We start from the raw sequence: 54,589 nt of genomic DNA on the forward strand, positions 1-54,589 counted from the left end.
TCCTTCTCCCCTTGTGGGAGAAGGTGGCCCGTAGGGCCGGATGAGGGGTTGCGCGACCCCTCGCCCGACCGCGCGAGGACGACGGCTGCGCCGCCGTGCGCGGTCTCCCTCTCCCGCAAGGGGAGAGGGGAGGTTGTCATCCACGGCTACGCCTCCCTGTGGGGCGTGGCGGACCTGAACGGGGACGTCGTCGCGCGCGGGGCCTTCGCCGAGAGTCTGGCGCGGACCGGCGCGGGCGGGGTGCGGATGCTGCACCAGCACGAGAGCCGCGCCGTGGTCGGGGTCTGGGACGAGATGGTCGAGGACGAGCGCGGCCTGTGGGTTGAGGGGCGGATTGAAGACTGGTCCGCCGAGGCCCGCTACGCCGCCGCCCTGACGCGAGCGGGGGCGCTGGACGGGCTGTCGATCGGCTTTCGCGCGGCGAAGGCGCGACGTGAGAGGCGGTTAAGGGTGCTGAGCGCGGTGGAGTTGTGGGAGGTCTCGCTGGTGACCTTTCCCATGCTGCCGGGGGCGCGGTTCCGGTCGGTCGCGAGCGGACGCGCGGCCGCCGAACCCTAGCGGGGGCGAGGGAAACGACCGCGGGTCAGTCGGCCATGGTTCTCAGGACCGCTTCCCACTGGGCGATGCCGGGGGCGATGGTGTCCAGGGGGAGGCGTTCATTGAGGCCGTGCGAGACGTCGTCCTCGGGTTTCATGAAGATGGTGCTGACGCCGTAGGAAGGAACGCCCTGGGCGCGGAAATGCATGCTGTCGGTAGCCCCCGCCGCCATGGACGGCGTGACGGTCAGCCCCGGATAGCGGGCGTGGACCGCCGCCGTGACGGCGCTGACGACGTCGTCGCGCAGAGGCGAGGCCGGCGCCGCGACGACGCCGGTGTCGAGCAGGTCCACCGTTACGGACGGATCGGCGATGATGGTCTGGATCTGGTCGCCGATGGAGGCCCTGGAGGCCCCGGAAGGATGCGGCAGTTGACGATGGCCTCGGCCCGCTGCGGCAGGGCGTTGGGGGCGTGGCCGCCCTTGGGCGGGCACGGCCAGGAGCCCCATGGCCGTGAGCGCCGAGCGGGATTTCGATGCCGTCACCGGAGGCCTCACAGTGAGGTTCGGACGGACTATGGAACGGTGGTCGTTGTTTGTCACTTCGGGGGCAGGTTGCCCTTCGGCGACTTCCCCATGCTGGCCAAGGCGCGGTTCAGGGGCGGTTGAGCCAGCGATTGTGCGCAAAGAAGCAGACGACCTGGATAGCGCTCAACCCTAGCAGGGTGTCCCACGCCGAGGTCAAGTTGAAGCCCAGATCGGCGAAGATAGGGGTGAAGAGATTGAAATCCATAAGAACCTGCCAGCCTGCAGCGAGGAAAGCTGCGCCGCCGAGCAAGCTCCAGACGCTTGAAGAGCGTTCATCTCTGTTCTGAACAGGACGGGCGCCGGCCTTGATCTGCTCTTGAAGGAGGCTGGCCCTGTCTCGGGACCAGAGCCAAAGGCCGACGACGAGGAGGCCCGCGACGATGGTGATTCCTACGAGCATTTGTTTAGCGATAGCGGCGATCACGTCGCTGGCATGAGCGGACGCGGCGAGAAGCAGCAGCCATCCGGGAAGAAGCGCAGCTGAGAGAAGCTGACCCGTCCAGTGATGGAGGAGGGCGCCACGAATTCGCGCTCCAAGGGGCATGACGATCTAGCGCTCCTTCGACGCATCGATCTCGCGGATCGCGGCGCCTTCGACGGACCAGATCTTGTCACCGGCTCCGACGTAGATCGGCAGGCGGTTGAGCAGGGACAGGAAGACGTGAACCTCGAGCGGCTGGGAGGCGACAAGCACAGTGGTGAAGAGGGCGGCGGGCTGGCCGGACTGGCCGGCCTTGCGGCGGTCCATGTTCAGGCAGCCGCTGGATAGCTGTTCGCGTTTCTCGACGGTGCGGCCGTCGGCGGTGAGGTGGAAGCGATAGTGGCCGCCCATCGGCACGACGTCGACGTCGTTGGTGGCGGCCAGAAGCCAGACCAGCCAGCCGTCGCCGTCGGGATCATCCAGCACCACAGGGTTGAAACTGGCGGTGCAGCGCAGGGCGCCGATGTTGGCGAGGGCGGTGGCGCGGGCCAGGTAACGCGCGATCTGATCGTCCGGCAGGACGACGTCCTTGGACTTGACCGCCGGGCCGGGGCGGCCGGTCTTGTCGACGAGGATGTCGTAACCGGGCCGGGGCGCGGCCGGGTCGCCGCGCACGAAGCGGACGAGCTGGGCGTCGCCCTGCTCGACCACGATCCAGCCGATCAGGCCGTGGTCCGTCGCGCCGCCCAGGTGGGCCAGCAGCACGTCCGTGGCGCGCCAGGCGGCGCGGTCCTGGAAGAAGATGGAGGCGCCGATCGCGCCGGTCTGCTGAAGAGGCCAGGCCTCGACCTGGGGCGTCGGCGTGTCGGGGGCGGCCTGAACAGCGGAGGCGAGACCCAGCGACAGGGCGGCGAACAAGGAGACCAACGGCAGCCGCATGGCGATCCTCTGCGGGAGGGGCGTCCCGCGCGGCGGCAGGGACAGGGCGCGATCCGGACCAGGTCGCGCGCCGAGCGTAGCCGCAAACCGCGGTTCTTCAATCGGAGAGACCATGAAAGAGACCAAGACCGTCTCGGGCAACCCCGAGGCGCGCGCCGCCATGCATGAGATGATGGCCGCGTTCGAGGCGTTCAAAGGGGCCAATGACGCCCGGCTGGACGAGATCGAGAAGAAGGCGTCGGCCGATGCGCTGCTGGAGGAGAAGGTGGCGCGCATCGATCAGGCGGTGGCCAGCGCCCAGGCGCGGCTGGATCGCGTGTTGAGCGAGGGGCGCAGGCCGGGCCTGGATGGGGCGAGCCCCTCCACCGCTTCGCGGTCCCCCTCCCCATTCCATGGGGAGGAAAAGAGCGCGTGGGACGGCTATATGAAGTCGGGTCAGGCCCATGGTCTGGAGCTGAAGGCGGGGTTGTCGTCGGCGTCGAACTCGGCCGGCTATGTCGTGCCGCCGGAGACGGAGCGGGCCATCGAGCGGCGCCTGATGGCGGGCTCGCCGATGCGCGAGATCGCCACGGTGCGCACGGTGGGTTCGGGCGTGTTCCGCAAGCCGGTGTCGACGGCGGGGGTGACGGCGGGCTGGGTGGCCGAGACGGCGGCGCGGCCCGAGACGGACCCGGCGACCCTGGCGTTGCTGGAGTTCTCCTCGGCCGATCTCTACGCCTGTCCGGCGGCGACGCAGAGCCTGCTGGACGACGCCCTGATCGACCTGGACGAATGGCTGGCGGCCGAGGTCGAGGACGCCTTCGCTGCGCAGGAGACGGCGGCCTTCGTCAGCGGTGACGGGGTCAACAAGCCCAAGGGCTTCCTGGCCTACGCCACGGCGAGCGAGGGAACGCAGACCTGGGGCCAGATCGGCACGGTGGCGTCGGGGCGGGGGCGGCTTCGCCTCGACCAACTCGGCGGACAAGCTGATCGACCTGATCTATGCGCCGAAGGCCCAGTATCGCCCGAATGGGCGCTTCGTGATGAACCGCCGCACGGTCTCGGCCGTGAGGAAGTTCAAGGATGCGGACGGCAACTACATCTGGTCGCCGGCGACGCGGCCGGGTGAGACGGCGTCGCTGCTGGGCTATCCGGTCACCGAGATCGAGACCATGCCGGATGTGGCGGCCAACAGTCTGTCGATCGCGTTCGGGGACTTTGCGCGCGGCTATCTGATCGTGGATCGCGCGGGGGTGCGGGTGCTGCGCGACCCCTATTCGGCCAAGCCCTATGTGCTGTTCTACACGACCAAGCGCGTGGGCGGCGGGGTGCAGAACTTCGACGCGATCAAGCTGATGAAGTTCGCGGCGAGCTGATGGGCGCGGCCCCTCTCCCCTTGCGGGAGAGGGGGGGACCCGCCGCGTGAGCGGTGGGAGGATGAGGGGTTTCGCGGGCGGCAAGACCCCTCATCCGTCCGCCTTCGGCGGCCACCTTCTCCCGCAAGGGGAGAAGGAACAGAACAGACATGGAGATTTGAATGACCGCACCCGTGAGCCTCACGGAGGCGAAGCTGTTCCTGCGCGTCGAGCATGAGGCGGAGGACGGGCTGATCCAGACCCTGATCGACGCGGCCCGGGCGCGGGTGGAGGGGGAGGTGGGGTTGAGCCTGACCTCGACCTCGCCGGCGCCGCTGCGGCTGGCGGTGATGATGCTGGCGTTGCGCGCCTATGAGCGCGGCGAGGGCGAGATGTCGGCGGCGCCGGTCGAGGGGTGGATCGCGCCCTATCGCGTGGTGCGGCTGTGAGCGGCGCGATGAAGGTGGTGGCGTCGCTGGTGCGGCCGGTGGAGGCGCAGACGCCCTATGGCGGGCGGGTCGTCAGCTATGAGCCGGTCGGCTCGCTGTGGATGGCGCTGGGCGCGCGACGACGCCGCGAGCGGACGGAAGGCGGCGTGACGCGCGGGGTGGAGACGCTGAGCGCCACGGTGCGGGCCGATCCGCGGCTGGCCGAGAGGCTGGTGGTGCGCTTCGGCGGGGCCGACTGGGGCGTCGTGGGGATCGAGGCCGATCCCAAGGCGGCGGGGCGGGTGCGGCTGAACCTGGAGCGGGCGCGATGAAGGATCATGAAGGGGCGCTGGTGAAGGCGCTGATCGAGCATCTGCGCGGCGACGGGGCGTTGCAGGCGCTGTTGGGCGATCCGATGCGCGTCTGGGACGAGCCGCCGCAGGGGGCCGGGTTTCCGCATCTGGTGATCGGGCGGTGCGAGAGCCGGCCGCTGAACGCCGACGGGGGCGGGGTCGAGCATCGATTGACCCTGACCTGCGCCAGCCAGTTCAGGGGCTGGAGGAGGCGCGGGCGGTGGCGGCGGCGGTGCGCGCGCGGGTCGCCGATGCGCCGCTGGAGGCGGACGGAGTGAAGGCGGTCAGCCTGGGCGTGACGTTCACTGACGTGTTCCGCAGCGGGGACCTGAAGCGGGCCTGGGCGGTGATGCGGGTGCGGGCCGTGACGGAAGAGGTTTAGCGCAACGCCTCTCCCTCCCCTTCATGGGGAGGGTGGCTGAGCCCGCAGGGCGAAGCCGGGTGGGGAGGGCCAGCCGACGCGAGCGCGCCTGCATCACCTCGCCGCCCCCACACGGTCGCTATCGCGACCACCCTCCCCATGAAGGGGAGGGAGAGGGGCAGGCTTATTCTGGAAAACGAAACGAGGGACATCATGACGGCGCAACGGGGCAAGGACATCCTGCTCAAGATCGAGGGTGCAGGCGGCGCCTTCACGACGGTGGCGGGGCTGAGGGCGCGGACGATCTCGCTGAACGCCAGGACGGTGGACGCGACGGACGGGGACTCGGCCGGGCGCTGGCGCGAACTGCTGGCCGGGGCCGGGGTGAAGTCGGCGGCGGTGTCGGGGCAGGGGATCTTTCGCGACGCGGCGTCCGACGCCCTGATCCGCGAAGCCTTCTTCGAGCAGGCGGCCAGGACGTGGCGGCTGATCGTGCCGGACTTCGGCGTGCTGGAGGGGCCGTTCCTGGTGGCCGCGCTGGAATACGCCGGCGAGCACGAGGGCGAGGCGAGCTTTGCGCTGAGCCTGGCGAGCGCGGGCGAGGTGACGTTCGCGGCGGTGTGAGGGCGGCGTTTCTCCCTCCCCGTCCCGGGGAGGGTGGTCGCGCAGCGACCGGGTGGGGAGGGCCGGGTGATTGGAACGCGCGCTTGAATAGCCTGGCCGCCCCCACCCGGCCTCGCCTTTCAGGCTCAGCCACCCTCCCCGGGACGGGGAGGGAGAGGGGGTGATGATGTCGACCAACGGCGTGCGGGGCGAGGTCGCGGCGGTGCTGGCGGGGGCGGAGCGGAAGCTGTGCCTGACGCTGGGGGCGCTGGCCGAGATCGAGACGGGGCTGGGCGTCGCCGGGATGGCGGCGCTGGCCGAGCGGATGAAGGCGTTGTCGGCGCGGGATCTGCTGGTGGTGCTGGCGGCTCTGCTGCGCGGCGGAGGCGAGGCGGCGCTGGCGGACGGCTTGGCGAACGCGCCGGTTGATCCGCGCGAGGCGGCGGAGGCGGTGGCGAAGGCCTTTGCGGCGGCGGCGTGAGGATGCCGTGGGGAGAGATGATGCAGGCGGCGGCGCGGATGGGCGTGGGGCCGGAAGGCTTCTGGCGGCTGTCTCTGAAGGAGTGGCGGATGTTGACGGCGGGGCCGGTCCAGGCGGCGCCCTTGGCGCGCGGCGAGCTGGAGCGGATGCAGGCGATGTGGCCGGATTGAACGCGGCCTTCTCCCTCCCCGTCCCGGGGAGGGAGGCGCGTCGGCGCCTGATCGCGTCGCCGCCCCCACCCGGTCGCTGCGCGACCACCCTCCCCATGACGGGGAGGGAGAAAGGACGATATGACCGATAGTTTCAGGCCGGACGGCATCGACGCGGTGCCGGTGAAGGCGGCGGAAGCCGCGGCGGCGCTGGAGGCGCTGCGCGAGCCGGCGGAGCGGGCGGCGGCCTCCATCGAGGACGCCTTCGGCCGGGCGGGCGCCAGCCTGACGCGGTCGCTGGCGCGGGCGGCGGCGGACGGGGAGGTGACGCTGGCCGAGCTGGCGCGGGCAGTGCTGAACGCGGTCAATGCGGCGGCGGGCGCGCGCGGCGGGGGCCTGTCGGGGGCCATAGCGGCGGCGCTGGGCGGCTTTTCCGGGGCGCGGGCCGAGGGCGGGCCGGTGCTGGGCGGCGGAGCCTATCTGGTCGGGGAGCGCGGGCCGGAGGTGTTTCGTCCGGCGGGGGCCGGAACCGTCGAGCCGATGGGCGCGGCCGGGGGCGTGACGGTGAACGTGAAGGTCGACGGCGGGGCCGAGGGCCTGCTGCGCTCGGAGACCCAGATCGCCCGGATGCTGGCCCGGGCGGCGGCCCTGGGCGCGCGCTGAGCAATCGCGCCAAACCTACGCGCTCAAGCGGCGAGGCGCCGCGCGCCGAGCATAGCGCCAACCTTACGCGCTCAAGCAGCGAGGCGCCGTGCGCCGAGCGATAGCGCCCACTTAAAAGAAAAAAGGGCGCTCCGAAGAGCGCCCTTTTGGGAAGCGTTACTCGCCCTTGGGATTGGGGCCGAACCTGTTGTCGCCCTTCTGGCTGTCGCTGACGCCGATCCAGAGCAGGAAGACCAGGCCCGCCAGCAGCATGATGCTGAGACCGCCCATCATCGAGCCCAGCATGGACAGGATGACGGCGGGGTCTTCGTTCTCGAAGGCCTGGGGATTGGTGATGATGGCCGTGCCGACGGCGCCGATGATCATGAAGAAGCCGACGACGTTGGCGACCCAGGGGATGAGCGCGAACCAGCCCGACTTGCCCATGTCGTGCAGGCGTTTCACCGTGATGGCCAGGTTCGGCCAGATCAGGACGATCGACAGGAGCAGGCCGAGGACCGGAATCCAGCCCAGCACCATTCCGGCGCCGAACAGGATCAGCCAGCTGATCCAGAAGTGCTGGCGGCGCAGACGGCCGTTGAACGAGAACATGGCCGAGGCGAAGTCGTACCCGCCCGCAGCCGTGGCGGGGGCGGCGCTGGAGCCGGCGGCCTGGCCGAAGGCGGCGGCGGGGGCCGAGGCGGTCAGGACCATGATCTGCGTGGCCCGGTCGCCTTCGGGCACGAAGTCGACGCGCGCGCCGGGGGCGATGACGGCGCCGGCCGGGATGGCCGAGCGGTCGAAGCCGTAGCGGATGCTGTCGTCGCCGCTGATCAGGCCGGTTCCCGAGGCCTCGTCGAAGCTGAGTATTTCACCGCGCACGCGGAGTCTCCCTGTCTGAACGGCCGGGGCCGTGATGGCGAAAGCATGGCCGAGCTTGGCCGTTCAAACAACCCGAAGCCTGACTCCAGGTGAAGATTTCTGCGAACGGTCCGCAACCGTCCGGGGGCGGACAAGTCGCTGGCAAGTCAATGAAAAAGCGAGGGTCTATGTCCTTTCATGAGGTGCGCCTGCCCGCGCGGCTGGCGTTCGGCTCGACCGGCGGGGTCGAGCGGCGGACCGAGATCACGACCCTGGCTTCGGGGTTCGAGCGACGCTCGACGCCGTGGGGCCAGGGGCGCAGGCGCTATCTGATCGGGGCGGGGCTGCGCTCGCTGGACGACATGGCCGAGCTGACCGCCTTCTTCGAGGCGCGGCGGGGACGGCTGTTCGGGTTCCGGTTTCGCGACTTCGCCGACTTCAAGAGCGGGGCGCCGGGGGCGGCGGTGACGCCGCTGGATCAGGCGATCGGGACCGGAGACGGCGAGGCGCGCACGTTTCAGCTGCTCAAGGCCTATGGCGATCACCGGCGCCTCATCGCCAAGCCGGTCGAGGGATCGGCGCGCGTGGCCGTGGCGGGCGCGGAGACGACGGCCTTCAGCCTGGATGCGACGACGGGGCGGGTGACGCTGGCCACGCCGCCGCCGCCGGGCGCGGCGGTGACGGCGGGCTTCGCCTTCGACGTTCCGGTGCGCTTCGACGCGGACCGGATGGAGGTGACGCTGGAGAGCTTCGGCGCCGGGCGGATGGTCGCCATGCCGCTGATCGAAGTGCGGGTCTCCTCCCCATGAAATGGGGAGGTGGATCGGCGGCGTAGCCGACGAGCCGGAGGGGCTGCCTGGTTTCGCCGCCGTGGCCCCTCCACCGCTTCGCGGTCCCCCTCCCCATGAAATGGGGAGGAGAGGGGCGTGCGCTTGCAGCGCCGGGCCTGGCCCCCACCCGGCCTCGTCGCGGCTCAGCCACCCTCCCCGGGACGGGGAGGGAGAGGGAGTGACATGAGGACGATTCCAACTGAACTGGCTGACCGCATCGAGAGCGGGGCGGCGACGCTGTGCCATGTCTGGCTGCTGCGGCGGTCGGACGGCGAGGCGATGGGCTTCACCGACCACGACGGCGACCTGGAGGTCGAGGGCGTGGCGTGCCGGGCGTCGAGCGGCTGGACCGGAGGCGTCGGGGAGGCGCAGACCGGGCTGGCGGCGGGATCGCTGTCGGCCTCGGGCGGGCTGGACGACGCGGCGATCACGGAGGCCGACATCGCGGCGGGGCTCTACGACGGGGCGCGGGTCGAGCTGTGGCGCGTGGACTGGATGCGGCCGGACCTGAGGGTGCGGCTGTGGGCGGGGACGCTGGCGCGCATCCGGCGAGAAGCGGGGCGGTTCGTCGCTGATCTGGACGGGCCGATGGCGGCGCTGGAGCGGGTGGTCGGGCGGACCTACGGCCGGGGGTGCGACGCGGTGCTGGGCGACGCGCGGTGTCGGTTGGGCGCGGCGGCGGTTGGCGGACGGAGCTGCGACAAGCGTTGGGAGACCTGCGTGGGGACCTTCGGCAACGGGGCCAATTTCCAGGGCTTTCCCGACATTCCCGGCGAGGACTTCCTGACCGCGCGGCCCTTCGTCGGCGGGCGCAACGACGGCGGGAGCCGCAGGCGATGAGGGGGGGCGGCGAGGCTGTTCGAGCGCCGCGCCCTGATCGCCAAGCTCTCCCACCCGGTCGCTGCGCGACCACCCTCTCCATGAAGGGGAGGGAGAGGCGCGGCGCGCCTTGGTCGTGGCCGTCGCGCGCAGCTGGCTGGGCACGCCCTATCGGCATCAGGCCAGCGTGAGGGGCGAGGGGGCGGACTGTCTGGGCCTGGTGCGCGGAATCTGGCGCGAGGTGATGGGCGACGAGCCGGAGGCGCCGCCGCCTTATCGCCCCGACTGGGCCGAGGTCGGGGGCGAGGAGGCGCTTTGGGCGGCGGCGCGGCGCCGGCTGGTGGAGATTGCGCCCGAGCGGGCGGGGCTGGGCGACGTGCTGCTGTTCCGCATAGCGGCGGGGGCGCCCGCCAAGCACTGCGCCGTGCTGAGCGCGGTGGAGGGGCCGGAGCGGCGGATGATCCACGCCTATTGGGGGCGGTCGGTGGTCGAGAGCTGGATGGGGCCGTGGTGGCGGCGGCGGCTGGTCGCCGCTTTCCGCTGGCCCGAGAAACTGAAGGAGTAGGGCATGGCGCAGGTGCTGCTGGGCGGCGTCGGCGGACTGGCGGGCGTCAGCAGCCTGGGCCTGCTGGGCGGGGCGCTGCTGGGCAAGGCGCTGGACGACCGGCTGGTCGCGGGGCTGTCGCCGGCGCGGCAGGTCGGGCCGAGGCTGGAGGGGCTGAAGCTGCAAACCTCGGCCGAGGGGGCGCCGATGGCCTGCGTCTTCGGCCGGGCGCGGGTGGTCGGCCAGGTGATCTGGGCGGCGCGCTTTCTGGAGCGCAAGGAGAAGCGTTCGGGCGGCAAGGGCGGGCCGAAGACAGTCGACTACGCCTATTCGCTGAGCTTCGCCGTGGCCCTGTGCGAGGGGCCGGTCGATGGGATCGGCCGCGTCTGGGCCGACGGCCAGCCGATGGACCTGTCGGGCGTGACCATGCGCCTGCATCGCGGGACGGACGATCAGTTGCCGGACCCGCTGATCGAGGCGGTGGAGGGGCGGGCGCCCGCCTATCGCGGCACGGCCTATGTGGTGTTCGAGGACCTGCCGCTGGACGCCTGGGGCGACCGGCCGCCGCAGCTGGCCTTCGAGGTGTTCCGGCGACCGCTGGGCGCGCGGACGCAGCTGGAGGACCGGCTGGAGGGGGTGTGCCTTATCCCCGGCGCGGGGGAGTTCTGCCTGGCGACCGAGCCGGTGATGCGGCGCGAGGGGTTGACGAAATCGACGCCCGAGAACGTGCATCTGGCCGCCGGGCGGGCGGACCTGGAGGTCTCGCTGGACCACCTCCTGGCCCAGGCGCCGAGGCTGAAGCGGGTCAGCCTGGTGGTTGGCTGGTTCGGCGACGATGTGCGGGCGGGCCATTGCCGCATCCGACCGGGGGTGGAGCGGCGCGACAAGCCGACGGAGCCGCTGCGCTGGAGCGTGGCGGGGGTGGAGCGCGGCGAGGCGCATCTGATTTCGCAGGCGGACGGCGGACCGGCCTATGGCGGGACGCCGTCGGACGAGAGCGTGCGACAGGCGATCCGGGCGCTGAAGGCGCGCGGGCTGGAGGTGACGCTGTATCCCTTCGTCTTCATGGACTGCCCCGGCTATCCGTGGCGCGGACGCGTCAAGGGGACGGACGGGGCGGGGGCGACGGCCGAGGTCGCGGCCCTGTCAGGCACGGCGAGCGGCTGGGGCCTGCGGCGGCTGGCGCTGCACTATGCGAAGATCGCGGCCGAGGAGGGGCGGACGGCCTGCTGATCGGCTCGGAGATGCGGGGGCTGACGGGGACGCGCGACGCGGACGGCGGCTTTCCGGCGGTGGCGCAGTTCCGCGCCCTGGCGGCCGAGTGCCGGGCGGTGGTCGGGCCGCGCGTGACGCTGAGCTACGCCGCCGACTGGTCGGAGTATTTCGGCTGGCAGAGGGACGGGGAGGTTCGCTTTCACCTCGATCCTCTGTGGGCGGACCCGAACATCGATTACGTCGGCGTCGATTGGTATCCGCCGATGGGCGACTGGCGCGGCGGCGACGGCGGGCTGGACGCCGAGGCGTTCAAGGGGCCGTCGGACCCGTCCTATCTCGCGGCCCAGGTCGCGGGGGCGAGGGCCATGACTGGTATTACGCCTCCGACGCGGACAGGGCGGCGCAGCGGCGCACGCCGATCAGGGACGGCGCCCATGGCGAGGACTGGATCTGGCGCTGCAAGGACCTGAGGGGCTGGTGGTCGAACGCGCACCATGAACGGATCGGCGGCGTGCGCCAGGCGGCGCCGACGGCCTGGGTTCCGGGGATGAAGCCGATCCGGCTGACCGAGTTCGGCTGCGCGGCGGTGGACCGGGGCGGCAATGCGCCGAACCTGTTCCAGGATCCCAAGAGCAGCGAGACCGCCCTGCCGCCGCACTCGACCGGGGCGCGAGACGACCGCATGCAGCGGCGGCTGATCGAGGCGGTGCTGGAGCATTACGCCCAGCCGGAGAACAATCCGGTCTCGGCCGTCTATGGCGGGCCCATGCTGCAGGGAGCGGACGCCTGGTGCTGGGACGCGCGGCCCTATCCGGCGTTTCCGGCGCTGGGGGACGTGTGGGCCGATGCGGGAGCCTGGCGCACCGGGCACTGGCTGAACGGGCGGATGGGGGGCGATGCGCGCGGGCTGATCGAGGCGATCCTGAAGCGGGGCGGCCTGGACGAGGCGGCGTTCGCCGTCGGGGCGGTGGAGGGCGCCGTGGTCGGCTATGTGATCGATCGGCCGATGGCGACGCGCGAGGCGCTCGAGCCGCTGACGACGGCCCTGGGCGCGGTCACGGCCGAGCGCGGCGGCAGGGTGGCGGTGCTGGCCGAGACGGCGCGGGAGACGACGCTGCTGGAGGCGGCGCTGGCCCTGCCTGACAGGGGCGGAAGCGCGGCGGCGGATCGGCGGCTGACGCCCCGGCCGAGCGCGGCGCGGTTGCGCTTCATCGACGAGGCCGCGGACTATCAGCTTGGCGCGGTCGTCGTGCGCGGCGAGGGCGAAGGCGGCAGCGTGGACGCGGCCCTGCCCGCCGTGGTCGGGGCCGGGCTGGCGACGGCGGCGGCGCAGCGTCTGCTGCAGGGCGAAGGGGCGGAGCGGCTGACGCTGAGGCTGGGGCCGCTGGAGGCGCTGAAGCTGGAGCCGGGCGACGTGGCGGCGGTGGAGGGCCGTTCGGGCGACTGGCGCGTCGAGGGGCTGGATTGGGACGAGGCGCCGAGCGCGACCCTGACGCCGGTGGTTGCGGTCGTGGCGGTGGATGCGCCCGAGGTCTGGCGCGGCGGCGGCGGGGCGATGACGCCGGGCGCGCCCTTCCTGGCGCTGCTGGACCTGCCGCCCCTGCCGGGGGAGGAGGCGGACGGGCGGCCGGTTGTCGCGATCGCGGCCGAGCCCTGGACGCCGATGGCGCTGCACGGGGGCGTCTCGGCGGACAGCCTGACGCAAAGGGCCATGGCGGAGACGCCGTCGACGGTGGGGACGCTGACGGCCCCCTTGCGGCCCGGCGTGGTCGGGCGCTGGGACGAGACGGGCGTGCTGAGCGTGCGGATCGAGGGGCAGGCGCCGCAGAGCCGATCCGCCGAGGCGGTGCTGTCGGGCGCCAACGCCCTGGCGGTGCGCAGCGCGGACGGGTGGGAGCTGGTGCAGTTCCGTCGGGCCCAACTGGTCGGCGGCGCGGTCTGGCTTCTGAGCGGCCTGTTGCGCGGGCAGCAGGGGACGGAAGATGCGGCGGCGGTCGGGGCCGAGCCGGGGGCGCTGGTCGTCATGCTGGAGCGCGGCATGGCGCGGGCCGAGGTCGACGTCGCCGAGCGGGGTCTGCCGCGCCTGTGGCGGGCGGGGCCGCTAGGCGCGCCGCCGGGCGGGGCGGGCACGAGGCAGGCGAGTTTCACCTGGACCAACCGGCAGGCGGCGCCGTGGCGGCCGGCGCATCTGAGGGTGACGGAAGAAGGCGGTGGATGGCGGTTGCGCTGGGTGCCGCGGGTACGCCTGGGCGGCGACGGCTGGGAAGGCGAGCCGGTCGAGGTCGATCCGCGGCGCTTTCGCGTGCGGGTGCTGGACGGGACGGCGGTGCGCCGGGTCTGGGAGGTCGAGGGGCTGGAGGCGGTTTACGGCGGGGCCGAGGTCGCGACGGACTTTCCGGGCGGGGTCGGCGTGGGAGCGACGGTCGCCGTGGCTCAGTGGGGCGAGGGGTTCGGCTGGGGGGCGGAGGCGGAGGTGGTGCTGTGATATTAAGACCCTCTCCCGCCGGGAGAGGGTGCGCAACATGAGGAAACCATCCTCGCCCCTTTCGGCGGGGGGGCGCATGGCTTAACTGACCCATTGGTTCAGTTGATCTCGGAGCAAGGCGACAGTGGCGGGCGATCCCTATCAGGAACTGGGCGTTGCCAAGGGCGCGAGCGCGGACGAGATCAAGAAGGCGTTCCGCAAGCTGGCCAAGCAACTTCACCCTGACAAGAACCCCGGCGACAAGGCCGCCGAGGAGCGGTTCAAGCGGGTGACGGCGGCGTTCGACCTGCTGGGCGACGCCGAGAAGCGCGCCAAATACGACCGGGGCGAGATTGACGCCGACGGCCGCGAGCAGTTCCGGGGCTTCGGCGGAGGCGGTCCGGGCGCGGGGCGCGCGGGCGGCTTTTCCGGCTTCGGCGGTTCGGGCGGACGCGGGGGATTCGAGGACATCGACCTGGAGGAGCTGTTCGGCGCCTTCGGCGGTCGTGGGGCCGGGCGCGGCTTCGGCGGCGGGCGCGGCCAGGACGTGCGCGCCACCCTGGACATCAGCCTGGAGGACGCCATCGCCGGGACGACGCGGCGTATCCAGTTCTCGGACGGCCGGATTCTGGACGTGGCCATTCCCAAGGGGGCGGCGGACGGCCAGGCGATCCGGCTGAAGGGGCAGGGCGCGCCGGGGCGCGGCGGCCAGGCGGGCGACGCCCTGATCGAGCTGCGCATCCAGCCGCACCCGATCTTCCAGCGCGACGGGGCGGACCTGACCATGGACCTGCCGGTGTCGGTTCCGGACGCTGTGCTGGGCGGCAAGGTGCAGGTGCCGACGCCTGAGGGGGCGGTCATGATGACCCTGCCCAAGGGCTCCAACTCGGGCAAGGTGCTGCGGCTGAAGGGGCGCGGCGCCTACGCCGGCGGCCGGCGCGGCGACCTGCTGGCGAAGCTGGTGGTGACGCTGCCGGAGACGCCGGACGACGAACTGGTCCGGTTCGCGACTGAATGGCGTGAACGCCGGCCCTACAAGCCCGGGCGATGATGGCCTAAGGGTTTCGTTCCTCCTTCTCCTCCCCGAGATTTCAGAGACGCCACGATGATCGCCAAGCCTGCCGTCAAGCCCGCTCGCCCCTGGTTCTCGGCCGGGCCGACGGCGAAACGGCCGGGGTGGTCGCTGGCGAACCTGCCGACGAACCTGATGGGACGGGGCATCCGCGCGCCCGAGGTGGAGGCGCGCTTCGCCTATGGCCTGGAGCTCACGCGCGAGGTGCTGCGGCCGCCCGAGGACTATGTGCTGCTCTATACGCCCGGCTCGGACACGGGGGCGGTCGAGGCGGCGCTGTGGGGCATGCTGGGCGAGCGGCCGGTGCAGGTGGTCGCCTATGAGAATTTCGGCCTGACCTGGCTGACCGACGTGAAGGATCACCTGGGGCTGGAGCCCGAGGTGCTGACGGCGCCCTGGGGCGAGCTGCCGGACCTGAGCCTGGTCGATCCGAAGAAGGACGTGGTCTTTCCGTGGAACGGCACGACCTCGGGCGTGCGCGTCGATCATGCGGACTGGATCGCCGACGACCGCGAGGGACTGACCATCTGCGACGCGACCTCGGCCGCCTTCGCCATGGACCTGCCGTGGGACAAGCTGGACGTCACCACCTTCAGCTTCCAGAAAGCGCTGGGCGGCGAGGCGGGGATCGGCGTCATGGTCCTGTCGCCGCGCGCCGTGGCCCGGCTGGACGCCTATCGCCCCGACCGTCCCATCCCCAAGGTGCTGCGCATCGCCGACAAGAAGGGCTTCGACCGGACGCTGGCGGGCGGAGTGGTGATCAACACCTTTTCGGTCCTGACCATCGAGGACTGGATCGACGCCCTCGAGTGGGCGCGGGGCGTCGGCGGCCTGCCGGAGCTGATCCGGCGCACCGAGGCCAACTATTCGGCGCTGGCCGACTGGGTGGAGCGCACCGACTGGGTCGCCTTCCTGCCCGACCGGCCGGAAATCCGCTCGACCACCTCGGTCTGCCTGAAGTTCGTCGATCCGCGCGTGACGGCGCTGGACGAGGCGGGCCAGAAGGCCTTCGTGAAACGGTTCAAGGCCCTGCTGGAGGGCGAGGGCGCGGTCTATGACATGGAGCCGCACCGCTTTGCCCCGCCGGGCCTGCGCCTGTGGTGCGGCTGCACCGTCGAGACGGCGGACGTGGTCGCGGCCACGCCGTGGCTGGAATGGGCGTTTCAGACGGCGGCGAGCGAACTGGCCGGATAAATCTGCACCTTCGGGGCGACTCCGGGCGATTCAGGGGGTATAGGCTCCCACCGCATTCTGGATTGCGGAGAATACGGTCTTGGCGAACGTCGCGGTGGTCGGCGCCCAGTGGGGCGACGAGGGCAAGGGCAAGATCGTGGACTGGCTGTCCAATCGCGCCGACATGGTGGTGCGGTTCCAGGGCGGCCACAACGCGGGCCACACCCTGGTCGTCGACGGCAAGGTCTATAAGCTGGCGCTGCTGCCCTCGGGCGTGGTGCAGGGCAAGCCCTCGATCATCGGCAACGGCGTGGTCGTCGATCCCTGGCATCTGGTCGGGGAGATCGAGAAGATCCAGGCCCAGGGCGTGGCCATCACGCCCGACATCCTGACCATCGCCGACAACGCCTGTCTGATCCTGCCGATCCACCCGGCTCTGGACGTGGCGCGCGAAGCCGCCGCCAGCGCGCCGGGCGCCAAGATCGGCACGACCGGACGGGGCATCGGTCCGGCCTATGAGGACAAGGTGGGGCGCCGCGCCATCCGCGTCTGCGACCTGGCGGACGCCGAGGACCTGAAGGTCAAGATCGACCGTCTGCGCTCGCACCACGATCCGCTGCGCGCGGGTCTGGGAATGGAGCCGATCGACCCGGAGGCGCTGCTGGCGCAGTTGCTGGAGATCGCGCCGAAGATCCTGCCCTATGTGAAGCCGGCCTGGCGGGTGCTGGATCAGGCCCAGAAGGACGGCAAGCGCGTGCTGTTCGAGGGGGCGCAGGGCGCCTTCCTGGACGTGGACCACGGCACCTATCCCTATGTCACCAGCTCCAACACCGTGGCCGGTCAGGCGGCGGCGGGCTCGGGCATCGGGCCGCGCGGCGTCGGCTATGTGCTGGGCATCGTGAAGGCCTATACGACCCGCGTGGGCGAAGGGCCGTTCGCCTGTGAACTGAACGATGAGGTCGGCGAGCATCTGGCGGTCGTGGGCCGCGAGGTCGGGGTGAACACGGGACGGGCGCGCCGTTGCGGCTGGTTCGACGCGGTGCTGGTGCGCCAGTCGGTGGCGATCAACGGCATCGACGGCATCGCCCTGACCAAGCTGGACGTGCTCGATGGGCTGAAGACGCTGAAGATCTGCGTCGGTTACCGCATCAACGGCGAGGTGCTGGACTATCTGCCGTCCAGCCTGAAGGAGCAGGCCGCCGCCGAGCCGGTGTTCGAGGAGCTGGAAGGCTGGACCGAGAGCACGGGCGGGGTCCGCAGCTTCAAGGACATCAACGCCAACGCCATCAAGTACGTGCGGCGGATCGAGGAGTTGATCGGGGCGCCGGTGGCCCTGCTGTCGACCAGCCCCGAGCGAGACGACACCATCCTGATGCGCGACCCGTTTCAGGGGTAATCCCTGAAACTGCGGCCTGATGCGGCGCGGGCAACCGCGCCTTAACCCGTGCGGGTTAGGCTTCCCTTCTCGGAAATGGAGCCCGTGCCGTGTTCGCCCTCGACGCCAAGATGATGCAGAAGATCGCGCCGGTCGTGCGGCGCGTGGTCATCGTCGATTCCAATCCCGCCGCCGCGCGGCTGCTGACGGATCTGCTGAAGGGCTTCGGCGCGCGCGAGGTCGTGGTCGAAGCCGACGAAGCGCGGGTCATCGACCTCGCTCGCGAGGTCGAGCCGGGCCTGATCTTCACCGAACGCGCCGGGCCGAAACTGGACGGCGAGGCCCTCGCGCGGCGCATCCGGCGCTCCAGCCTGGCCTGCCGCCGGGCGCCGATCATCATGGTCACCGCCGAGGCCACGGCCAGCGCCATCAAGGGCGCGCGTGACGCGGGCGTGCATGAGTTCCTGAGAAAGCCCTTCACCAGCGGCGACCTGCTGCGGCGGATCGAGAACCTGGCGACCAAGCCGCGCGACTGGGTCGAGGCGGTCGGCTACGTCGGGCCGGACCGGCGCCGCTTCAACTCCGACGACTACGCCGGGCCGCAGAAGCGCAAGGCCGACAAGCCGCGCTCGGGCGCCGAGGCGGCCCTGGCGGTCAAGGATCAGGCCATGCGCATCCTGGCCTCGGCCCTGACGCAGTTCGACAGCGATCCGATGCAGGCCGCGCGCGCCATCAAGCAGCAGGCCGAGACGCTGAAGGTCCTGGCGATCAAGACGGGCGACGCGCCCCTGGCCATCGCCGCGGCGGGGCTGGACGCGGTGCTGGCCGCCAGCACGCCGACCAAGGTCGGACTGACGGCGCCGATCGAGGCGGTGCTGAAGCTGGCCGAGCCGGAAAGCCTGGCGCGGGCGGGGTAGGGACGCGCCGACATCGCTGCTCCTGCCGCGCGGCCGCCGCTGCGCCGTGGGACATTGGCGAGGATGAGCGGCCGCCGCCCTCGATCCTCGGGTCAAGCCCGAGGATGACGGTTGAGAGCGGCAGTTGAGGCGATCCAGCAGGCCCTCAGGCGTCGACCAGGTTGCGTTCTTCGGCGGCGGCGCGCATGGCCTTTTGCAGCTTCTCGAAGGCGCGGACCTCGATCTGACGCACGCGCTCGCGGCTGACGCCGTACTGGCTGGCCAGTTCCTCGAGGGTGACCGGGTCGTCCTTGAGGCGGCGCTCGGTCAGGATGTGCTTCTCGCGGTCGGTCAGCTCTTCCATGGCCTCCTGCAGCAGGCCCATGCGGATCGATTTTTCCTCGCTCTCGGCCAGCTGGGTCTCCTGGCTGACGGCGTCGTCGTCGGCCAGCCAGTCCTGCCACTCGCTTTCGCCGTCGGCGCGCAGGGGCGCGTTCAGCGAGGCGTCGCCGCCCAGGCGGCGGTTCATGTCGATGACGTCCTGCTGGGTCACGCCCAGCTTGGTGGCGATCTGCTCAACGTGCTCGGGGTGCAGGTCGCCTTCCTCGAAGGCCGAGATCTGGCTCTTGGCCTTGCGCAGGTTGAAGAACAGCTTCTTCTGCGCCGCCGTGGTGCCCATCTTCACCAGGGACCAGGAGCGCAGGATGTATTCCTGGATCGAGGCGCGGATCCACCACATGGCGTAGGTCGCCAGGCGGAAGCCCTTGTCGGGATCGAATTTCTTGACGGCCTGCATCAGGCCGACGTTGCCCTCGGAGATCACCTCGCCGATCGGCAGGCCGTAGCCGCGATAACCCATGGCGATCTTGGCCACGAGACGCAGGTGGGAGGTCACAAGGCGGTGGGCGGCCTCGGGGTCCTGGTGCTCGCTCCAGCGCTTGGCGAGCATGAACTCCTCGTCCTTGGTGAGCATCGGAAATTTGCGGATTTCCGTGAGATAACGGGACAGTCCCTGTTCAGGCGACATCACCGTTAGCGTCTTATTGGCCATAGGTCCCTCCGACCGGATACGAGAGCAGGCTCTGCGGCTCTGACCACCTGACGTGCATCATCACCTCGCCCCTCAATAGACAAGATGGGGATCCTCGGCCTTGGGGAAAAGGGGGCGGATCGCCAGATAACGCCGCCGCGCGTGAAAAGTCGCGGCAAGCTGAAAACATTTAATAGCACAGAGTCAGTTGCAGATAAAGGCGGACGCGCGGCGGAGCGATGGCGGCGGCTTAAAGTTCCGTCAGAAGCCGTTCGAGGGCCTGGAAATCGGCGGGCGGGGGCGTCTCGAAGCGCAGGGCCTCGCCGGTGACCGGGTGGACGAAGCCGAGGACGGCGGCGTGCAGGGCCTGGCGGGCCAGGCCGGACTGGGCGAGGGCGGCGCGGACCGGGGCGGCGGGCGCGCCCGAGCCATAGGCGGGATCGCCCAGCAGGGGCGCGCCCTTGGCCGCCATATGCACCCGGATCTGGTGGGTGCGGCCGGTGTGCAGGGTGCAGGCGACGCGGGCGGCCAGGGGCGCGCCGGAGGCCTTGGCCGGGCGGCCGAAGACGCGCTGGACCACATAGTCGGTGACGGCCAGGCGGCCGCCGGACTTCAGCACGGCCATCTTCTTGCGGTCATGGGGTGAACGGCCGATCAGGGTCTCGATGCGGCCCTTCTCGGGCGAAGGCGCGCCGCGGGTCAGGGCCAGGTAGGTGCGCTCGATGTCGTGGGTCGCGAACAGGGCGGCCAGGCCGGCGTGGGCGCGGTCGCTCTTGGCGGCGACCATGACGCCGGAGGTGTCCTTGTCGAGGCGGTGGACGATGCCGGGGCGGCCTGGATCGCCGAGGGCCGACAGGGTGGCGCAGTGATGCAGCAGGGCGTTGACCAGGGTGCCGGTCTCGCAGCCGGGGCCGGGATGGACGGCCATGCCGGGGGCCTTGTCGATGACGATCAGGTCGTCGTCCTCGAACAGGACGGCCAGGGGCAGGGCCTCGGGGCGCAGCTCGGCCGGGGCGGCGGGCGGCACGACGATCTCATAGTCGCCGGGGGCGGGCTTGGCCTTGGCCGCCACGACGGCGCCGTTCAGGAAGACCGCCCCCGCGTCGAGCAGGGCCTGGATGCGGGCGCGCGACAGCTCCGGCAGGGCGTCGGCCAGGGCGCGGTCCAGCCGCGCGGCGCCGGGCGCGACACGGGCCGTCAGCACGGTCAGGTCGGAATCATCGTCAGGCGGGAGGGCGTCGATCACAGCGGCTGCTTAGCACGGTCACGGCGCGCAACGAAAAAGGGCGGCCCGACAGGACCGCCCTTTCATCAGGTCAGGCGACGGGCGCCTCAGGCCGCCTTGGCGGCGGCGTCGATGCGCGGGTCCAGGTCGCCGGCGGCGTAGCGCTTGGCCATCTGGGCGGTCGACAGGGGCTTGATCTTGGAGGCCTGGCCCTCGCAGCCGAACTGCTGGTAGCGCTCGATGCACAGCTTGCGCATGGCTTCCTTTGCGGGCTTGAGATAGGCGCGCGGGTCGAACTCGCCCGGCTTCTCGGCCAGGACCTTGCGGATGGCGCCGGTCATGGCCATGCGGTTGTCGGTGTCGATGTTGATCTTGCGCACGCCGTGCTTGATGCCGCGCTGGATCTCCTCGACCGGCACGCCCCAGGTCTGGGGCATCTGGCCGCCGTAGGCGTTGATGATGTCCTGCAGGTCCTGCGGCACCGACGAGGAGCCGTGCATCACCAGGTGGGTGTTGGGCAGGCGCTTGTGGATCTCCTCGATCACGTTCATGGCCAGGACGGCGCCGTCCGGCTTGCGCGTGAACTTGTAGGCGCCGTGGCTGGTGCCCATGGCGATGGCCAGGGCGTCGACCTTGGTGGCGCGCACGAAGTCGACCGCCTGGTCCGGGTCGGTCAGCAGGGCCGACTGGTCCAGCTTGCCTTCGAAGCCGTGGCCGTCCTCGGCCTCGCCCATGCCGGTCTCCAGCGAGCCGAGCACGCCCAGTTCGCCCTCGACCGAGACGCCGCACGAGTGGGCCATTTCGGTGACGCGACGCGTGACGTCGACGTTGTATTCGTAGGAGGCGGGGGTCTTGGCGTCCTCTTCCAGCGAGCCGTCCATCATCACCGAGGTGAAGCCGTACTGGATGGCGGTGGCGCAGGTGGCCGGGCCGTTGCCGTGGTCCTGGTGCATGCAGACCGGGATATGCGGGTAGAGCTCGACCAGGGCGTCGATCAGGCGGGCCAGGACGACGTCGTTGGCGTAGGAGCGGGCGCCGCGCGAGGCCTGGATGATGACCGGCGCATTGACGGCGTCGGCGGCCTCCATGATGGCCAGGCCCTGCTCCATGTTGTTGATGTTGTAGGCGGGCAGGCCGTAGTCGTATTCCGCCGCGTGGTCGAGCAGTTGTCGCAGCGTGATGCGCGCCATGATTAGTCTCCTGAGCCGGTTATGATTTTGCCCGAGGTCTTAGCCCGAAGGGGCGACGAAGTCACGCCAGGTTACAGGGGCGCAAGCGTAGTGGATTTTAGGCGAACACGCCCTAAGTGGTGCGGCGCCGCCAGGGCGTCTGACCAAGGAGCGGCGATGAGCCAGAACGATGATGCGCTTGACGAGGACGGCGGCGGTTTCGACGTCGACGACTGGTCGCGGCTGACGCCCTTCGCGGGGGCGGTGGCGACCCTGGACGACGTTCAGGCGGGCAAGGCCGTCTTCGCCCTGGGCGATACGGAAGACCCCCGCGTCATCGACATGGAGCTGCCGCAGCCGGTCATCTGGTGGGAGGAAGACGGCGAGCAGGCCGCGGTGATCGTGCAGGCCGAAGCCCATGTCGGACCCGACGGCGAGCTTATGGAAGTGCTGGGGCTGATCCTGCCCGACGGGGGTGTGGCCGTGGCCTTGCTGGATGACGTCGATCTGGTGGACGACACCGATCCGACGTGGCGCGATCTGGTCGGCCGCGCGGTCGATATGGACGACGACGACTAGGTCGCGGTCGTCGCGTCAGGGGCGAGGGCCGCGAACAGCCCTCGCCTTGTCGTTGGGGAATCAGGCGGCGCGGAGCGCCTCGACGCCCGGCAGGACCTTGCCTTCCATCCATTCCAGGAAGGCGCCGCCGGCGGTGGAGACGAAGGTCATGTCGTCCGCTGTGCCCGCGTGGTGCAGGGCCGCGACCGTGTCGCCGCCGCCGGCCACGGCGACCAGCTTGCCGGCCTTGGCCAGTTCGGCGGCGTGCTTGGCGGCGGCCACGGTGGCCTTGTCGAAGGGCGGGACCTCGAACACGCCCAGCGGGCCGTTCCAGATTAGCGTCTTGGACAGGTCCATGGCGCGGTTCAGCCGGGCGACGGTCTCCGGCCCGGCGTCCAGGATCAGGTCGTCGGCGGCGATGCGGTCCAGCGCGCGCACGCCCGACTCGATACCCGGCTTGACGCCCTTGGCCACCACGACGTCGACCGGCAGCAGCAGCTCGCAGCCCTGGCGGCGGGCTTCCTCGATGATTTCGCGGGCGGTGTCGGCCAGGTCCTTCTCGCACAGCGAACCGCCGACATCGACGCCTTGTGCGAACAGGAAGGTGTTGGCCATGCCGCCGCCGATGGCCAGGTAGTCCAGCTTGGCGACCAGGTTCTTCAGCAGGTCCAGCTTGGTCGAGACCTTGGCCCCGCCGACGATGCCGATGACCGGCTTCTGCGGCGCGCCCAGTGCAGCGTCCAGCGCCTGAAGCTCGCGCTTCATCGCCTCGCCCGCATAGGCGGGCAGCAGGCGGGCTAGCCCCTCGGTCGAGGCATGGGCGCGGTGCGCGGCCGAGAAGGCGTCGTTGACGTAGAGATCGCCCAGTTCCGCCAACTGCTGGGCGAAGGCCGGGTCGTTCTTTTCCTCGCCCTTGTGGAAGCGGAGGTTCTCGAGCAGCAGCACGCCGCCGGCGTCCAGATCGGCGATCATCGCCTTGGCCTCATCGCCCACGCAGTCGTCGGCGAAGCGGACGGGGCCGTGCAGCAGCAGCTCCAGCGGCTCGACCACAGGCTTCAGGCTCATCGACGGCACGCGCTCGCCCTTGGGGCGGTCGAAGTGGGCCAGCAGCACGACCTTGGCACCCGCCTCGCGCAGGCGGTGGATGGTCGGCAGGGCGGCCTTCAGCCGGGTGTCGTCGGTGACCTTCCCGTCCTCCATCGGCACGTTGAAGTCCACGCGGACCAGGGCGACCTTGCCCGAAAGGTCGGAAACGTCGTCGAGGGTGCGGAAGGTCATGGGTATCTCGTTTGGGTTGGCCGCAGTCGGCTCAGGTAGGCGTGCTCTGCAAACGCCCGTCGGTGATTTTATATTTACGCCAGTCTGATCGAAGCGACTTGCGGACTTCTACCTCAGTAGGGCCGAAATCCTTGATCCATTCGATGTCCGCCAAGGTCGAGACATCATCAGGTTGGTCAAGCAGTTTCGAGCCGCACCACTTGCCATTGCTGTCAGCATAGACGGCGGTAGCGATGCGTCCATTAAGCCAGTCAAGGGCAAGTGCCTTTGCTGCCTCTGCCGCTCGGTTTGAATCGGTGTCGTCGTATTGGCCGTCGTCAGGAAGGTGAGCTTTCCAGAACCCGAAGGTGATAGTGAGCTCGCCTTCATAAGTGTCGATGATGACGGGCTCGACTGGCTGGTCCGAGTAGGAAGCAATCGTGAGAACCAGATAGTCCGGATTCCACCACTCCCACCGAGCTTGCGTGGCTGGAAGCCAGTCCTTGAGTTCGGCGTAGATCGCTTCCGACCACTCCGTCACCGGTTGATCCGGCGACGGAGTGTATGGAAGTCCGATGGGACCCGTTGGGGGAGCGCCGTTGACTGTCACTTCCCCTATGGCCCCAGTTACAGGAACTTCGCCATCACCAGGGCGGTGTCGGCCATGCGGGTCGCGAAGCCCCACTCGTTGTCGTACCAGGTCAGGACGCGGGCCAGCTTGCCGTCGACGACCTGCGTCTGGGGCAGGGCGGCGGTCGAGGAGGCGGCGACGTGGTTCAGGTCGACCGAGACCAGCGGGTCGGTCGTCGTGGCCAGAACGCCCTTCATCGGGCCGTCGGCGGCGGCTTGCAGGGCCGCGTTGATTTCCTCGACCGTGACTTCGCGACCGGCGACGACCTTCAGGTCGACGACCGAGACGTTCGGGGTCGGGACGCGGATCGACGAGCCGTCCAGCTTGCCCTTCAGTTCCGGCAGGACCAGGCCCAGGGCCTTGGCGGCGCCGGTCGAGGTCGGGATCATGCTGAGGGCGGCGGCGCGGCCGCGGTACAGATCCTTGTGCATCGTATCCAGCGTCGGCTGGTCGCCGGTGTAGGCGTGGATGGTGGTCATGTAGCCGCGCTCGATGCCGAACAGGTCGTGCAGCACCTTGGCCACCGGGGCCAGGGCGTTGGTCGTGCACGAGCCGTTGGAGACGACGATGTCGTCGGCCGTCAGGGTCTCATGGTTGACCTTATAGACGATGGTCTTGTCGACGCCGTCAGCCGGGGCCGAGACCAGGACGCGCTTGGCGCCGGCCTTCAGGTGGGCCGAGGCCTTGTCCTTCGACGTGAAGATGCCCGTGCATTCCAGGGCGATGTCCACCTTCAGCTCGGCGTGCGGCAGGTTGGCCGGGTCGCGCTCGGCCGTGACCTTGATCTTGCCCGTGCCGACGTCGATCCAGTCCTCGCCGGTCGTGACGGTGCCGGGGAAACGGCCGTGCACGGAGTCATAGCGGAACAGGTGGGCGTTGGTCTCGACCGGGCCCAGGTCGTTGATCGCCACGACCTCGATGTCCTTGCGGCCATGCTCGACGATCGAGCGAAGCACGAGGCGGCCGATGCGGCCGAAGCCATTGATGGCGACGCGAACGGTCATGGGGAGGTCTCCTGAACGAGGGGTATTTATGATTGGCGCCTTAGTGGGACGAGCAGCGTCCGGTTGCAAGTCCGTCGCCGTAACAAGATGTGATGGCCTGTAACCGGACAAGATTGTCCTTCTCCCCTTGTGGGAGAAGGTGGCAGGCGAAGCCTGACGGATGAGGGGTTGCGGGGCCTTTCATGTCGAGGCCCTTGTCCGCCGTCGCGAGACCCCTCATCCGGCCCTGACGGGCCACCTTCTCCCGCAAGGGGAGAAGGAAGACCGCCGGCCTCAGCAGCAGCGAAACCCGCCGCCCGCGCCGAAGCGCCGGGCCTCGTGCAGGCGGAAGAAGGCGGTGCGGTCGAGCGGCGCCTGGTCGGGATGCGTCGCCGCCGCATGGGCGACATAGGCCTCATAGTCCGGCTGGCCGACCATCAGCCCGGCGGTGCGGCGGGCGTCCTTGCCCCACCGCACCAGCGCATCGCGACAGGCGCAGAGCAGGTCCGCGCCGTCCGGGGACGAGGCAACGCCCTGGGACGGGGGCCTAGCCACGGGCCACGTCCATGGCTTCGTCGGCCAGGGTCAGTTCGTGGGCGGCGGGCTGTTCGACCACGGTGGGCCGGTCGGCGCGCAGGGCCTTGAGGCAGGCGTTGACGCCATAGACCACCATGGTCAGCACCACGAACAGGAAGCCCGCGGTCAGCGCCGAGTTGACGTAGTCGTTGACGATGATGCGCTGCATGTCGGCGGCGGTCTTGGCCGGAGCCAGCAGGTCGCCGGCGGCCAGGGCCTCCTGATACTTCCGGGCGTGCGACAGGAAGCCGATCTTGACGTCGGGGTGGACCAGCTTCTGCATCCCCGCCGTGACCGTGCAGATCAGCAGCCAGACCGCCGGAACCGCCGTGGCCCAGGCGAAGCGCTGCCGCTTCATCTTGAACAGGACGACCGTGCCCAGGATCAGGGCGACGGCGGCCAGCATCTGGTTGGCGATGCCGAACAGCGGCCACAGGCTGTTGATGCCGCCCAGCGGATCGACCACGCCGGTGTAGAGGAAATAGCCCCACAGGCCGACCGTCAGGGCCGTGGCCACGACGTTGGCGGTCCAGGACTTGGTCTCGCGCATCTTGGGCATGGCGACGCCCAGCAGATCCTGGATCATGAAGCGGCAGACGCGGGTGCCGGCGTCGACCGTGGTCAGGATGAACAGGGCCTCGAACAGGATGGCGAAGTGATACCAGAAGGCCATCATGGCCTTGCCGCCGATGATCCCCGACAGGATGTGGGCCATGCCGACGGCCAGTGTCGGGGCGCCGCCCGCGCGCGACAGGATGGAATGCTCGCCCACGTCGCGGGCCAGTTGCTCCAGCTCGGCCGGGGTGATGTGGAAACCCCACTGGGCCACGGCGGCGGCGGCCGAGGCGGCGTTGTCGCCGATGATGCTGACCGGGCTGTTCATGGCGAAATAGACGGCCGGGTCCAGCACCGTGGCGGCGATCAGGGCCATGATCGCCACGAAGCTTTCGCACAGCATGGCGCCGTAGCCGATCATCGGAATCTGGTTCTCGTTCTCCAGCAGCTTGGGCGTGGTGCCGGAGGAGATCAGGGCGTGGAAGCCCGAGACGGCCCCGCAGGCGATAGTGATGAACAGGAAGGGGAACAGGGCGCCCGAGAAGACGGGGCCGCTGCCGTCGATGAAGGGGGTGATGGCGGGCATCTGCACGTGCGGCCGCACGATCAGGATGCCGACGGCCAGGGCGACGATGGCGCCGATCTTCAGGAAGGTGGACAGGTAGTCGCGCGGCGCCAGCAGCAGCCAGACCGGAATGACCGAGGCGACAAAGCCATAGGCCATCATGGCGATGGCCAGGGTGGTGCCCGACAGGGTGAAGGCCGGGCCCCAGAAGGGATCGGCCGCGATATGGCCGCCGCCGATGATGGCGAGGATCAGCAGCACCACGCCGATGACCGAGACCTCGCCCACGCGGCCGGGCCGCAGATAACGGGTGTAGAGGCCCATGAAGACGGCGATGGGGATGGTGGCGGCGACGGTGAAGGTCCCCCAGGGGCTCTCGGCCAGGGCCTTGACCACCACCAGGGCCAGAACCGCCAGGATGATGACCATGATCATCAGCACGCCGACCTGGGCGATGATGCCGGGGATGGGGCCCATCTCGGTGCGGACCATGTCGCCCAGCGAGCGGCCGTCGCGGCGGGTGGACATGAACAGGACCATCATGTCCTGCACCGCGCCCGCCAGCACCGCGCCGACCAGGATCCACAGCACGCCGGGCAGATAGCCCATCTGCGCCGCCAGCACCGGCCCGACCAGTGGCCCCGCGCCCGCGATGGCCGCGAAATGGTGGCCGAACAGCACGTTGCGGGGCGTCGGGACGTAGTCGAGCCCGTCGTTATGCCGCACGGCCGGGGTGGGCCGGCGCGCGTTCAGCCCCATGACCTTGCCGGCCAGGTAGCGGGCGTAGAAGCGATAGGCGATGGCATAGACGCACAGGGCCGCCACCACGATCCAGACGGCGCTGATGCTCTCGCCCCGGTGCAGGGCGACGACGGCGAGGGCCACGGCCCCCAGAATGGCGATGGCGCCGAAGATCAGCGCGGTCCTGAGCTTGCCCATGACGAACGGTCCTCCAGGTCGGCTTGGATGCGACCCTTTGGCTCTTTTTGAACCCGAACAGCCGTCGGCGCCAATCGACAATGGTCGAAGAACCGCTTCCTTCTCCCCTTGTGGGAGAAGGTGGGCGCCGGAGGCGCTCGGATGAGGGGTGTGAGCGCGACGTCTGTGAGGGGGCTGGTCGGCGAGGTCAGGGGTTTCAACCGTGCCGCCGCCACCCCTCATCCCTCAGCCCACGGGTCAAGCCCGAGGGCTGCCACCTTCTCCCACAAGGGGAGAAGGGACTTCAAGGCTTGACCACCCGCACCTTGCCCGCCGCCTCGGTCGCGCGCGCACGCGCCTGGTCGGTGTCCGCGCCTCGCGCCAGGGCCACGCCCATGCGGCGGCGCTCGAAGGCTTCGGGCTTGCCGAACAGGCGCAGGTCGGCGGTCGGGACCGACAGAGCCTCGGCCACGCCCTCGAACACCACGCCCTCGGCCTCCATCCCGCCGTAGATGACGGCGCTGGCGCCCGGCTCGCGTAGGGTGACGTCCACCGGCAGGCCCAGGATGGCGCGGGCGTGCAGGGCGAACTCGCTCATGACCTGGGTGGCCAGCGTCACCAGGCCGGTGTCGTGCGGGCGCGGCGAAACCTCGGAGAACCAGACCTCGTCGCCCTTCACGAACAGTTCGACGCCGAAGACGCCAAGGCCGCCCAGCGCGTCCGTGACCTTGCGGGCGATCTCCTGCGCCGACTTCAGCGCGGCGGGGCTCATCGCCTGGGGCTGCCAGCTCTCGACATAGTCGCCCTTCTGCTGGCGGTGGCCGATGGGGGCGCAGAAGTCGGTGCGGATTTCCCCGTCGACGGTCGCCGACCGGACGGTCAGCAGGGTGATCTCATAGTCGAAGTCGATCCGGCCCTCGACGATGACGCAGCCGCCCGCGACCCGGCCCGAGCTTTCCGCATAGGTCCAGGCGTCGGCCACGCCCTCGGGGCCCTCGACATAGGACTGGCCCTTGCCCGAGGACGACATCACCGGCTTGACGAAACAGGGGAAGCCCACGGCCTCGGCGCCCGCCGCCAACTCCTCGGCAGAGACGGCGAAGGCGTAGGGGCTGGTCGGCAGGCCCAGTTCCTCGGCGGCCAGGCGGCGGATGCCCTCGCGGTTCATGGTCAGCTGGGTGGCGCGGGCGGTGGGGATGACCCGCGCAATCCCCGCCGCCTCGATGGCGGCCAGGACGTCGGTGGCGATGGCCTCGATCTCGGGCACGATGATGTGCGGGGCCTCGGCCAGGATGACGCCGTTCAGCACCTGGGCGTCGGTCATGGGGATGACGTGGCTGCGGTGCGCCACCTGCATGGCCGGGGCGTTGGGATAGCGGTCGACCGCGATCACCTCGGCGCCGAGGCGCTGCAGCTCGATGGCGACCTCTTTGCCGAGCTCGCCCGAGCCGAGAAGCATGACGCGGGTGGCGTGGTCGGTGAGGGGGGTGCCGATGCGCATGATCGTCTCCGCTTCCTTCTCCCCTTGAGGGAGAAGGTGGGTCGCAGCGCGACCCGGATGAGGGGTGACGGCGGCGCCCTTTCCGATGTCAGGCCGCCGGTTGGGACAGACTTGATGAGGGGCGCTGACACCCCTCATCCGATCTGCTTCGCAGACCACCTTCTCCCACAAGGGGAGAAGGATTTGAGTGCGCTAACGCCTCCGGCTGCTTGAGTGCTTCTCCTACAAGGGGAGAAGGGATCAGAGCCGCGCCTTGACCTGTTCGACCACGGCCTCGGCGGTGATGCCGAACTCCTTGTAGAGGACTTCGGCCGGGGCCGAGGCGCCGAAGGTGGACATGCCGACGAAGCCGCCGTCCTCGCCGATGAAGCGCTCCCAGCCCTGCTTGATCGCGGCCTCGACGGCGACGCGGACCGTGCCGCGGCCGATGACGGCGTCCTGGTAGGCCTTGGGCTGCTGCTCGAACAGGGCGAAGCAGGGGACCGAGACCACGCGGGTCGGCACGCCTTCGGCCTCCAGCAGCTCGGCGGCCTTGAGGGCCACGGCGACCTCGGTGCCGGTGCCGAACAGGGTGACCTTGGCCTCGCCGCTGGCGGCCTTCAGCTCATAGGCGCCCTTGCGCGACAGGTTCTCGCCGACGTCGGTCAGGCGGACCGCCGGGGTCTTCTGACGCGACAGGCACAGCGCCGTCGGCGTGGTCTTGTGCTGCAGGGCGACCTGCCAGCACTCCAGCGCCTCGACCGTGTCGGCGGGGCGCATGGTCAGCAGGTTGGGGATGGCGCGCAGGGCGGCCAGATGTTCGACCGGCTGGTGGGTCGGGCCGTCTTCGCCCAGGCCGATGCTGTCGTGGGTCAGGACGTGGATCACGCGCACGCCCATCAGGGCGGCCAGGCGGATCGCCGGGCGGCTGTAGTCCGAGAACACCATGAAGGTGCCGCCGTAGGGGATGACCCCGCCGTGCAGGGCCATGCCGTTCATGGCCGAGCCCATGCCGTGCTCGCGGATGCCCCAGTTGACATAACGACCGGCGTAGTCGGGCGCGTCCAGGATATGGGTGTTCTTGACGAAGGTGTTGTTCGAGCCGGTCAGGTCGGCCGAGCCGCCGATCAGTTCGGGGATGGCGTTGAACACCGTCTCCAGCGCCTCGCCCGAGGACTGGCGCGTGGCCATGGCGGGCTGGGTCGAGACCAGCTCCTTGACCTTGGCCTCGAGCGTCTCGAAGGCGCCGGTGGGCAGGTCGCCGGCCATGGCGCGGGTGAAGTCGTCGCGCTGGGCGTGGTTCAGCAGGCGGGCTTCCCACGCCTTGCGGGCCTTGGCGCCCTGCTTGCCGACCTTGGCCCAGGCCTTCTGGATGCCTTCCGGCATGTCGAAGGGCTCGAAGGGCCACTTCAGCGCCTGGCGGGTGGCGGCGATCTCGGTCGCGCCCAGCGCCGCGCCGTGGGTCTTGTGGCTGCCTTCCAGGGTGGCGGCGCCCTTGCCGATCTTGGTCTTGCAGGCGATCAGCGTCGGCTTGGATTGCTTGGTGGCCCAGGCCAGGGCCTTCTTGATGGCGCCGTGGTCGTGGCCGTCGATGGCCTTGACCGCCCAGCCCGAGGCCTTGAAGCGGGCCAGCTGGTCGGTGGCGTCCGACAGCGACAGCTTGCCGTCGATGGTGATCTCGTTGTCGTCCCACAGCACGCACAGCTTGTTCAGCTTGTAGCGGCCGGCCAGGGCGATGGCTTCCTGCGACACGCCTTCCATCAGGCAGCCGTCGCCGGCGATGACCCAGGTGCGGTGGTCGACCAGGTCGTCGCCGAAGCGGGCGGCCAGGTGACGCTCGGCCAGGGCGAAGCCGACCGAGTTGGCGATGCCCTGACCCAGGGGGCCGGTGGTGGTCTCAATGCCCGCCATATAGCCGTATTCCGGGTGGCCCGCGGTGCGGGCGCCCCACTGGCGGAAGTTCTCCAGCTGCTCGCGGGTGGCGTCCTTGTAGCCGGTCAGGTGCAGCAGGCTGTAGATCAGCATGGAGCCGTGGCCGGCCGACAGGATGAAGCGGTCGCGGTCGGCCCAGTCGGGACGGCTCGCGTCGAACTTCAGGAATTTCGAGAACAGGACGGTGGCCACGTCGGCCATGCCCATGGGCATGCCAGGGTGGCCGCTCTTGGCCTTTTCGACCGCATCCATGGACAGCACCCGGATGGCGTCGGCCATCTGTTTGGGCGAGGGCTTGGCGAATGCAGCTTGGGCGTCGGTCACGGCGAGACCTTTCGTCACGAACAGGATAAAGCGGGGGCGGCGCCGCTTTACCCCGGCGCTCGCGCAGGTTCTACACGGAATCTGGAAGAAAGGACCCCCATGGACGCCGTTACGGCTGCAAAGGCGCGCATCGATCGTGCGCTGGCCGATCTGGAACGCAAGGTGCTGGAGCTGAAGGCGAGGCCCGGCTCGGCCCCGCCCATCCCGGACGACGACCTGTTCGCGCCCCGTCCCTCGAATGCGGCCGACCTGGCGCGTATCGCCGAGCTGGAGACGGCGGGGCAGGAAACCGCCCAGGCCCTGGCCCGCGCGGCCGACGCCGTGCGCGACGTCCTGGCCCAGCAGCAGCCGCAAGCCGAGCAGGAGGCGAACTGATGGCGACGGTGACGGTTGAGGTTCACGGCCGCCCCTACGCCGTGGGATGCGCCGACGGCCAGGAGGCGCGCGTGCGCGACCTGGCGGCCCAGTTCCATGAGCGGGTGCAGGGCGTGGCGGACCAGGTGGGTCAGGTCGGGGACGTGCGACTGTTCCTGATGGCCGCCCTGATGCTGGCCGACGAGTTGCAGGAGGCGAAGCGCCAGGCCGGGCCGCAGTTCCAGGCGCGCGCCAAGGCCGCCCCGACGCCGGCGCCCGCCGCCCCGCCCAGCGACGGCGTGGCCGAGGCCCTGAACGCGGTCGCGGCGCGGATCGAGAAGATCGTCCAGACGATCTGAGGCGCAGGTTCTCCCTCCCCTTCATGGGGAGGGTGGCTGAGCCTGCAAGGCGAAGTCGGGTGGGGGCGACGCGGCTATTCAAGCGCTGCGCCTTGATCGCCTGGCCCTCCCCACCCGGTCGCTGCGCGACCACCCTCCCCAAAATGGGGAGGGAGAAAGTCGGTTCAGCATTGTTGAAACCGGCCCGAGCGCCTATCTTGTTCGACGGCGGGTCCTGCTGCGGCTCACGTCGAAGACAACATATCCTTCTGACCTTAATTCACTCATAGGGATCTGTCCCTGTCCGGGCTCGAGGGCCTGGGCATACGGAGCCCACCTGGCTACCCAGGTCGAGAGGATTTAAACGCGCTTCACGGCTCACGCGGCGCCGCCACCCCATCTTTCTTAGTGCGCTATGCTCGGCCCGCGGGGCCTCGCTGCTTGAGCGCATGGTTGAGCGCTATGCTCTCGCGACGCAGTCGCTCGCTGCTTGAGCGCGTTTCTCCTCCCCATTCCATGGGGAGGCGGATCGGACGCGTCAGCGTCCGAGACGGAGGGGCTGCTTGGTTCCGCCGTCCTTGCCCCTCCACCGCTACGCGGTCCCCCTCCCCACAAAGTGGGGAGGAAAGCCAGGCGACGGTGGTAGAGAAGCCTCATGACCCCCAAGCACCAACTCCGCGCCGCCATGCGCGCCCTGCGCAAGCGCCTGGCCGAGGTCGACGCCGAGGCCGCCGAGCGGGCGGCGGGCCACGCCGAGGCCTTGCCGTCGGGTGGAACCGTCGCCCTCTATCGCGCCATGGGTTCCGAGCTGGACACCGACGCCCTAGCCAACGTCCTGCATCAGGCGGGCCGTCGGCTGTGCCTGCCGGTGGTGCTGGAGCGCGACGCCGCCATGGTCTTTCGCGCCTGGACGCCCGGCGAGCCGCTGGAGCTGGACGCCGCCGGATGCCCCGCGCCCCTGCCGCTCAGCGAGCGCGTCACGCCCGACCTGATCCTGACGCCCCTGCTGGCCTTCGATCTTCACGGCGGGCGGCTGGGGCAGGGCGGGGGCTATTACGACCGGACCTTCGCGGCCCTGCCGGAGACCAGGCGCATCGGTTTCGCCTATGCGGGACAGCAGGTCGAGCCGCTTGATCTGGAACCGCATGACATGCGTCTGCATGGCGTTCTGACCGAGACCGGCTATAGAGCCTTCGCATGAGACTGGCTTTTTTCGGTGACGTGGTCGGCAAGTCCGGGCGCGATGGTTTGGCGGATCATCTTCCGGGGCTGAGGCGCGACCTCAAGCTCGACTTCGTGGTGGTCAACGCCGAGAACGCGGCGGGCGGTTTCGGCATCACCGAGAACACGGCCAACGACATCTTCAACGCCGGGGCCGACGTCCTGACGCTGGGCAACCACAGCTGGGACCAGCGCGAGGCCCTGACCTACATCGTGCGCGAGCCGCGCCTGATCCGCCCGGCCAACTATCCGCGCCTGATGGACGCGCCGGGGCGCGGCGCCGACGTCTTCGTCACCGCCGACGGCCGCCGGGTGCTGGTCATCAACGTCCTGGGCCGGATCCACATGGACCCGATGGACGATCCCTTCAGCGCCGTGGAGCGCGAGCTGGAGGCGGCGCCCCTCGGCGTCGTCGCCGACGCCGTCATCGTCGACATGCACGCCGAGGCGACCAGCGAGAAGATGGGCATGGGCCACTTCTGCGACGGCCGCGCCAGCCTGGTGGTCGGCACCCACACCCACGTCCCTACGGCGGACGCCCAGATCCTGCCCCACGGCACGGCCTATCAGACGGACGCTGGCGGCTGCTGCGACTACGACTCCGTCATCGGCAACGACAAGGAAGAGCCGCTGCGCCGCTTCACCACGCGGCTTTCCGGCGGGCGCTATGTCCCCGCCAGCGGCCCGGCCACCGTCTGCGGCGTCTTCGTCGAGACCGACGACCGCACCGGCCTGGCCACCCGCGTCGAGCCGATCCGCGTCGGCGGCCGCCTGAGCCAGGCGATCCCTCAGGTCTGAACCTGTCTGTGATTTAATCCCGCCGGACGCATCCGTCCGGGCGCGACGCGGCCTCCCTTCCTCGGAACGAGGAGGGAGTTTCGATGGTCAAGCATTTCGTCGTCCTGGCGGGCGCCTGTCTGGCCCTGGCCGCCGGGCCTGTCCTGGCCCGACCAGCGCCAGGTGCGCCGCCCGAACCCGTTCGGGTGATGGTCGTCGGGACCTATCATTTCGGCAATCCGGGGCAGGACCTGAACAACGCCCGGATCGCGCCGGTCACGACCCCTGAAAAGCAGGCCCAGCTGGCGGCCCTGGCCGAGCGCCTGGCTCGCTTCCGGCCCACGGCCGTAGCGGTCGAGCGGGTGGCGGCCGATCCCGACACCCTGCTGGATCAAATCTATCCGCGTTTCGACGGCGCCATGCTGGCCTCCAATCCCGACGAGCGGGTGCAGATCGCCTATCGCCTGGCCTCGCGCCTGGGGCTGGAGCGGGTCTATGCGATCGACGAACAGTCCGAGACCCGGGACTACTTTCCATTCGGGGCGGTCATGGACTGGTGGAAAGCCAATGGCCAAGAGGCGGCCTTCGCGCGGCTGAACGGCCCGGTGGCCGCGGCCACGGCCGAGCTGGAACGGCGCCAGCACACGGATTCCATCGGCGACATCCTGGCGGACATGAACGATCCGGGCGACGCCTTGAACGGGCCGGCGGGCCAGTCGGCCTTCTACTATGGGCTTATGGCGGCCGGGGACGGGCGCAGCCAGCCCGGCGCGGCCCTTAACGCGGGGTGGTACGAGCGCAACGCCCGCATCTTCGCCAAGCTGGCGGCCGTGGCGCGGCCGGGCGACCGGATCGTCGTGGTCTATGGCGCCGGGCACAACTACTGGCTGCGCCACTTCATCAGCATGACGCCGGGCTTCGAACTGGTGGAAGCCTCGCCCTATCTGGCGGAGGACTGAGCCTTGGCCCGGTTCCGCCGCGCCCGCAGCCGCAGCCGCATCGGCGCGCGGCTGCGCAGGGTGATCTGGTGGGTGGGGCGCGGCTCGACCGGGGTGATGGCCTCGACCTCGGCGGCGCGCAGGATCGTGGCCAAGGCGATCATCGCCTCCTGCATGGCGAAGGCGGCGCCGATGCAGACGCGCGGCCCGGCGCTGAAGGGGATGTAGGCATAGCGGTCGATGGCCTTGCGGTTCTCAGGCAGGAAGCGCTCGGGGCGGAAGGCGTTCGGGTCGTCCCACAGGGTCTCGTGGCGGTGGATGATCCAGGGTGAGACGATGACGGTGGTCCCCGCCTCTATGGCCTGTCCGCCGATCACGTCGGCCGCCACGGCGCGCCGCATCAGGGTCGGGGCGGGCGGGAAGAGGCGCATGGCTTCCTCGATCACCGCCCGGGTCCAGGGCAGCGCGGCAGCCCAGCCGGGATCGGATACGTCGAAGGCGTCGGCTTCGGCCTTCAGCCGCGCCGCCGTCTGGGGCGAGCGCGAGATCAGGTGCAGGGCCCAGCCCAGGGTGCGGGCCGTGGTCTCGTGTCCCGCCAGGATGAAGGTCAGGATGTTGGCCGCGACCTCGCGGTTGGTCAGGGCGGCGCCATCCGTCTCGTCGCGGGCCGACAGAAGCGCGCTGAGCAGGTCGTCGGGCGCGGTCTCGCCGGCCTCCATCCGCTTGCGTCGGGCGGCGACCAGGCGGCCGACCCGGTCTTCGAAGAAGCGCGCCGAACCGGCGCTGGCGGCGCGGCCCAGGCGCGGAATCCAGCCCGGCGCATTGATCACGTCCAGCGGGTCGATGCGCGCGCCGATGCGGAGATAGCGGTTCAGCGCCTGCTCGAAGCCGCGCGCGTCGCCTTCCAGTTCGTCCGAGAACAGGGCCGCCGACAGGATGTCGAAGGTCAGGCCCGACATCTCATGGTCGATGTCCAGCACCCGCGCCCCATACTCCAGTTTCCAGCCCTTCACCCGGCCGGCGCAGACCTGAGCCATGCGGGCGGCGGTCTTCTGGGTGCGGGCGGGGGTGAAGAGGGGCGCCAGGATGCGCCGCGCCCGGCGCCAGGCCTCGCCCTCCGCCAGCAGCAGCCCTTCGGCCAGCAGCGGCCCCAGGACGCGGCGCTGCAGGTCGCCCTTTTCATAGTTGGCGGCGTTCTCGGTCAGGACGCGGCGCACGCCCTCGGGGTGGCTGACCACCAGGATCGCCCCCATCGGCCCCTTGCCGTAGAGCTGCGGCTCGGTGAAGTGCCGCTCGGACCAGATCAGCAGGGGATCGCGCCAGCTCTGCCACAGGAAGGGCAGGAAGGGCATGGGCCGGGTGCGGCGCGGCGGCGTCCAGGGACGAAAGGGCGAGGCGGCGGCGTCGATCATGGAACGCTCCTTCTCAGGTCCGCTCCATATTTATTGACTCTTGTGTCAAAATGAAGGGCCTTGAGGCTGTCCTCTGGAACGCTTGGTCCGGACCAGTTGTTCGCGCAGACCATGAAGCTGGGCCGCCCGAGGTTCGGGCGAATGGGCGTGCGCCACATGGGCCTGGGCCGCGCGGGCCAGGGCCAGGCGGCGGGCGGGATCGGCGATCAGCCCGTCCATGGCGGCGCCCAGGCCCTCGGCCGTCAGCGCGTCGACATAGACGGCGTGCGGGCCGCTGGCTTCGCGCAGGCCGCCGCGCCCGGACGAGATCAGGGCCGCGCCGGCCGCATGGGCCTCCAGCGCCGTCAGCCCCAGGGGCTCGGCCCAGACCGAGGGCGTCAGGGCGATGGCCGCCCGCCGCATGACGGCGCGGACCTCGGCCAGGGGGGCGGACTTCAGGACGGAGACACGTTCGCCGAACCGCTCCAGAGGGGCGACATGGGGCGCGGCCCAGGCGGCGTGCCGGTCCCAGTCGTTGAGCATCAGCACGGCGCGCCAGTCGGGATGGCGCTCCAGCACGCCGGGCAGGGCGGCGCAGATCAGGTCGACGCCCTTTTCCGGCATGGCGCGTCCGGCGAAGGCGATCAGCGGCTCGCGCTCGTCCACGGGCGCCCGCCACAGGTCGACGTCGATGGGGTTGGGCACGGCGAAGGCCTTGGCCTCCAACCGGGGGAAGGCCTTGAGAAAGTCCCGTCGCGCCGCTTCGCTGACGAAGATCAGTCCGTCCATGCGGCCATAGCGCCGCTCATAACGCCAGCGGTCGACGACGTGGCGCGGCGGCTTCACCGCATTGTGGCGATAGAGGGTGACCGCCGCGTCGGGGAAGCGCGGGGCCAGGGCGACGGCCTGCTCGGTCTGCTGGTGGAACTCAATCACGTCGGGGCGATAGGCGGCCAGGGCCTGGCGCAGGGCCTTCAGCCGGTTCGCGGCGGGCAGGGCGTGGACCGGCAGCTCGCCGTGATCCTGGGCGCCGTCGCAGCAGAAGACGCGGACCTGGCCGACGTCGACCCGCGCCAGCGTCCGCGCCACCGTCTCCATCGAGTTTGGATGCTCGAGGCAGAAGCGTGCGCCGACGGGCATGACGACGGCGGTTCTCATGCCGGGCGGTCTCCGGTCAGGGGTGTTAGGGCTTTGCGGCGGCGCGGGCCTCGAGGGCCCGCAGGCGGCCTTCCTCGGCCTTCAGGTCGCCGGTCAGCTGGCCCTTCAGCGCGGGGTCGGCAGTGGCGGCCAGCAGGGCGCGGGTCTCCTCCACCGCCTGACGGCGCGCGGCGATCAGGCGTGACAGCTCGTCGGTCTCGGCCGGAGCCGGGGCCGAGGCGCGGCGCGCGGCTTGAGCCTCGGCTTCCTCGGTGGTCTTCAGCGCGGCGGCGTGGCGGGCGGCGGCGGCGTCGCGCAGGGCGTGCTGGACGGGATCGCCGCCCTCGAACTCGCAGGCCGACAGCAAGGCGGCGCCGGCGACGACGAGGATCAGGGCGCCAACCCGAGCGTTTGCTCGCATCAGCCTTCGATCCAGTTGGGCATCCAGCCTTCGTGGAACTCGCGCAGGTGGGCGACGGGGATGCGGAACAGCTCGCCCTTCGGACCCGAGGAGGCGAAGTCCGCGCCCTTGACCTGGCCCACGACCGAGGCGTGCAGCCCGGCGTCCTGGGCCTTGGCGATCAGGGCGTCGGCGTCCGACACGGCGACCAGATAACGGGCCTGGTCTTCGCCGAACAGGAAGGCGTGGGCATGGGCGGCGCTGGAGGCGTTCAGCTCGATGCCGACGTCCGAGGCCAGGGCGATGTCCGCCGCCGCCCCGACCAGGCCGCCGTCCGACAGGTCGTGCACCAGGGCCAGCTCGCCCGCCTCGATCAGGGCGCGCACGAAGTCGCCGGTCTTGCGTTCCAGCTTCAGGTCGACCGGCGGCGGGGCGCCGTCCTCGCGGCCCAGCACCTCGCGTAGATAGATGGAGGCCCCCAGTTCGCCGTTGGTCTGGCCGATCAGCACCAGGACGTCGCCCTCGGCCGCGCCGCCGAAGCCGGTGGTCACGTCGTAGTTGGTCAGCAGGCCCACGGCGCCGACGGTCGGCGTCGGCGGAATGGCGACGCCGTTGGTCTCGTTGTAGAGGCTGACGTTGCCCGACACGACGGGGAAGTCGAGCTCGCGGCAGGCCTCGGCCATGCCGTCCGTGGCGCGGACGATCTGGCCCATGATCTCGGGGCGCTGCGGGTTGCCGAAGTTCAGGTTGTCGGTGATGGCGATGGGGCGGCTACCCACGGCGGTCAGGTTGCGCCACGCCTCGGCCACGGCCTGCTTGCCGCCTTCATAGGGGTCGGCCTGGACATAGCGCGGGGTGCAGTCGCTGGTGACGGCCAGTCCTTTTTCGGTGCCGTGGACGCGGATCACGCCCGCGTCGGCGCCGGTCGAGGAATCCTGCAGGGTGTCGGCCATGACGTGGCGGTCGTACTGCTCCCAGATCCAGCGCTTGGAGGCCATGTCGGGGCAGGCGATGACCTTCAGCACCGCGTCGTTCCAGCTGTCCGGCGCGGGCACTTCGCCCGGATCGAGGCGCGGCTGCAGCTCGGGCTGGACCCAGGGGCGGTCATACAGGGGCGCGTCGTCGAACAGCGGGGCCAGCGGCACGTCGCAGACCACCTCGCCGTGATGCTTCAGCACCAGATGGCCGGTGTCGGTGGTCTTGCCGATGACGGCGAAGTCCAGGCCCCACTTCTGGAAGATGCGGTAGCCGACATCCTCGAAGCCCGGCTTCAGGACCGCCAGCATGCGCTCCTGGCTTTCCGACAGCATCATCTCATAGGCGGTCATGCCGGTTTCGCGCTGGGGCACCTTGTCCAGGTCCAACTCGACGCCGACGCCGCCCTTGCCCGCCATCTCGACGGACGACGAGGTCAGACCCGCCGCGCCCATGTCCTGGATGGCGGCGACCGCGCCCGAGGCCATCAGTTCGAGGGTGGCCTCGATCAGCAGCTTCTCGGCGAAGGGGTCGCCCACCTGGACGGTGGGGCGCTTGGCGTCCGACTCATCGTCGAACTCGGCCGAGGACATGGTGGCGCCGTGGATGCCGTCGCGGCCGGTCTTGGAGCCGAAATAGACCACGTCGTGGCCCGCTTCCGGCGCGGCCGAATAGTAGATTTCATCGGCTCGCGCCAGGCCCACGCACATGGCGTTGACCAGGATGTTGCCGTTGTAGCCCTTGTGGAAGTTGGTCTCGCCCGCAACGGTCGGCACGCCGACGCAGTTGCCGTAGCCGCCGATGCCCGAGACCACGCCCTTGACCAGGCGCTTGGTCTTCTCATGCGAGGGATCGCCGAAGCGCAGGGCGTTCAGCAGGGCCACCGGGCGGGCGCCCATGGTGAAGACGTCGCGCATGATGCCGCCCACGCCCGTCGCCGCGCCCTGATAGGGCTCGATGTAGGAGGGGTGGTTGTGGCTCTCCATCTTGAAGATGCAGGCGTCGCCGTCGTCGATGTCGATCACGCCGGCGTTCTCGCCAGGGCCGCAGATGACGCGGGCGCCCGTGACCGGGAACTTCATCAGCTGCTTCTTGGACGACTTGTAGGAGCAGTGCTCGGACCACATGACCGAGAACACGCCCAGTTCGACCTGGTTGGGCTCGCGGCCCAGCCGGTCCAGCAGGACCTGATATTCATTGGGGGCGAGGCCGTACTCTTCGGCCAGCTGGGCGATGGTCTTTTGGGGCGCGCTCATGGGCGGGCCTTCTAGCCGTCTCTGGGGCGTCTGTCAGCCCGTCACCGGCGTTCGATCCCGCGCCTCAGGCCGAAGGTCACGATGACCCCCGCCACCACCACGAGGAAGGCCGCCGCCAGGGCCGTGAAGGCCAGCATCGGCTTGACCTCCTGCTCCGCCACGAAGGCCCCGACCAGGCCCCAGGCGATGGGCAGGGGATAGGCCAGGGTCCGCAGGGCCCAGGTCACGCCGATGCCGACCAGGGTGGTCGCGACGACGGCCAGGACGGCCCAGCCGGTCGGCGACAGGGCGGCGGGCAGGGCCTCGAACGCCGTCGCCACGGTGATCAGGTTCAGCGGCGCCGCCACGGTCAGCCACCCCGCCAGCGCCGCCAGCGGCCAGATCAGGAACCATCGGTCCCGCGCCATCGCCCCGGTCGCGCGGATCGTCCGGGCGCTGGCCAGCATCGGCAGCAGCAGGGCCAGCAGCGAGGCGAAGATGACGATGACGCTGGCCGCCTTCAGGTTCAGCGCCGCCATGACGATCCAAAAGCCGACGCCGAAGAAGGCCACGACCGACGGCCAGCCCATGAGGCCGATCAGCACGCTCTCGTCCGTCTGGGGCAAGGCCTGGCGCCCGGCGTAGATCAGGATGCCCAGATACAGCAGGCTCCAGATCGAAAAGGCGTAGCTCGCTACGCGCAGGGTCTGGTTCCCGTCGGCGGCGAATTCGGCCTGGCTCAGGCCAAGGTGGCCCAGGGCCTGAACGATGGGAACGACCACGGCGAAGACGGCGGCGGCCAGGACGGCCAGGCGGCGAGTCTGCTGGGCGGGGGTCAGGCGTTCGATGGCGGCCATGGGGGTCTCTGGGGTTTCTCTGGGGTCTCTCCGGGGGCTTTCCGGCTCAGCTTCGCCGCTATCTACGCGCCGGGGCGGGGATTGGTTCACGGCTTGGTTCAAGGGGGGCGGAACCGAGGGCGGCCTTTGCGGCTTGCTCTTATCAGATGTTGTCCTGGAGCCCGCCGATGACCGCCGCCAAGTCTCCGCCCCCTCCCGTCGCGACGCCGCCCGAACCTATCGAGCAGACCTTCGAGGAAGAGATCGAAACCCAGCATGCTCTGGAGCAGGGGCTCGGCATTGGCGCGCGCGAACTGGCCGCCATCCATGAATCGGGGGCCGAGGGCACGCTGGAGCGCGCCTCCGACGAAGAGGGCGAACCGGCCGAGGAAGAGGTCGAGGTCGGCGACTCCGGCCGCAGCGCCAGCGTGCTGGACCGCAAGACCGACCGAGCTTGACCGGCGCGGTTGAGCAAGGTTCCATCGGTCCATGACCGATGTTCGCCCTAGCGCTCCGCGGGTCCAGGCCCAGATGCCGGCACAGGCTCAGGTGCAAGGCCTGATGCTCCAGGCGCGGCAGGCGCGTGAACGGTCCGACTTCACGGCCCTGGCGGCGGCGGCGGAGGCCTTGCTGCGGATCAATCCGCGGGAGCCCCAGGCCCTGGTGTTCAAGGGCGACGTCCTGAGCGCCCAGGGCGACCATCGCTCGGCCATGAGCTTCTACGGCGCCGCCCTCGCCCAGGGGCGGGCGGTGGTCGCGCCCTCGCCGGAGCTGCGGGCGGAGCTTCAGCACGCGGCTCAGGCGCAGGCCGAGGGGGCGCTGCGGTTCGAGCAGGGGCTGCGCGACGGCCTGGCCCAGCGCGGGTTCGATCCGGCGACGTCGAGCCCGCGCTTCGCCGCCTCTCTGGATCTGATGACGGGGCGGCGGCGGCTCTACTATCAGCAGCCGAAGTTCTACATGTTTCCCGGCCTGCCCCAGGTGGAGTTCCAGCCGCGCGAGACCGTCGCCTGGCTGGCCGAGGTGGAGGCGGCGGCGCCCGCCATCCGGGCCGAGCTCGACGCCATCCTGGCGGAACCGGCCCTGTTCGCTCCCTATATCGAGGATCGCGCCAACCGCCCCCAGAGCGACCAGGCGGGCCTGCTGGGCAACGCGGCCTGGAGCGCGGTCTTCCTGTGGAAGGACGGGGCCGAGGTTCCCGAGGTCGCCGAACGATGCCCGCAGACGATGGCGGCCCTGGCGGCGGCGCCTCTTTGCCGCATCCCCGGCCGCTCGCCGTCGATCCTGTTCTCCAAGCTGCAGGCAGGGGCGAAGATTCCGCCCCACAACGGCCTGATCAACACGCGGCTGATCTGTCATCTGCCGCTGGTCGTGCCGCCGGATTGCTGGTTCCGCGTCGGCGGCGAGGAACGGCGATGGAAGGCGGGCGAGGCCTGGGCTTTTGACGACACCATTGAGCACGAGGCCGCCAACGACAGCGATCAGGACCGCACCATCCTGATCTTCGATGTCTGGAAGCCCGAGATCACGGCCGAGGAGCAGGATCTGATCCGCGCCCTGTTCGCCACGATCGACGCCAGCGGCTCAGGCGCGCCCAAGCTGGGCGTTTAAACCGCCGCGTAGATGCTCTGGAACAGGACGGCGCCGTCGGCGCTGCCCAGTTCGGCTTCGAACGCACGATCCGGGTGAGGCATCATGCCCAGCACATTGCCGCGCTCGTTCTGCAGGCCCGCGATGTCGCCGACCGAGCCGTTGGGGTTGTCGACGTAGCGGAAGACGACCTGACCCTCGCCCTCGATGCGCTTCAGCGTTTCTTCGTCGGCGTAATAGTTCCCGTCAGCGTTGCCCTGGGTCATGACAATCTCGCGCTGGCCCTGATAGCCCGAGGTGAAGCGGGTCTGGGCGTTGGCGACGGTGATGCTGATGGGCTTGCAGATGTATTTCAGGCTGCTGTTGCGCATCAGGGCGCCCGGCAGCATCCCGGCTTCGCACAGGACCTGGAAGCCGTTGCAGATGCCGACCACGGTGACGCCGTCGTCGGCGGCCTTCTTGACCGCCTGCATGATCGGGGCCTGGGCCGCCATCGCGCCGCAGCGCAGATAGTCGCCATAGGAGAAGCCGCCCGGCAGCACGATCAGATCGAGGCCCTTGGGCAGTTCGGTCTCGGCGTGCCAGACCATCTGGACCTGTTCGCCAGTGGAACGTTCGACGGCGACCTTGCAGTCGCGATCGCAGTTGGAACCGGGGAAGACGATGACGGCTGCGCTCATGGCCGGGCCTCCTAGCATCAATTGTTTCGGATGTCAGGCGTGGCCGGAGTTCCTTTTTCCTCCCCATGCAATGGGAGGTGGCGCGGCGCAGACATGCGCCGTGACGGAGGGGCTGCTTGGTTCCGCTGTCGCAGCCCCTTCACCACGTCGTGGTCCCCCTCCCCATGCCATGGGGAGGAAAGGTGAAGCATCAACCGACCTTGCGCCCCGTCAGCGGGCATCACGCTTTGTGTCAGGGCTCCCGCTTGAGCGGGATCAGCCGGCCTTGTTCTCGTAGGTTGCGGTGATCGAGGCCTTGGCCAGGGTGTGGAAATGCAGGTTGAAGCCGAAGACGGCGCCCGAGTCGTCCGCGCTCACCGGCAGGCGCTCCACGTCCACGGCGAAGACGGTGAAGACATAGCGGTGCGGGCCGTGGCCGGGCGGCGGGGCGGCGCCGCCGAAGCCGGCCTCGCCGTAGTCGGTGCGGCCCTGGACGGCGCCGTGGGGCAGGTTGGCTCCGCCCACCTTGCCCGCTCCGGCGGCGAGGGCGGTCACGTCCGCGGGGATGTTGGCGACCGTCCAGTGCCAGAAGCCCGAGCCGGTCGGGGCGTCGGGATCGAAGCAGGTGACGGCGAAGCTTTTCGTGCCCTCGGGCGCGCCCGACCACGACAGCTGCGGCGACTTATTGCCCCGCGCCTTGACCTGGGCGTCAGGCAGGAGCCCGCCCTCGACGAAGTCGGCGGAGGTGACGGTGAAGCTCATGACGGCGCTCTCCCTTGGCGGTGGTTTTCCGAACCCCGGACTAACGGAACGCTGGTCATCGGCGTTGCGCCGCGACATTGTGTTCCTAGCCGTGAGGCCGAGCCGTCTTGATGAGCGGAGGAACGGGATGCTGCAAGCCCTGTTGGACCGGACGTTTCAGACACGGGCGATCCGGGTGCGCCTGCCGGACGGCCGCGAACTGGTCGCGGGGCCGGGCGAGCCCGAGCTGACGGCGGTCCTGACCGACGCCAAGGCCGCCCTCGCCATCGCCGCCAATCCCGACCTGGCCCTGGGCGAGGCCTTCATGGACGGGACGTTCCGGGTCGAGGGCGGCAGTGTCTATGACTTCCTGCAGCTGACCACCTCGCAGCTGGCGCTGCGGCCCCGGGCGGGCAGGCTGGGCCTGTTGCAGCGCATCCGGCGCGGGGCCGAACAGGCCAACGACCGGCTGCACGCCCGCAGCAACGTCCATCACCACTACGACCTGACGGTCGACTTCTATCGCCTGTTCCTGGACGAGGACCTGCAATACTCCTGCGCCTTCTTCGAGACGCCGGGCGCCACCCTGGCCGAGGCCCAGGTCGCCAAGAAGCGCCGCCTGATCGACAAGCTGCTGCTGGAGCCAGGGCAGGCGGCCCTGGACATCGGCTGCGGCTGGGGCGGCTTGGGCCTGTCGATGGTCGAGCGCGGGGCGCGCGTCACCGGCGTCACCCTGTCGACCGAACAGCATCGCACGGCCAATGAGCGGGCGGCGGCCAGGGGCGTCTCGGACCGGGCCGACTTCCGGCTTCAGGACTATCGCGACCTGGACCAGACCTTCGACCGGATCATTTCGGTGGGGATGTTCGAGCACGTCGGCGCGCCGAACTATCAGGAGTATTTCGACGCCGTGGCCCGGCTGCTGAGCGACGACGGGGTGGCGGTGATCCATTCCATCGGCCGCAAGACCCCGCCCAGCCGCACCCAGACCTGGATCCGCAAATACATCTTCCCCGGCGGCTACATCCCGGCCCTGTCCGAGGTGCTGCCGGCCATCGAGCGGGCGGGCCTGTGGGTCACGGACATGGAGGTGCTGCGGCTGCACTACGCCGAGACCCTGCGCCATTGGCGCGAACGCTTCCTGGCGCGGCGCGACGAGGCCCTGGCCATGTACGACGAGCGCTTCTGCCGGATGTGGGAGTTCTACCTGGCCTGCAGCGAGGTGGCCTTCCGCGAACTGGGCCACATGGTGTTCCAGCTGCAGCTGACCAAGCAGCAGACGGCGGTTCCGCTGAGCCGGGATTACCTGTGCGAGTAGAGGCGGCTTCTCTCCTCCCCATTTTATGGGGAGGGGCCGCTGCGGCGGAACCAAGCGGCCCCTCCGTCACGTCGCCTGTCGCTCCGCGCCACCTCCCCACAAAGTGGGGAGGAAATGAAAAAGGCCGCTCTTGCGAGCGGCCTTGATCGTCTGATCCGTCTTCGCCGTCAGGCGACTTCGATGCGGTAGCCTTCGATGACCGTGTTGGCCAGCAGGGTCTCGCACATGCGCTTCACCTCGGCCTCCTTGTCGGCGACGGCGTCGTCGAGGTCGAACTCGATCAGCTTGCCGACGCGGGCGTTGGCGACGCCGGCCCAGCCCAGACCCTGCAAAGCGCCTTCAACGGCCTTGCCCTGGACGTCCAGAACGCCGGGCTTGAGGAAGACGTGAACTTTGACCTTGGCCATTAATGCAGCCCTCCTTGGATCACGGTCGGCATGTCCTTCATGATGCCGAGGCGGCGAGCCACCTCGGTGTAGCTTTCGATGACGTCGCCCAGGTCGCGGCGGAAGCGGTCCTTGTCCAGCTTCTCGCCCGTGGTCGAATCCCACAGGCGGCACGAGTCGGGGCTGATTTCGTCGGCCAGGATGACGCGGCTGAAGTCGTTCTCCCACACCCGGCCGAACTCGATCTTGAAGTCCACCAGGGTGATGCCGACGGCGCCGAACATGCCGCACAGATAGTCGTTGACCCGCACCGTCATGGCCAGGATGTCGTCCAGTTCCTGGGTCGTGGCCCAGTTGAACGCCGTGATGTGCTCTTCGGTCACCATCGGGTCGTTCAGTTCATCCTTCTTGTAGTAGAATTCGATGATCGAACGGGGCAGGGGCGTGCCCTCTTCCTGGCCCAGGCGCTGGGCCAGCGAACCGGCGACGACGTTGCGGCAGACGACTTCCAGCGGAATGATCTCGACTTCGCGAATCAGCTGCTCGCGCAGGTTCAGCCGCTTGATGAAGTGGTTGGTCACGCCGATCGAATTCAGGCGCGACATGATGAATTCGCTGATGCGGTTGTTGATGACGCCCTTGCCTTCCAGGGTCGCCTTCTTCTGCGCGTTGAAGGCGGTCGCGTCGTCCTTGAAATACTGGATCAGCGTGCCGGGCTCGGGACCCTCGTACAGGATCTTGGCCTTGCCCTCGTAGAGCTTCTTGCGCTTGGTGTTCATCATCGGGTCCCGGACGGGAAGAAAACGGACGGCCGCAAAACGAAAAACGCGCGGCCCGAAGGTCGGGGCGGCGCGGTCCTTGAATCGACGGCGGCTATATAGAACCTCGCGCCCTTTAGCCGAAGGGCGCCTGTGATACAAATATCCAGAACGACGCCGGCGTCGCGGGCGCCGACCGAGTTTGGTTGCGTTCGATCGCGCCGAGGGCCATAGAGCCGTTTGTGGACCAGATATGGTCCGTGGCTGGAGTTACGACGCGCATGACGACCTTCGACGATCGGGAACGGGCTTTCGAGTCCAAGTACGCCCTCGATCAGGAACAGGAATTCAAGGCCATCGCGCGTCGCAACAAGATGCTGGGCCTGTGGGCGGCCGAGAAGATGGGCCTCTCGCCCGAGAGCGCCGAGCAATACGCCGCCGCCGTGGTCCGCGCCGACTTCGAGCAGCCGGGCGAGGAAGACGTCTTCCGCAAGGTGGCCGGCGACTTCAAGGGCTCGGGCCTGACCGTGTCCGAGGGCGAGCTGCGCTCCAAGATGGACGAACTGGCCTCCATCGCCCGCGAGCAGATCCGCGCCGGCGAGTGATCGCACGGGCGTCCTGAGCGCCTGAAACCGGACATTTGAAGGGCCGCAACCGTTGCCGGTTGCGGCCCTTCTGCGATCCACGTCCCGCCGGGGGAACGGGACGGACCGAGCGCCGAAGCGCGCTTTCAGAACGCGCTGCGGCCTGCCGGGTTCGATCCCCTTACTTCGGCATCAGCACCGTATCGATCACGTGGACCATGCCGTTGGACTGAGCCACGTCGGCCTGGGTGACCATGGCCTTGCCGCCCTTGGCGTCGGTGAGCTCCCACTTGCCGCCGCCCATGTCCTTGGCCATCAGCTTTTCGCCCTGAACGGTGGTCAGGGTGGCCGTGCCGCCGCCCTTCTGGGCTTCGGCGGCGAGGTCGGCGGCCGTGAGACGGCCGGGGACGACGTGATAGGTCAGGATCTTGGTCAGTTCGGCCTTCTGGGCCGGTTGCATCAGGCCTTCGCGCGTCGCGGCGGGAATCTTGTCGAAGGCCGCATTGTCGGGGGCGAAGACGGTGAAGGGGCCGGGGCCTTGCAGCCGCTCGGCCAGGCCTGCGGCCTGGATGGCGCTGACCTGGGTGGTCAGGTTCGGCGCCTTCGAGGCGTTGGCGACGATGGTGTCCATCGGGTTCATGGCCACGCCGCCGACCATGGGCTCGGTCATGGCCGGAGCCTCGACGGGCGGCGGCGTCTCGACCGGAGCGGGCTCCTTCTTGGCTTCGTTGCGGCCGCAGGCGGCCACGGCCAGCAGGGCCACAGACGATAAGGCAAGGGCGGTGGTGCGGGTGAATGTCATGAGAATCCTCCATAGACGCCAGCTCGCGCGGGGAGCGGCGTCGGGAGGAAATACGGCCACCCGCCAAAAAGGATGCGAACCCCATCAAATTTTACGGCGCGGCGCGTGATGGGCGATCCCGGCGTCAGCCGAGATGGGGCGCGATCGCCGTCCAGCGAGACAGCTTCTCCTCGAACGGCCGGGCGTGGGCGGGGCTGGAGGACGGAAGGTCCAGAAAGGCGATCTTCCGATCCCCGCTCAGGGCGCGCCGGCCGAGCCGCGCCGCTGTCGCGCCGTTGAAGGCGACGGCGTTCAGTCTCGGCAGGCAGTCGACCAAGGCGGCCAGATCGGCCCCTTCCGGGTTGCGGATAGCGGCGTCCAGGCTGCCCCGGCGCTCGGCCGAGGCGATCACGTCCCACAGGCCGATGCCCGCCGCCAGCAGCCGCTCCAGCCGCGTCTCATAGGGAAGGGCCGGCAGGTCCGTTCCGATCACCGCCCCGGTCAGCCGCCAGAAGCCGTTCTGCGGGTGGGCGTAGTACTGCGCCGCCTTCAACGAGGCGTCGCCCGGCAGGCTGCCGAGGATGAGCAACTGGGTGCGGTCATCGACGACGGGTGCGAAGCCTGTCCGGCGGGCCGTCGTCAACGGTCGCGCCGGAACCAGCCCACGATCGAAAGGCGTGCGCCGTTCGCATAGGGCGCGACGGGGGCGACGGAATGGAGTTGGGGGACGCGGAACACTGTCAGGGTGTTCCAGCGCGGTATCAGTCCCCGCGTGACGTCGCCGGTGTCGGGGTCATGGAACAGGGTCTGACCGCCCCAGTCCGACCGCCAGCGCGAGGTGAAGCCCAGGGTATAGGCGGCCACGCGCTGAACCTCGTCGCTCGCGCTGTCGTCGTGCAGGCCGAGAAAGTCGTTGGGGCGATAAAGGGTGGCTTGCGAATCCGCCCAACTGATCGCGTCGTCGCCCGTCAGCTTGCGGCCGAAGGCGGCGAACTCCTCGCCCATGAGGAAGCCGGTCACGGGATGGATCGGATGGTTCGCGCGCGGCTCCCCGGCGTTGTAGGCCGAGACCATGCCGAAGTTGAAATAGATGAAGCCGTATTGCTGACCGCTGCGCTGGATCAGGGCGGCGATCTGGGCCTTGAGGTCCGGGCCGGCGCCTTGCAGGGCCTCCATGGGGATTTTGACCGGGCGGCCGTCCTCGCCGAGGAAGGTCAGAGCCCAGGGCAGGGAGGTCTCCATGATCTCGCTGATCAGTTCGGCGGTCGGGCGTTCGAAGACGTCCGGAATCTGCACCAGCCCGTCGCGAGCATAGATCTCCGCATATTTCTCGACATCGAGGGCGGGGTTCAGGCGAAGGGTCGGTTGAGACATGGAGCGCTCCGGCGGCGCAGGATCACGCCGATATCCCCGCTAATAGGCCAGGCTGTTTGATCTGGCCATCCGCGGCCATTCGCGCCCGCGCAACGAAAAGGGCGCTGGGGATTCCAGCGCCCTTGCTCGCAGCCTCAAGTCCCTCTTAGGCGGCGCCGAACACCCGCTGGAACACCACGTCGACGTTCTTGGTGTGGTAGCCGAGGTCGAACAGGGCCTCGAGCTGGTCGTGGGGCAGGGTGACGCGCGGGTCGGCCTTCAGGAAGTCGATGAAGACGCCTTCCCCGCGCCAGACCTTCATGGCGTTCTCCTGAACCGCCGCATAGGCGTCCTCGCGCGACACGCCCGCCTGGGTCAGGGCCAGCATGACCCGCTGCGAGAAGACCAGGCCGCCCAGGCGGTCGAGGTTCTTCTGCATGTTCTCGGGATAGACGTTCAGGCGCTCGATCACGCCCGCCAGACGGTGCAGGGCGAAGTCCAGGTGGATGGTGGCGTCCGGGCCGATGCCGCGCTCGACCGAGGAGTGGCTGATGTCGCGCTCGTGCCACAGGGCGACGTTCTCCATCGCCGGGACGACGGCCGAGCGGACCAGACGGGCCAGGCCGGTCAGGTTCTCGGTCAGGATCGGGTTGCGCTTGTGCGGCATGGCCGACGAGCCCTTCTGGCCCTTGTCGAAGAACTCCTCGGCTTCGAGGACTTCGGTGCGCTGCAGGTGGCGGATTTCCGTGGCCAGGCGCTCGATCGAGGAGGCGACGACGCCGAGGGCGGCGAAATAGGCGGCGTGACGGTCGCGCGGGATGACCTGGGTCGAGACCGGCTCGACGGCCAGGCCCATCTGGTCGGCGACGTACTGCTCGACGGCCGGATCGACGTTGGCGAAGGTGCCGACAGCGCCCGAGATGGCGCAGGTGGCGATCTCTTCACGGGCGGTGATCAGACGGCGCTTGGCGCGCTGGAACTCGGCGTGATAGCCGGCCAGCTTCAGGCCGAAGGTGACGGGCTCGGCGTGGATGCCGTGCGAGCGGCCGACGGTCGGGGTGTATTTGTGCTCCTTGGCGCGGGTTTCCAGCGCGGCCAGGACGCGGTCGACGCCGCCCAGCAGCAGGTCGGTCGAACGCGCCAGCTGCACCGCGAAGCAGGTGTCCAGCACGTCCGAGGAGGTCATGCCCTGGTGCAGGAAGCGGGCCTCGTCGCCGACGATCTCGGCCACGTGCGTCAGGAAGGCGATGACGTCGTGCTTGGTGACGCTTTCGATCTCATCGATGCGGTCGGCGTCGAAGGTCGCGTCCTTGCCCTTGGCCCAGATGGCCTCGGCGGCCTCGGTCGGGATGACGCCCAGTTCGGCCATCTTGGTGGCGGCGTGGGCCTCGATCTCGAACCAGATCTTGTACTTGGTCTCTTGCGACCAGATGGCGACGGCGTCGGGGCGGGAATAGCGCGTGATCATGGACGCGTCGTGTCGGTCGACGAGGGCCGGGAGTCAAGGCGCGGACGGTTTCGCCCGGCAAGAATCCTTGTCCCCGGCGCGCGGCCGCGGGCTTAGGGCCGCAACCGCTTCTCGGCCGATTTCAGCGTCGAGCGGACGAACTCGACGGGGGGATCGGTTTCGGCCAGGACGGCTTCCTTGATGGCGCGGGGCTCGCCGAACAGGTGGCCCTGGCCCAGGGCGACGTCCAGTTCGAGGATGTCGACGACCTGCTTCTCGCTCTCGACCTTCTCGGCGATCAGCTCCAGGCCGTGACGGCGCGTCAGGGGGGCGAAGTCCCCGGCGCGGATGTCCGGCTGGCTGGGCAGGGGGGCGGCGCCGTCCAGGTCTAGCAGCTGCTCGATCAGCAGGTCGGCCGCCACCTTGACGAACCGCACGTCCGACCGTTGCAGGTCGGCGAAGTCCAGGTCCAGCGTCTGCACCTTGTCGATGGAGAAGCGGAAGCCCAGGTCGGCCAGCTTGGCCATGTTGCGCGCCTCGACGGCGCCGCGCGCGTCGAACACCGCCTGGCCCAGCTCGAAGATGAGGGCGTCCTTCAGGTCGCGGTTCTGGCTCAGGAAGTCGAGGAACTGCGGAAAGAAGACGTCGTCGCCCAGGGAGGCCAGGGAGATGTTGCAGAACACTCCGACCTTTCGGTCCTGGCCGGCCAGGCGGCGCACGATCTGGGCGCAACGGAACAGCAGAAGGTTGTCGATGGCGGGCAGCAGGCCCTCGCCCTCGGCCACGGACAGATACTCGGCCGGCATCATGATCCGGTTCGACGGATCGCGCAGGCGGGTGAAGCTTTCGTAGAAGACGGTCCGGCGCTGGGGCAGGGTGACGACCGGCTGCAGATAGAGGTCGACGCGGTTTTCGGTTAGGGCGTCGTGGACGGTCTTCAGCAGGGTATTGGTCTGGACCTGGCGACGCCCCTCATAGGTGTCGGCGGTTAGGGGCGAGGCGGCCAGCCGCTCGTCGATCGACTCGCTCATCTGCTGGATCAGGCCCTCCAGCATGCGCACCTCGCCGGTCAGGGCCTCGGTGCGCGACAGGGCGCCGCTCTCGATGGCCTGGGCCAGGTCGGTCAGGGCGCCTTGCGTCGACTCCATGGCGTCGGCCAGAAGGCGGTGGGCCTCGCGCACCTTGGCGATCTCGCGGCGCAGGGCGCGACGGTCGGCCAGGCCGGTGACGATGGCGTGGACCCCGGCCAGGATCCCCAGCGCGCCCAGGGCTCCCGCCGCGCCGGCGCCCGCTCCCAGACCGGCGCGCCAGATCGTCGCCCCGATGGTCAGGGCGAGGAACAGGTAGCCGAAGAAGAGGAAACCGCCGGTGATCTTGCGCATGGGGCCGGTCAGAACCGCCTTTCCCTGTAGAATCGATCAAGTATCACGGTAACAAAGCCTAACGGCTAGGGTCCACGCGGGCAAACGCGCGGTAAAAGGAGGTTAACGCATGGAATTGTTCGACCTGACCGGCAAGGTCGCCGTCATCACCGGATCCTCCAAGGGCATCGGCAAGGCTATCGCCGAGCGTCTGGCCGAACACGGCGCCCGTGTCGTCATCTCCTCGCGCAAGGCCGGACCGTGCGAAGAGGTCGCCGTCGCCATCAATGACAAGCACGGCGAGGGCCGCGCCATCGCCGTTCCTGCCAACATCGCCTCCAAGGAAGACCTGCAGCGGCTGGTGGACGACACCCGCACCGCCTTCGGCCGGATCGACATCCTAGTGTGCAACGCGGCAACCAACCCCTACGCCGGGCCGATGGCGGGCATCAGCGACGAGCAGTTCGAGAAGATCCTTCAGAACAACGTCATCTCCAATCACTGGCTGATCCAGATGGTCGCGCCCGAGATGCTGGAGCGCAAGGACGGGGCGATCCTGATCATCTCCTCGATCGGCGGGCTGCGCGGCAACGCCCTGATCGGCGCCTACAACATCTCCAAGGCGGCGGACATGCAGCTGGCGCGCAACCTGGCGGTGGAATACGGGCCGTCGAACGTGCGGGTGAACTGCATCGCGCCGGGCCTGGTTCAGACCGATTTCGCCCGCTACCTGTGGGAAAACCCCGAGCTGCTGAAGACCGTCACCGACCCCGCGCCGCTGAAAAGGATCGGCCAACCGGATGAAATCGCGGGGACGGCGGTCTATCTGTGCAGTCCTGCGTCGGCCTATGTGACCGGCCAGACCCTGGTGGTGGACGGCGGACTGACGATTGCCTGGTGAGCGTGAAAACAAGGTCTCATTTCTGCAGGACCTGAACTGGCGGCTGGAGGCGGCGGCCTTCAAGGGGCTGTTCGGCTTCCTGCGCCTGATGGGCGTGGAGCGAGCCTCGGGCTTCGGCGGCAAGCTGCTGCGGACGCTGGGGCCGCTGACCGGCACGCACAAGACGGTGACGCGCAACCTGCGGATCGCCTTCCCTGACATGGACCCGGCGGAACGCAACCGACTGGCCGTGGAGCAGTGGGAGCAGACCGGCCGGACCTTCGCCGAACTGGCGGTCATGGATCGGCTGACGCCCGACAGCGGGCGCATCGACCTGGTGGGCATGGAGCGGCTGCGCGCGGTGCGCGACTCTGGCCGCCCGGTCGTGCTGATCTCGGGTCACCTGGCCAATTTCGAGGTGATGGCGGCGGTCATCATGGCGGCGGGCGTGCCGTGCCAGGTGACCTATCGCGCGGCCAACAACCCTTACGTCGACGCCCTGATCCGCCATAGCCGCGAGCGCTACGGCATCAAGCTGTTCGCGCCCAAGGGCGACGGCACGCGCGAACTGATGGCGGGGATGAAGCGCGGCGAATCCATCGCCCTGCTGGTCGACCAGAAATACAGCCAGGGGCCGGAGGTCGAGTTCTTCGGCCAGCCGGTCAACGCCTCGCCCGGCGCGGCGCGCATGGCGCTGAAGTTCGGCACGGTGATGCAGCCCCTGTCGGTGGTGCGCCTGCCCGGCGTGCGCTTCCGCGTCACGGCGCATGAGCCGATCATTGTCGCCGACACCGGCGACAAGGCCGCCGACGTGAAGGCGGGCGTCCAGGCGGCCAACCGCTTCGTCGAGGATCGGGTGCGCGAGCATCCGGTCGACTGGTTCTGGGTCCACAAACGCTGGCCGCCCCAGGTCTATGAGGCGCTGCGGGCGTCCGAGGCTTAGCCGACGACGGGGTCGTCCGCACGGCGGAAGGGGCCGGCGTAATCCCGCGTCCCCGTGCGGCGCCGGTCCGGCCCGAAATAGCCGGGAGCCCGCACGAAGGCGCGCGGGCGCAGGATCACCGCCTCGATCCGCCTCAGCAGGGTGCCGGCCTTGACCGGCTTGGCGACGAATTCGGTGACGCCGGCGTCGCGCGCCTCGGTGACGCGGCTGCGCTCGGAATGGCCGGTCATCATGATGACGGGCAGATAGGGGTTGGGGCTGTCGTTGCGGACAGCGCGGGTGAAGGCGACCCCGTCCATCGGCTTCATGCGGAAGTCGACGATGGCTATGTCGATGGCTTCCCGGCGCAGCGCCTCCAGCGCCCCGGCGCCGTCCTCGGCCTCGGTCAGACGGCCGACCCCGACGGACTTCAGCATGGCGGCCACGATCGCCCTCATGTTGGGATTGTCGTCGACCAGCAGGACGTGGATCGAACCCAGGGCGGACATGTCAGCGCCCGGCGGCGGCCAGATATTCGCGGGGTCCGGCGTAGGCTTCCTGCCGCGACACAGACCAGTAACGAAGGGCGGACAGGGGGATGTCGGCGCCGCTGACGGCGCAGCGCACCACGGCGCCCGCGGACAGGACCGCGAAATCCCCGTCGCCGTAATGCAGGACGGCCAGGGCGGGCCTTTCGGAGGCGGACGGAGTGCTCATGCGCCGCATCATAGCTCGCCGAATGAAGGGAGCGAGGGGCGAATCACCTTCATTTGGGCCTTCTGGCCCCTATTAACGCGGAACTTCGCCATGCTTCGCTCCGGACCCGCCGTTTTGATCGCCGTCGCGGCCCTGGCGTCGGCTTTAGCGCCAGTCTCCGCGGCGGCTCAGGAGGGACCCGCCCGGCCGACGATTCGCGACCTGGGC

General features: G+C 69.6%; 57 protein-coding genes, 1 other RNA gene and 3 pseudogenes (1 of these 61 cut by a window edge). 31 read left to right on the forward strand and 30 right to left on the reverse strand.

Translation table 11 applies throughout. From position 1 onward, the window contains the following. Positions 1-48 precede the first annotated feature (48 nt). Positions 49-558: an HK97 family phage prohead protease gene (locus D8I30_RS08425; RefSeq protein WP_276118564.1), complete on the forward strand. Its 510-nt coding sequence runs from the start codon at positions 49-51 to the stop codon at positions 556-558. Between the two features lie 25 nt (positions 559-583). Here the strand turns inward: D8I30_RS08425 and D8I30_RS08430 are convergent, their stop codons facing one another. The 3 genes from D8I30_RS08430 to D8I30_RS08440 form a co-directional block, all read right to left on the reverse strand. Continuing rightward, positions 584-1,081, reverse strand: a complete 498-nt coding sequence (locus D8I30_RS08430; RefSeq protein WP_162938843.1) for a M20/M25/M40 family metallo-hydrolase — start codon at positions 1,079-1,081, stop codon at positions 584-586. A gap of 109 nt (positions 1,082-1,190) precedes the next feature. Further along, positions 1,191-1,667 (reverse strand): hypothetical protein, encoded by a 477-nt coding sequence (locus D8I30_RS08435; RefSeq protein WP_121482351.1) that lies wholly within the window; start codon positions 1,665-1,667, stop codon positions 1,191-1,193. A gap of 6 nt (positions 1,668-1,673) precedes the next feature. Beyond that, positions 1,674-2,483, reverse strand: coding sequence for a hypothetical protein (locus D8I30_RS08440; protein WP_162938844.1), 810 nt, complete (start codon positions 2,481-2,483; stop codon positions 1,674-1,676). Between the two features lie 112 nt (positions 2,484-2,595). Here D8I30_RS08440 and D8I30_RS08450 point away from each other — a divergent pair. The 8 genes and pseudogenes from D8I30_RS08450 to D8I30_RS08485 all read left to right on the forward strand — a co-directional run bounded on the left by D8I30_RS08450 (position 2,596) and on the right by D8I30_RS08485 (position 6,855). Continuing rightward, positions 2,596-3,838 (forward strand): annotated as a pseudogene (locus D8I30_RS08450) (phage major capsid protein). 161 nt (positions 3,839-3,999) lie between these two features. Beyond that, entirely contained in the window at positions 4,000-4,266 is a 267-nt protein-coding gene (locus D8I30_RS08455) for a head-tail connector protein (protein ID WP_121482354.1), read from the forward strand. Further along, positions 4,263-4,577, forward strand: a complete 315-nt coding sequence (locus tag D8I30_RS08460; protein ID WP_240387190.1) for a phage head completion protein — start codon at positions 4,263-4,265, stop codon at positions 4,575-4,577. Before D8I30_RS08455 ends, D8I30_RS08460 begins: the two co-directional genes overlap by 4 nt. An 83-nt stretch (positions 4,578-4,660) precedes the next feature. Continuing rightward, positions 4,661-4,980 (forward strand): annotated as a pseudogene (locus D8I30_RS08465) (DUF3168 domain-containing protein). A gap of 192 nt (positions 4,981-5,172) precedes the next feature. Then, positions 5,173-5,583 carry a phage major tail protein, TP901-1 family gene (locus D8I30_RS08470; protein WP_121482356.1) on the forward strand — a complete coding sequence of 137 codons (411 nt, stop codon included), beginning with the start codon at positions 5,173-5,175 and terminating at the stop codon, positions 5,581-5,583. A 163-nt stretch (positions 5,584-5,746) separates the two neighbouring features. After that, on the forward strand, positions 5,747-6,043 hold the full coding sequence (locus D8I30_RS08475) for a GTA-gp10 family protein (protein ID WP_121482357.1): 297 nt from the start codon (positions 5,747-5,749) through the stop codon (positions 6,041-6,043). 2 nt (positions 6,044-6,045) lie between these two features. Continuing rightward, positions 6,046-6,213 carry a phage tail assembly chaperone gene (locus D8I30_RS08480; RefSeq protein ID WP_121482358.1) on the forward strand — a complete coding sequence of 56 codons (168 nt, stop codon included), beginning with the start codon at positions 6,046-6,048 and terminating at the stop codon, positions 6,211-6,213. 120 nt (positions 6,214-6,333) lie between these two features. Next, on the forward strand, positions 6,334-6,855 hold the full coding sequence (locus D8I30_RS08485; RefSeq protein ID WP_121482359.1) for a phage tail tape measure protein: 522 nt from the start codon (positions 6,334-6,336) through the stop codon (positions 6,853-6,855). A gap of 156 nt (positions 6,856-7,011) precedes the next feature. Here the strand turns inward: D8I30_RS08485 and D8I30_RS08490 are convergent, their stop codons facing one another. Continuing rightward, on the reverse strand, positions 7,012-7,716 hold the full coding sequence (locus D8I30_RS08490) for a DUF805 domain-containing protein (protein WP_121482360.1): 705 nt from the start codon (positions 7,714-7,716) through the stop codon (positions 7,012-7,014). Positions 7,717-7,883: 167 nt separating this feature from the next. Between D8I30_RS08490 and D8I30_RS08495 the strand changes: the two genes are divergently transcribed. The 8 genes and pseudogenes from D8I30_RS08495 (at position 7,884) to D8I30_RS08530 (ending at position 18,104) form a co-directional block, all read left to right on the forward strand. Further along, entirely contained in the window at positions 7,884-8,504 is a 621-nt protein-coding gene (locus D8I30_RS08495; RefSeq protein ID WP_121482361.1) for a DUF2460 domain-containing protein, read from the forward strand. A 204-nt stretch (positions 8,505-8,708) separates the two neighbouring features. Beyond that, positions 8,709-9,365, forward strand: a complete 657-nt coding sequence (locus tag D8I30_RS08500) for a baseplate hub protein (RefSeq protein WP_121482362.1) — start codon at positions 8,709-8,711, stop codon at positions 9,363-9,365. Positions 9,366-9,480: 115 nt separating this feature from the next. Further along, positions 9,481-9,909: an NlpC/P60 family protein gene (locus D8I30_RS08505; protein WP_240387385.1), complete on the forward strand. Its 429-nt coding sequence runs from the start codon at positions 9,481-9,483 to the stop codon at positions 9,907-9,909. 3 nt (positions 9,910-9,912) lie between these two features. Continuing rightward, positions 9,913-13,588 (forward strand): annotated as a pseudogene (locus D8I30_RS15110) (baseplate multidomain protein megatron). A 124-nt stretch (positions 13,589-13,712) separates the two neighbouring features. Next, positions 13,713-14,618, forward strand: a complete 906-nt coding sequence (locus D8I30_RS08515; RefSeq protein ID WP_121482364.1) for a DnaJ C-terminal domain-containing protein — start codon at positions 13,713-13,715, stop codon at positions 14,616-14,618. Between the two features lie 54 nt (positions 14,619-14,672). Continuing rightward, positions 14,673-15,833: a phosphoserine transaminase gene (locus D8I30_RS08520; protein WP_121482365.1), complete on the forward strand. Its 1,161-nt coding sequence runs from the start codon at positions 14,673-14,675 to the stop codon at positions 15,831-15,833. A gap of 79 nt (positions 15,834-15,912) precedes the next feature. Continuing rightward, on the forward strand, positions 15,913-17,208 hold the full coding sequence (locus D8I30_RS08525) for an adenylosuccinate synthase (RefSeq protein WP_121482366.1): 1,296 nt from the start codon (positions 15,913-15,915) through the stop codon (positions 17,206-17,208). 89 nt (positions 17,209-17,297) lie between these two features. Continuing rightward, a complete protein-coding gene (locus D8I30_RS08530; RefSeq protein WP_121482367.1) occupies positions 17,298-18,104 on the forward strand; it encodes a response regulator in 807 nt (268 codons plus the stop codon). A gap of 145 nt (positions 18,105-18,249) precedes the next feature. Here the strand turns inward: D8I30_RS08530 and rpoH are convergent, their stop codons facing one another. From rpoH to fba, 3 genes are all read right to left on the reverse strand, one after another. Then, entirely contained in the window at positions 18,250-19,134 is an 885-nt protein-coding gene (gene rpoH, locus D8I30_RS08535) for an RNA polymerase sigma factor RpoH (protein WP_121482368.1), read from the reverse strand. A gap of 229 nt (positions 19,135-19,363) precedes the next feature. Further along, on the reverse strand, positions 19,364-20,359 hold the full coding sequence (locus D8I30_RS08540; RefSeq protein WP_121482369.1) for an RluA family pseudouridine synthase: 996 nt from the start codon (positions 20,357-20,359) through the stop codon (positions 19,364-19,366). An 86-nt stretch (positions 20,360-20,445) separates the two neighbouring features. Continuing rightward, positions 20,446-21,528: a class II fructose-bisphosphate aldolase gene (gene fba / locus D8I30_RS08545; RefSeq protein WP_121482370.1), complete on the reverse strand. Its 1,083-nt coding sequence runs from the start codon at positions 21,526-21,528 to the stop codon at positions 20,446-20,448. A gap of 156 nt (positions 21,529-21,684) precedes the next feature. Here fba and D8I30_RS08550 point away from each other — a divergent pair, with 156 nt between their 5' ends. Beyond that, positions 21,685-22,086, forward strand: coding sequence for a hypothetical protein (locus D8I30_RS08550; protein WP_121482371.1), 402 nt, complete (start codon positions 21,685-21,687; stop codon positions 22,084-22,086). A gap of 60 nt (positions 22,087-22,146) precedes the next feature. On the opposite strand, the gene D8I30_RS08555 is transcribed toward D8I30_RS08550, so the two are convergent. The 7 genes from D8I30_RS08555 to tkt form a co-directional block, all read right to left on the reverse strand. Beyond that, a complete protein-coding gene (locus D8I30_RS08555) occupies positions 22,147-23,343 on the reverse strand; it encodes a phosphoglycerate kinase (protein ID WP_121482372.1) in 1,197 nt (398 codons plus the stop codon). Positions 23,344-23,374: 31 nt separating this feature from the next. Next, a complete protein-coding gene (locus D8I30_RS08560; protein ID WP_121482373.1) occupies positions 23,375-23,863 on the reverse strand; it encodes a hypothetical protein in 489 nt (162 codons plus the stop codon). An 86-nt stretch (positions 23,864-23,949) separates the two neighbouring features. Further along, positions 23,950-24,957, reverse strand: coding sequence for a type I glyceraldehyde-3-phosphate dehydrogenase (gap, locus tag D8I30_RS08565; RefSeq protein WP_121482374.1), 1,008 nt, complete (start codon positions 24,955-24,957; stop codon positions 23,950-23,952). Between the two features lie 273 nt (positions 24,958-25,230). Beyond that, the gene (locus D8I30_RS14950) at positions 25,231-25,491 is read right to left on the reverse strand and encodes a YbdD/YjiX family protein (protein WP_276118570.1); all 261 of its coding nucleotides are present in this window, start codon (positions 25,489-25,491) and stop codon (positions 25,231-25,233) included. Continuing rightward, positions 25,484-27,571 (reverse strand): carbon starvation CstA family protein, encoded by a 2,088-nt coding sequence (locus tag D8I30_RS08575; RefSeq protein WP_121482376.1) that lies wholly within the window; start codon positions 27,569-27,571, stop codon positions 25,484-25,486. Before D8I30_RS08575 ends, D8I30_RS14950 begins: the two co-directional genes overlap by 8 nt. 283 nt (positions 27,572-27,854) lie before the next feature. Then, positions 27,855-29,051: a formate-dependent phosphoribosylglycinamide formyltransferase gene (purT, locus tag D8I30_RS08580; RefSeq protein ID WP_121482377.1), complete on the reverse strand. Its 1,197-nt coding sequence runs from the start codon at positions 29,049-29,051 to the stop codon at positions 27,855-27,857. Between the two features lie 240 nt (positions 29,052-29,291). After that, positions 29,292-31,241 (reverse strand): transketolase, encoded by a 1,950-nt coding sequence (tkt, locus tag D8I30_RS08585; protein ID WP_240387389.1) that lies wholly within the window; start codon positions 31,239-31,241, stop codon positions 29,292-29,294. 144 nt (positions 31,242-31,385) lie between these two features. On the opposite strand from tkt, the gene D8I30_RS08590 reads away from it, so the two are divergent. The 6 genes from D8I30_RS08590 (at position 31,386) to D8I30_RS08615 (ending at position 34,935) form a co-directional block, all read left to right on the forward strand. After that, positions 31,386-31,661, forward strand: coding sequence for a hypothetical protein (locus tag D8I30_RS08590; RefSeq protein WP_121482379.1), 276 nt, complete (start codon positions 31,386-31,388; stop codon positions 31,659-31,661). Continuing rightward, positions 31,661-31,999, forward strand: a complete 339-nt coding sequence (locus D8I30_RS08595) for a cell division protein ZapA (protein WP_121482380.1) — start codon at positions 31,661-31,663, stop codon at positions 31,997-31,999. Before D8I30_RS08590 ends, D8I30_RS08595 begins: the two co-directional genes overlap by 1 nt. Positions 32,000-32,210: 211 nt before the next feature. Next, positions 32,211-32,371: non-coding RNA, 6S RNA (ssrS, locus tag D8I30_RS08600), on the forward strand. Positions 32,372-32,633: 262 nt separating this feature from the next. Next, positions 32,634-33,179: a 5-formyltetrahydrofolate cyclo-ligase gene (locus D8I30_RS08605; RefSeq protein ID WP_121482381.1), complete on the forward strand. Its 546-nt coding sequence runs from the start codon at positions 32,634-32,636 to the stop codon at positions 33,177-33,179. After that, on the forward strand, positions 33,176-33,997 hold the full coding sequence (locus D8I30_RS08610) for a TIGR00282 family metallophosphoesterase (protein WP_121482382.1): 822 nt from the start codon (positions 33,176-33,178) through the stop codon (positions 33,995-33,997). Before D8I30_RS08605 ends, D8I30_RS08610 begins: the two co-directional genes overlap by 4 nt. A gap of 83 nt (positions 33,998-34,080) precedes the next feature. Next, positions 34,081-34,935, forward strand: coding sequence for a DUF5694 domain-containing protein (locus D8I30_RS08615; RefSeq protein ID WP_121482383.1), 855 nt, complete (start codon positions 34,081-34,083; stop codon positions 34,933-34,935). Here D8I30_RS08615 and D8I30_RS08620 read toward each other — a convergent pair. The 5 genes from D8I30_RS08620 to D8I30_RS08640 are packed head-to-tail and all read right to left on the reverse strand — an operon-like array spanning position 34,917 to position 40,909. Then, a complete protein-coding gene (locus D8I30_RS08620; protein WP_205570681.1) occupies positions 34,917-36,326 on the reverse strand; it encodes a cytochrome P450 in 1,410 nt (469 codons plus the stop codon). The genes D8I30_RS08615 and D8I30_RS08620 overlap by 19 nt on opposite strands. A gap of 45 nt (positions 36,327-36,371) precedes the next feature. Beyond that, entirely contained in the window at positions 36,372-37,463 is a 1,092-nt protein-coding gene (locus D8I30_RS08625; RefSeq protein ID WP_240387193.1) for a glycosyltransferase family 4 protein, read from the reverse strand. A 25-nt stretch (positions 37,464-37,488) separates the two neighbouring features. Continuing rightward, complete coding sequence (locus tag D8I30_RS08630) at positions 37,489-37,863, reverse strand: indole-3-glycerol-phosphate synthase (protein WP_121482384.1); 375 nt, start codon at positions 37,861-37,863, stop codon at positions 37,489-37,491. Beyond that, the gene (gene purL, locus D8I30_RS08635; RefSeq protein WP_121482385.1) at positions 37,863-40,073 is read right to left on the reverse strand and encodes a phosphoribosylformylglycinamidine synthase subunit PurL; all 2,211 of its coding nucleotides are present in this window, start codon (positions 40,071-40,073) and stop codon (positions 37,863-37,865) included. Before purL ends, D8I30_RS08630 begins: the two co-directional genes overlap by 1 nt. A 41-nt stretch (positions 40,074-40,114) precedes the next feature. Then, a complete protein-coding gene (locus D8I30_RS08640; RefSeq protein WP_121482386.1) occupies positions 40,115-40,909 on the reverse strand; it encodes a hypothetical protein in 795 nt (264 codons plus the stop codon). Between the two features lie 167 nt (positions 40,910-41,076). Here D8I30_RS08640 and D8I30_RS08645 point away from each other — a divergent pair, with 167 nt between their 5' ends. Then, the gene (locus tag D8I30_RS08645; RefSeq protein WP_240387194.1) at positions 41,077-41,346 is read left to right on the forward strand and encodes a hypothetical protein; all 270 of its coding nucleotides are present in this window, start codon (positions 41,077-41,079) and stop codon (positions 41,344-41,346) included. A 31-nt stretch (positions 41,347-41,377) separates the two neighbouring features. After that, positions 41,378-42,496 carry an aspartyl/asparaginyl beta-hydroxylase domain-containing protein gene (locus tag D8I30_RS08650; protein WP_121482387.1) on the forward strand — a complete coding sequence of 373 codons (1,119 nt, stop codon included), beginning with the start codon at positions 41,378-41,380 and terminating at the stop codon, positions 42,494-42,496. On the opposite strand, the gene purQ is transcribed toward D8I30_RS08650, so the two are convergent. Both purQ and D8I30_RS08665 read right to left on the reverse strand, forming a co-directional pair. Continuing rightward, a complete protein-coding gene (gene purQ / locus D8I30_RS08655; RefSeq protein WP_121482388.1) occupies positions 42,493-43,155 on the reverse strand; it encodes a phosphoribosylformylglycinamidine synthase subunit PurQ in 663 nt (220 codons plus the stop codon). The two genes, D8I30_RS08650 and purQ, sit on opposite strands and share 4 nt — an antisense overlap. 255 nt (positions 43,156-43,410) lie before the next feature. Further along, entirely contained in the window at positions 43,411-43,896 is a 486-nt protein-coding gene (locus tag D8I30_RS08665) for a YbhB/YbcL family Raf kinase inhibitor-like protein (RefSeq protein ID WP_121482390.1), read from the reverse strand. 127 nt (positions 43,897-44,023) lie between these two features. Between D8I30_RS08665 and D8I30_RS08670 the strand changes: the two genes are divergently transcribed. Next, on the forward strand, positions 44,024-45,193 hold the full coding sequence (locus tag D8I30_RS08670; protein ID WP_121482391.1) for an SAM-dependent methyltransferase: 1,170 nt from the start codon (positions 44,024-44,026) through the stop codon (positions 45,191-45,193). Between the two features lie 167 nt (positions 45,194-45,360). Here the strand turns inward: D8I30_RS08670 and purS are convergent, their stop codons facing one another. Together purS and purC are read right to left on the reverse strand one after the other, a co-directional pair. Next, positions 45,361-45,600 carry a phosphoribosylformylglycinamidine synthase subunit PurS gene (gene purS, locus D8I30_RS08675; protein ID WP_121482392.1) on the reverse strand — a complete coding sequence of 80 codons (240 nt, stop codon included), beginning with the start codon at positions 45,598-45,600 and terminating at the stop codon, positions 45,361-45,363. Continuing rightward, positions 45,600-46,358 carry a phosphoribosylaminoimidazolesuccinocarboxamide synthase gene (gene purC, locus D8I30_RS08680; protein ID WP_121483464.1) on the reverse strand — a complete coding sequence of 253 codons (759 nt, stop codon included), beginning with the start codon at positions 46,356-46,358 and terminating at the stop codon, positions 45,600-45,602. Before purC ends, purS begins: the two co-directional genes overlap by 1 nt. 260 nt (positions 46,359-46,618) lie before the next feature. Here purC and D8I30_RS08685 point away from each other — a divergent pair, with 260 nt between their 5' ends. Next, on the forward strand, positions 46,619-46,942 hold the full coding sequence (locus D8I30_RS08685; RefSeq protein WP_121482393.1) for a DUF1476 domain-containing protein: 324 nt from the start codon (positions 46,619-46,621) through the stop codon (positions 46,940-46,942). Between the two features lie 160 nt (positions 46,943-47,102). Here the strand turns inward: D8I30_RS08685 and D8I30_RS08690 are convergent, their stop codons facing one another. The 5 genes from D8I30_RS08690 to D8I30_RS08710 all read right to left on the reverse strand — a co-directional run bounded on the left by D8I30_RS08690 (position 47,103) and on the right by D8I30_RS08710 (position 51,884). After that, on the reverse strand, positions 47,103-47,723 hold the full coding sequence (locus D8I30_RS08690) for a fasciclin domain-containing protein (protein ID WP_121482394.1): 621 nt from the start codon (positions 47,721-47,723) through the stop codon (positions 47,103-47,105). Positions 47,724-47,847: 124 nt separating this feature from the next. Next, positions 47,848-48,345, reverse strand: a complete 498-nt coding sequence (locus tag D8I30_RS08695; protein ID WP_121482395.1) for a DNA-deoxyinosine glycosylase — start codon at positions 48,343-48,345, stop codon at positions 47,848-47,850. Further along, entirely contained in the window at positions 48,342-49,076 is a 735-nt protein-coding gene (locus tag D8I30_RS08700; RefSeq protein ID WP_121482396.1) for a 2OG-Fe(II) oxygenase family protein, read from the reverse strand. Before D8I30_RS08700 ends, D8I30_RS08695 begins: the two co-directional genes overlap by 4 nt. Positions 49,077-49,221: 145 nt before the next feature. Continuing rightward, positions 49,222-50,523 (reverse strand): adenylosuccinate lyase, encoded by a 1,302-nt coding sequence (gene purB / locus D8I30_RS08705; RefSeq protein WP_121482397.1) that lies wholly within the window; start codon positions 50,521-50,523, stop codon positions 49,222-49,224. Between the two features lie 92 nt (positions 50,524-50,615). Beyond that, the gene (locus D8I30_RS08710) at positions 50,616-51,884 is read right to left on the reverse strand and encodes an EAL domain-containing protein (protein WP_121482398.1); all 1,269 of its coding nucleotides are present in this window, start codon (positions 51,882-51,884) and stop codon (positions 50,616-50,618) included. A 109-nt stretch (positions 51,885-51,993) separates the two neighbouring features. Between D8I30_RS08710 and D8I30_RS08715 the strand changes: the two genes are divergently transcribed. Both D8I30_RS08715 and D8I30_RS08720 read left to right on the forward strand, forming a co-directional pair. After that, entirely contained in the window at positions 51,994-52,764 is a 771-nt protein-coding gene (locus tag D8I30_RS08715) for an SDR family NAD(P)-dependent oxidoreductase (RefSeq protein ID WP_121482399.1), read from the forward strand. Then, positions 52,754-53,686, forward strand: a complete 933-nt coding sequence (locus D8I30_RS08720) for a lysophospholipid acyltransferase family protein (RefSeq protein ID WP_121482400.1) — start codon at positions 52,754-52,756, stop codon at positions 53,684-53,686. Before D8I30_RS08715 ends, D8I30_RS08720 begins: the two co-directional genes overlap by 11 nt. On the opposite strand, the gene D8I30_RS08725 is transcribed toward D8I30_RS08720, so the two are convergent. Further along, on the reverse strand, positions 53,683-54,174 hold the full coding sequence (locus D8I30_RS08725; protein WP_121482401.1) for a response regulator: 492 nt from the start codon (positions 54,172-54,174) through the stop codon (positions 53,683-53,685). The genes D8I30_RS08720 and D8I30_RS08725 overlap by 4 nt on opposite strands. A 1-nt stretch (position 54,175) precedes the next feature. Continuing rightward, complete coding sequence (locus tag D8I30_RS08730) at positions 54,176-54,382, reverse strand: DUF2093 domain-containing protein (RefSeq protein ID WP_121483465.1); 207 nt, start codon at positions 54,380-54,382, stop codon at positions 54,176-54,178. A gap of 90 nt (positions 54,383-54,472) precedes the next feature. Here D8I30_RS08730 and D8I30_RS08735 point away from each other — a divergent pair, with 90 nt between their 5' ends. Further along, on the forward strand, positions 54,473-54,589 hold the beginning of the coding sequence (locus tag D8I30_RS08735) for a P1 family peptidase (protein WP_121482402.1). It continues 1,050 nt past the right edge of the window; only the first 117 of its 1,167 coding nucleotides appear in the window; it begins with the start codon at positions 54,473-54,475; its stop codon lies off the right edge, out of view.

It is taken from the genome of Brevundimonas naejangsanensis (assembly GCF_003627995.1).
GTDB classification, from domain to species: Bacteria; Pseudomonadota; Alphaproteobacteria; order Caulobacterales; family Caulobacteraceae; genus Brevundimonas; species Brevundimonas naejangsanensis_B.

Coding starts and splice junctions, on each gene's coding strand:
- D8I30_RS08495 (WP_121482361.1), top strand. CDS start 7,884: ATGTCCTTTCATGAGGTGCGCCTGCCCGCGCGGCTGGCGTTCGGCTCG.
- D8I30_RS08665 (WP_121482390.1), bottom strand. CDS start 43,896: ATGAGCTTCACCGTCACCTCCGCCGACTTCGTCGAGGGCGGGCTCCTG.
- D8I30_RS08550 (WP_121482371.1), top strand. CDS start 21,685: ATGAGCCAGAACGATGATGCGCTTGACGAGGACGGCGGCGGTTTCGAC.
- D8I30_RS08475 (WP_121482357.1), top strand. CDS start 5,747: ATGATGTCGACCAACGGCGTGCGGGGCGAGGTCGCGGCGGTGCTGGCG.
- D8I30_RS08555 (WP_121482372.1), bottom strand. CDS start 23,343: ATGACCTTCCGCACCCTCGACGACGTTTCCGACCTTTCGGGCAAGGTC.
- D8I30_RS08700 (WP_121482396.1), bottom strand. CDS start 49,076: ATGTCTCAACCGACCCTTCGCCTGAACCCCGCCCTCGATGTCGAGAAA.
- D8I30_RS08480 (WP_121482358.1), top strand. CDS start 6,046: ATGCCGTGGGGAGAGATGATGCAGGCGGCGGCGCGGATGGGCGTGGGG.
- D8I30_RS08650 (WP_121482387.1), top strand. CDS start 41,378: ATGACCGATGTTCGCCCTAGCGCTCCGCGGGTCCAGGCCCAGATGCCG.
- D8I30_RS08435 (WP_121482351.1), bottom strand. CDS start 1,667: ATGCCCCTTGGAGCGCGAATTCGTGGCGCCCTCCTCCATCACTGGACG.
- D8I30_RS08590 (WP_121482379.1), top strand. CDS start 31,386: ATGGACGCCGTTACGGCTGCAAAGGCGCGCATCGATCGTGCGCTGGCC.
- tkt (WP_240387389.1), bottom strand. CDS start 31,241: ATGGCCGACGCCATCCGGGTGCTGTCCATGGATGCGGTCGAAAAGGCC.
- purT (WP_121482377.1), bottom strand. CDS start 29,051: ATGCGCATCGGCACCCCCCTCACCGACCACGCCACCCGCGTCATGCTT.
- D8I30_RS08670 (WP_121482391.1), top strand. CDS start 44,024: ATGCTGCAAGCCCTGTTGGACCGGACGTTTCAGACACGGGCGATCCGG.
- purS (WP_121482392.1), bottom strand. CDS start 45,600: ATGGCCAAGGTCAAAGTTCACGTCTTCCTCAAGCCCGGCGTTCTGGAC.
- D8I30_RS08440 (WP_162938844.1), bottom strand. CDS start 2,483: ATGCGGCTGCCGTTGGTCTCCTTGTTCGCCGCCCTGTCGCTGGGTCTC.
- D8I30_RS08605 (WP_121482381.1), top strand. CDS start 32,634: ATGACCCCCAAGCACCAACTCCGCGCCGCCATGCGCGCCCTGCGCAAG.
- D8I30_RS08685 (WP_121482393.1), top strand. CDS start 46,619: ATGACGACCTTCGACGATCGGGAACGGGCTTTCGAGTCCAAGTACGCC.
- D8I30_RS08640 (WP_121482386.1), bottom strand. CDS start 40,909: ATGGCCGCCATCGAACGCCTGACCCCCGCCCAGCAGACTCGCCGCCTG.
- D8I30_RS08725 (WP_121482401.1), bottom strand. CDS start 54,174: ATGTCCGCCCTGGGTTCGATCCACGTCCTGCTGGTCGACGACAATCCC.
- D8I30_RS08455 (WP_121482354.1), top strand. CDS start 4,000: ATGACCGCACCCGTGAGCCTCACGGAGGCGAAGCTGTTCCTGCGCGTC.
- D8I30_RS08575 (WP_121482376.1), bottom strand. CDS start 27,571: ATGGGCAAGCTCAGGACCGCGCTGATCTTCGGCGCCATCGCCATTCTG.
- D8I30_RS08500 (WP_121482362.1), top strand. CDS start 8,709: ATGAGGACGATTCCAACTGAACTGGCTGACCGCATCGAGAGCGGGGCG.
- fba (WP_121482370.1), bottom strand. CDS start 21,528: ATGGCGCGCATCACGCTGCGACAACTGCTCGACCACGCGGCGGAATAC.
- purQ (WP_121482388.1), bottom strand. CDS start 43,155: ATGAGCGCAGCCGTCATCGTCTTCCCCGGTTCCAACTGCGATCGCGAC.
- gap (WP_121482374.1), bottom strand. CDS start 24,957: ATGACCGTTCGCGTCGCCATCAATGGCTTCGGCCGCATCGGCCGCCTC.
- D8I30_RS08485 (WP_121482359.1), top strand. CDS start 6,334: ATGACCGATAGTTTCAGGCCGGACGGCATCGACGCGGTGCCGGTGAAG.
- purL (WP_121482385.1), bottom strand. CDS start 40,073: ATGAGCGCGCCCCAAAAGACCATCGCCCAGCTGGCCGAAGAGTACGGC.
- D8I30_RS08470 (WP_121482356.1), top strand. CDS start 5,173: ATGACGGCGCAACGGGGCAAGGACATCCTGCTCAAGATCGAGGGTGCA.
- purC (WP_121483464.1), bottom strand. CDS start 46,358: ATGAACACCAAGCGCAAGAAGCTCTACGAGGGCAAGGCCAAGATCCTG.
- D8I30_RS08615 (WP_121482383.1), top strand. CDS start 34,081: ATGGTCAAGCATTTCGTCGTCCTGGCGGGCGCCTGTCTGGCCCTGGCC.
- D8I30_RS08710 (WP_121482398.1), bottom strand. CDS start 51,884: ATGCGCAAGATCACCGGCGGTTTCCTCTTCTTCGGCTACCTGTTCCTC.
- D8I30_RS08730 (WP_121483465.1), bottom strand. CDS start 54,382: ATGAGCACTCCGTCCGCCTCCGAAAGGCCCGCCCTGGCCGTCCTGCAT.
- D8I30_RS08520 (WP_121482365.1), top strand. CDS start 14,673: ATGATCGCCAAGCCTGCCGTCAAGCCCGCTCGCCCCTGGTTCTCGGCC.
- D8I30_RS08630 (WP_121482384.1), bottom strand. CDS start 37,863: ATGCGAGCAAACGCTCGGGTTGGCGCCCTGATCCTCGTCGTCGCCGGC.
- D8I30_RS08610 (WP_121482382.1), top strand. CDS start 33,176: ATGAGACTGGCTTTTTTCGGTGACGTGGTCGGCAAGTCCGGGCGCGAT.
- D8I30_RS08645 (WP_240387194.1), top strand. CDS start 41,077: ATGACCGCCGCCAAGTCTCCGCCCCCTCCCGTCGCGACGCCGCCCGAA.
- purB (WP_121482397.1), bottom strand. CDS start 50,523: ATGATCACGCGCTATTCCCGCCCCGACGCCGTCGCCATCTGGTCGCAA.
- D8I30_RS08595 (WP_121482380.1), top strand. CDS start 31,661: ATGGCGACGGTGACGGTTGAGGTTCACGGCCGCCCCTACGCCGTGGGA.
- D8I30_RS08625 (WP_240387193.1), bottom strand. CDS start 37,463: ATGAGAACCGCCGTCGTCATGCCCGTCGGCGCACGCTTCTGCCTCGAG.
- D8I30_RS08690 (WP_121482394.1), bottom strand. CDS start 47,723: ATGACATTCACCCGCACCACCGCCCTTGCCTTATCGTCTGTGGCCCTG.
- rpoH (WP_121482368.1), bottom strand. CDS start 19,134: ATGGCCAATAAGACGCTAACGGTGATGTCGCCTGAACAGGGACTGTCC.
- D8I30_RS08620 (WP_205570681.1), bottom strand. CDS start 36,326: ATGATCGACGCCGCCGCCTCGCCCTTTCGTCCCTGGACGCCGCCGCGC.
- D8I30_RS08715 (WP_121482399.1), top strand. CDS start 51,994: ATGGAATTGTTCGACCTGACCGGCAAGGTCGCCGTCATCACCGGATCC.